55 protein-coding genes and 1 riboswitch (2 of these 56 cut by a window edge) are annotated in these 57,453 nt (G+C 71.1%); of the genes, 26 read left to right on the top strand and 29 right to left on the bottom strand.

The window, feature by feature from the left end; all coding sequences use genetic code 11:
• Positions 1-879, top strand: the 3' portion of a protein-coding gene (locus tag PV396_RS01565; protein WP_319199737.1) for an NCS2 family permease. Its footprint begins 573 nt before the window's first position; only the last 879 of its 1,452 coding nucleotides appear in the window; the start codon falls outside the window, past its left edge; the stop codon is at positions 877-879.
• Positions 880-989: 110 nt separating this feature from the next.
• Here PV396_RS01565 and PV396_RS01570 read toward each other — a convergent pair whose 3' ends face one another.
• From PV396_RS01570 to PV396_RS01580, 3 genes are all read right to left on the bottom strand, one after another.
• Complete coding sequence (locus PV396_RS01570; RefSeq protein ID WP_319199738.1) at positions 990-2,444, bottom strand: peptidoglycan D,D-transpeptidase FtsI family protein; 1,455 nt, start codon at positions 2,442-2,444, stop codon at positions 990-992.
• A 112-nt stretch (positions 2,445-2,556) separates the two neighbouring features.
• On the bottom strand, positions 2,557-3,030 hold the full coding sequence (locus tag PV396_RS01575) for a GNAT family N-acetyltransferase (protein ID WP_319199739.1): 474 nt from the start codon (positions 3,028-3,030) through the stop codon (positions 2,557-2,559).
• A 21-nt stretch (positions 3,031-3,051) separates the two neighbouring features.
• The gene (locus PV396_RS01580; RefSeq protein WP_319199740.1) at positions 3,052-3,825 is read right to left on the bottom strand and encodes an IclR family transcriptional regulator; all 774 of its coding nucleotides are present in this window, start codon (positions 3,823-3,825) and stop codon (positions 3,052-3,054) included.
• Positions 3,826-3,969: 144 nt separating this feature from the next.
• Between PV396_RS01580 and PV396_RS01585 the strand changes: the two genes are divergently transcribed.
• From PV396_RS01585 to PV396_RS01610, 6 genes are all read left to right on the top strand, one after another.
• Positions 3,970-5,499, top strand: a complete 1,530-nt coding sequence (locus PV396_RS01585) for an aldehyde dehydrogenase (NADP(+)) (RefSeq protein ID WP_319199741.1) — start codon at positions 3,970-3,972, stop codon at positions 5,497-5,499.
• Positions 5,500-5,609: 110 nt separating this feature from the next.
• A complete protein-coding gene (locus tag PV396_RS01590) occupies positions 5,610-6,218 on the top strand; it encodes a DUF1349 domain-containing protein (RefSeq protein WP_319199742.1) in 609 nt (202 codons plus the stop codon).
• 98 nt (positions 6,219-6,316) lie between these two features.
• A complete protein-coding gene (locus PV396_RS01595; RefSeq protein ID WP_319199743.1) occupies positions 6,317-7,039 on the top strand; it encodes a DsbA family oxidoreductase in 723 nt (240 codons plus the stop codon).
• A gap of 71 nt (positions 7,040-7,110) precedes the next feature.
• Positions 7,111-8,223, top strand: coding sequence for an aminotransferase class V-fold PLP-dependent enzyme (locus tag PV396_RS01600; protein ID WP_319199744.1), 1,113 nt, complete (start codon positions 7,111-7,113; stop codon positions 8,221-8,223).
• Positions 8,224-8,315: 92 nt separating this feature from the next.
• The gene (locus PV396_RS01605; RefSeq protein WP_319199745.1) at positions 8,316-8,897 is read left to right on the top strand and encodes an RNA polymerase sigma factor; all 582 of its coding nucleotides are present in this window, start codon (positions 8,316-8,318) and stop codon (positions 8,895-8,897) included.
• A 28-nt stretch (positions 8,898-8,925) separates the two neighbouring features.
• Positions 8,926-10,014: a maleylpyruvate isomerase family mycothiol-dependent enzyme gene (locus tag PV396_RS01610; RefSeq protein ID WP_319199746.1), complete on the top strand. Its 1,089-nt coding sequence runs from the start codon at positions 8,926-8,928 to the stop codon at positions 10,012-10,014.
• A 33-nt stretch (positions 10,015-10,047) separates the two neighbouring features.
• Here PV396_RS01610 and thpD read toward each other — a convergent pair whose 3' ends face one another.
• The 5 genes from thpD to PV396_RS01635 all read right to left on the bottom strand — a co-directional run bounded on the left by thpD (position 10,048) and on the right by PV396_RS01635 (position 14,769).
• Positions 10,048-10,974, bottom strand: coding sequence for an ectoine hydroxylase (gene thpD / locus PV396_RS01615; protein WP_319199747.1), 927 nt, complete (start codon positions 10,972-10,974; stop codon positions 10,048-10,050).
• 5 nt (positions 10,975-10,979) lie between these two features.
• On the bottom strand, positions 10,980-11,402 hold the full coding sequence (locus tag PV396_RS01620) for an ectoine synthase (RefSeq protein WP_319199748.1): 423 nt from the start codon (positions 11,400-11,402) through the stop codon (positions 10,980-10,982).
• Between the two features lie 35 nt (positions 11,403-11,437).
• Positions 11,438-12,718: a diaminobutyrate--2-oxoglutarate transaminase gene (ectB, locus tag PV396_RS01625; RefSeq protein WP_319199749.1), complete on the bottom strand. Its 1,281-nt coding sequence runs from the start codon at positions 12,716-12,718 to the stop codon at positions 11,438-11,440.
• Positions 12,719-12,863: 145 nt separating this feature from the next.
• Positions 12,864-13,406: a diaminobutyrate acetyltransferase gene (ectA, locus tag PV396_RS01630; protein WP_319199750.1), complete on the bottom strand. Its 543-nt coding sequence runs from the start codon at positions 13,404-13,406 to the stop codon at positions 12,864-12,866.
• A gap of 262 nt (positions 13,407-13,668) precedes the next feature.
• Entirely contained in the window at positions 13,669-14,769 is a 1,101-nt protein-coding gene (locus PV396_RS01635; RefSeq protein WP_319199751.1) for a pyridoxal-phosphate-dependent aminotransferase family protein, read from the bottom strand.
• A gap of 201 nt (positions 14,770-14,970) precedes the next feature.
• Here PV396_RS01635 and PV396_RS01640 point away from each other — a divergent pair, with 201 nt between their 5' ends.
• From PV396_RS01640 to PV396_RS01660, 5 genes are all read left to right on the top strand, one after another.
• Positions 14,971-15,816 (top strand): transporter substrate-binding domain-containing protein, encoded by an 846-nt coding sequence (locus PV396_RS01640; protein ID WP_319199752.1) that lies wholly within the window; start codon positions 14,971-14,973, stop codon positions 15,814-15,816.
• Positions 15,813-16,649 carry an amino acid ABC transporter permease gene (locus PV396_RS01645; protein WP_319199753.1) on the top strand — a complete coding sequence of 279 codons (837 nt, stop codon included), beginning with the start codon at positions 15,813-15,815 and terminating at the stop codon, positions 16,647-16,649. Before PV396_RS01640 ends, PV396_RS01645 begins: the two co-directional genes overlap by 4 nt.
• The gene (locus tag PV396_RS01650) at positions 16,646-17,485 is read left to right on the top strand and encodes an amino acid ABC transporter ATP-binding protein (RefSeq protein ID WP_416071313.1); all 840 of its coding nucleotides are present in this window, start codon (positions 16,646-16,648) and stop codon (positions 17,483-17,485) included. Before PV396_RS01645 ends, PV396_RS01650 begins: the two co-directional genes overlap by 4 nt.
• 10 nt (positions 17,486-17,495) lie before the next feature.
• Entirely contained in the window at positions 17,496-18,587 is a 1,092-nt protein-coding gene (locus PV396_RS01655; protein WP_319199754.1) for an amidohydrolase family protein, read from the top strand.
• 123 nt (positions 18,588-18,710) lie between these two features.
• A complete protein-coding gene (locus tag PV396_RS01660) occupies positions 18,711-19,604 on the top strand; it encodes an SCO1860 family LAETG-anchored protein (protein ID WP_319199755.1) in 894 nt (297 codons plus the stop codon).
• A 146-nt stretch (positions 19,605-19,750) separates the two neighbouring features.
• On the opposite strand, the gene cobC is transcribed toward PV396_RS01660, so the two are convergent.
• The 5 genes from cobC to cobM all read right to left on the bottom strand — a co-directional run bounded on the left by cobC (position 19,751) and on the right by cobM (position 25,660).
• Positions 19,751-20,824: an Rv2231c family pyridoxal phosphate-dependent protein CobC gene (gene cobC / locus PV396_RS01665; RefSeq protein WP_319199756.1), complete on the bottom strand. Its 1,074-nt coding sequence runs from the start codon at positions 20,822-20,824 to the stop codon at positions 19,751-19,753.
• Positions 20,814-21,752, bottom strand: a complete 939-nt coding sequence (locus PV396_RS01670; RefSeq protein ID WP_319199757.1) for a sirohydrochlorin chelatase — start codon at positions 21,750-21,752, stop codon at positions 20,814-20,816. The genes cobC and PV396_RS01670 overlap by 11 nt, the downstream gene beginning before the upstream one ends.
• A 91-nt stretch (positions 21,753-21,843) precedes the next feature.
• Positions 21,844-23,553 (bottom strand): precorrin-3B C(17)-methyltransferase, encoded by a 1,710-nt coding sequence (gene cobJ / locus PV396_RS01675; RefSeq protein WP_319199758.1) that lies wholly within the window; start codon positions 23,551-23,553, stop codon positions 21,844-21,846.
• Entirely contained in the window at positions 23,550-24,824 is a 1,275-nt protein-coding gene (cbiE, locus tag PV396_RS01680) for a precorrin-6y C5,15-methyltransferase (decarboxylating) subunit CbiE (protein WP_319199759.1), read from the bottom strand. Before cbiE ends, cobJ begins: the two co-directional genes overlap by 4 nt.
• Positions 24,821-25,660 (bottom strand): precorrin-4 C(11)-methyltransferase, encoded by an 840-nt coding sequence (cobM, locus tag PV396_RS01685; protein WP_319199760.1) that lies wholly within the window; start codon positions 25,658-25,660, stop codon positions 24,821-24,823. Before cobM ends, cbiE begins: the two co-directional genes overlap by 4 nt.
• Positions 25,661-25,758: 98 nt before the next feature.
• Here cobM and PV396_RS01690 point away from each other — a divergent pair, with 98 nt between their 5' ends.
• Entirely contained in the window at positions 25,759-26,508 is a 750-nt protein-coding gene (locus PV396_RS01690) for a ZIP family metal transporter (protein ID WP_319199761.1), read from the top strand.
• Positions 26,509-26,537: 29 nt separating this feature from the next.
• On the opposite strand, the gene cobI is transcribed toward PV396_RS01690, so the two are convergent.
• The 9 genes from cobI to PV396_RS01735 form a co-directional block, all read right to left on the bottom strand.
• Positions 26,538-27,290, bottom strand: coding sequence for a precorrin-2 C(20)-methyltransferase (cobI, locus tag PV396_RS01695; protein WP_319199762.1), 753 nt, complete (start codon positions 27,288-27,290; stop codon positions 26,538-26,540).
• Positions 27,275-28,741: a cobyrinate a,c-diamide synthase gene (locus tag PV396_RS01700; protein WP_319199763.1), complete on the bottom strand. Its 1,467-nt coding sequence runs from the start codon at positions 28,739-28,741 to the stop codon at positions 27,275-27,277. The genes cobI and PV396_RS01700 overlap by 16 nt, the downstream gene beginning before the upstream one ends.
• Entirely contained in the window at positions 28,735-29,334 is a 600-nt protein-coding gene (gene cobO / locus PV396_RS01705) for a cob(I)yrinic acid a,c-diamide adenosyltransferase (RefSeq protein ID WP_319199764.1), read from the bottom strand. Before cobO ends, PV396_RS01700 begins: the two co-directional genes overlap by 7 nt.
• Positions 29,334-31,391, bottom strand: coding sequence for a putative cobaltochelatase (locus PV396_RS01710; protein WP_319199765.1), 2,058 nt, complete (start codon positions 31,389-31,391; stop codon positions 29,334-29,336). Before PV396_RS01710 ends, cobO begins: the two co-directional genes overlap by 1 nt.
• 169 nt (positions 31,392-31,560) lie before the next feature.
• Positions 31,561-35,214, bottom strand: coding sequence for a cobaltochelatase subunit CobN (gene cobN / locus PV396_RS01715; protein ID WP_319199766.1), 3,654 nt, complete (start codon positions 35,212-35,214; stop codon positions 31,561-31,563).
• Entirely contained in the window at positions 35,211-36,758 is a 1,548-nt protein-coding gene (locus PV396_RS01720; protein WP_319199767.1) for a cobyric acid synthase, read from the bottom strand. The genes cobN and PV396_RS01720 overlap by 4 nt, the downstream gene beginning before the upstream one ends.
• Positions 36,755-37,726, bottom strand: coding sequence for a cobalamin biosynthesis protein (locus PV396_RS01725; protein WP_319199768.1), 972 nt, complete (start codon positions 37,724-37,726; stop codon positions 36,755-36,757). Before PV396_RS01725 ends, PV396_RS01720 begins: the two co-directional genes overlap by 4 nt.
• Before the next feature lie 96 nt (positions 37,727-37,822).
• A riboswitch (cobalamin riboswitch) is annotated at positions 37,823-37,966 on the bottom strand.
• Positions 37,967-38,120: 154 nt separating this feature from the next.
• Positions 38,121-38,342, bottom strand: a complete 222-nt coding sequence (locus PV396_RS01730) for a hypothetical protein (protein WP_319199769.1) — start codon at positions 38,340-38,342, stop codon at positions 38,121-38,123.
• Positions 38,343-38,382: 40 nt separating this feature from the next.
• A complete protein-coding gene (locus PV396_RS01735; protein WP_319199770.1) occupies positions 38,383-39,633 on the bottom strand; it encodes an inorganic phosphate transporter in 1,251 nt (416 codons plus the stop codon).
• A gap of 195 nt (positions 39,634-39,828) precedes the next feature.
• Here PV396_RS01735 and PV396_RS01740 point away from each other — a divergent pair, with 195 nt between their 5' ends.
• The 3 genes from PV396_RS01740 (at position 39,829) to PV396_RS01750 (ending at position 43,771) form a co-directional block, all read left to right on the top strand.
• A complete protein-coding gene (locus PV396_RS01740) occupies positions 39,829-40,551 on the top strand; it encodes a class II aldolase/adducin family protein (protein WP_319199771.1) in 723 nt (240 codons plus the stop codon).
• Positions 40,552-40,674: 123 nt separating this feature from the next.
• On the top strand, positions 40,675-41,808 hold the full coding sequence (locus tag PV396_RS01745) for an alpha/beta hydrolase family protein (protein WP_319199772.1): 1,134 nt from the start codon (positions 40,675-40,677) through the stop codon (positions 41,806-41,808).
• A gap of 550 nt (positions 41,809-42,358) precedes the next feature.
• Positions 42,359-43,771, top strand: a complete 1,413-nt coding sequence (locus tag PV396_RS01750) for a hypothetical protein (RefSeq protein WP_319199773.1) — start codon at positions 42,359-42,361, stop codon at positions 43,769-43,771.
• 27 nt (positions 43,772-43,798) lie between these two features.
• On the opposite strand, the gene PV396_RS01755 is transcribed toward PV396_RS01750, so the two are convergent.
• Positions 43,799-44,212 carry a VOC family protein gene (locus tag PV396_RS01755; protein WP_319199774.1) on the bottom strand — a complete coding sequence of 138 codons (414 nt, stop codon included), beginning with the start codon at positions 44,210-44,212 and terminating at the stop codon, positions 43,799-43,801.
• A 221-nt stretch (positions 44,213-44,433) separates the two neighbouring features.
• Here PV396_RS01755 and PV396_RS01760 point away from each other — a divergent pair, with 221 nt between their 5' ends.
• From PV396_RS01760 to amaP, 9 genes are all read left to right on the top strand, one after another.
• On the top strand, positions 44,434-46,032 hold the full coding sequence (locus tag PV396_RS01760) for an ABC-F family ATP-binding cassette domain-containing protein (RefSeq protein ID WP_319199775.1): 1,599 nt from the start codon (positions 44,434-44,436) through the stop codon (positions 46,030-46,032).
• 352 nt (positions 46,033-46,384) lie between these two features.
• A complete protein-coding gene (locus tag PV396_RS01765; protein ID WP_006123601.1) occupies positions 46,385-46,606 on the top strand; it encodes a helix-turn-helix domain-containing protein in 222 nt (73 codons plus the stop codon).
• Between the two features lie 139 nt (positions 46,607-46,745).
• Complete coding sequence (locus PV396_RS01770) at positions 46,746-47,567, top strand: enoyl-CoA hydratase/isomerase family protein (RefSeq protein ID WP_319199776.1); 822 nt, start codon at positions 46,746-46,748, stop codon at positions 47,565-47,567.
• A 115-nt stretch (positions 47,568-47,682) separates the two neighbouring features.
• A complete protein-coding gene (locus PV396_RS44970; protein WP_416071314.1) occupies positions 47,683-47,949 on the top strand; it encodes a pyridoxal-phosphate dependent enzyme in 267 nt (88 codons plus the stop codon).
• A gap of 112 nt (positions 47,950-48,061) precedes the next feature.
• Positions 48,062-48,562 carry an Asp23/Gls24 family envelope stress response protein gene (locus PV396_RS01780; protein ID WP_319199778.1) on the top strand — a complete coding sequence of 167 codons (501 nt, stop codon included), beginning with the start codon at positions 48,062-48,064 and terminating at the stop codon, positions 48,560-48,562.
• Between the two features lie 42 nt (positions 48,563-48,604).
• Positions 48,605-48,790 carry a hypothetical protein gene (locus PV396_RS01785; RefSeq protein WP_319199779.1) on the top strand — a complete coding sequence of 62 codons (186 nt, stop codon included), beginning with the start codon at positions 48,605-48,607 and terminating at the stop codon, positions 48,788-48,790.
• A gap of 6 nt (positions 48,791-48,796) precedes the next feature.
• Positions 48,797-49,213, top strand: a complete 417-nt coding sequence (locus tag PV396_RS01790) for a hypothetical protein (RefSeq protein WP_416071315.1) — start codon at positions 48,797-48,799, stop codon at positions 49,211-49,213.
• Positions 49,210-49,932: a DUF6286 domain-containing protein gene (locus PV396_RS01795; RefSeq protein WP_319199780.1), complete on the top strand. Its 723-nt coding sequence runs from the start codon at positions 49,210-49,212 to the stop codon at positions 49,930-49,932. The genes PV396_RS01790 and PV396_RS01795 overlap by 4 nt, the downstream gene beginning before the upstream one ends.
• A 6-nt stretch (positions 49,933-49,938) precedes the next feature.
• A complete protein-coding gene (amaP, locus tag PV396_RS01800; RefSeq protein WP_319199781.1) occupies positions 49,939-50,517 on the top strand; it encodes an alkaline shock response membrane anchor protein AmaP in 579 nt (192 codons plus the stop codon).
• A gap of 112 nt (positions 50,518-50,629) precedes the next feature.
• Here the strand turns inward: amaP and PV396_RS01805 are convergent, their stop codons facing one another.
• The 5 genes from PV396_RS01805 to PV396_RS01825 form a co-directional block, all read right to left on the bottom strand.
• Positions 50,630-51,385 carry an SDR family oxidoreductase gene (locus PV396_RS01805; RefSeq protein WP_319199782.1) on the bottom strand — a complete coding sequence of 252 codons (756 nt, stop codon included), beginning with the start codon at positions 51,383-51,385 and terminating at the stop codon, positions 50,630-50,632.
• A 5-nt stretch (positions 51,386-51,390) separates the two neighbouring features.
• On the bottom strand, positions 51,391-53,232 hold the full coding sequence (locus PV396_RS01810; RefSeq protein ID WP_319199783.1) for a glycoside hydrolase family 15 protein: 1,842 nt from the start codon (positions 53,230-53,232) through the stop codon (positions 51,391-51,393).
• 76 nt (positions 53,233-53,308) lie between these two features.
• A complete protein-coding gene (locus PV396_RS01815; protein ID WP_319199784.1) occupies positions 53,309-54,115 on the bottom strand; it encodes an SURF1 family protein in 807 nt (268 codons plus the stop codon).
• Between the two features lie 92 nt (positions 54,116-54,207).
• The gene (locus tag PV396_RS01820; RefSeq protein ID WP_319199785.1) at positions 54,208-54,441 is read right to left on the bottom strand and encodes a hypothetical protein; all 234 of its coding nucleotides are present in this window, start codon (positions 54,439-54,441) and stop codon (positions 54,208-54,210) included.
• A gap of 79 nt (positions 54,442-54,520) precedes the next feature.
• A complete protein-coding gene (locus tag PV396_RS01825; RefSeq protein ID WP_319199786.1) occupies positions 54,521-55,531 on the bottom strand; it encodes a DEDDh family exonuclease in 1,011 nt (336 codons plus the stop codon).
• Between the two features lie 358 nt (positions 55,532-55,889).
• On the opposite strand from PV396_RS01825, the gene PV396_RS01830 reads away from it, so the two are divergent.
• Positions 55,890-56,579: a lysoplasmalogenase gene (locus PV396_RS01830; protein ID WP_319200616.1), complete on the top strand. Its 690-nt coding sequence runs from the start codon at positions 55,890-55,892 to the stop codon at positions 56,577-56,579.
• Here PV396_RS01830 and PV396_RS01835 read toward each other — a convergent pair.
• Positions 56,545-57,453, bottom strand: partial view of a CopD family protein gene (locus PV396_RS01835; protein WP_319199787.1) — the 3' portion only. It continues 120 nt past the right edge of the window; the window shows 909 of its 1,029 coding nt (coding positions 121-1,029); its start codon lies off the right edge, out of view — the gene reads right to left on this strand; the stop codon is at positions 56,545-56,547. The genes PV396_RS01830 and PV396_RS01835 overlap by 35 nt on opposite strands.

The following is a 57,453-nucleotide window of genomic DNA, read 5'->3' on the forward strand; positions in this document are numbered from 1 at the left end:
CTCGGCGGCACGGGCAGCCTCAGCGGCTGGCCCGTCCTGGTCTTCTGTCTCGGCGTCCTGCTGACCATCGGTCTGATCGCGCGCAAGGTGAGGGGCGCGATCCTGATCAGCATCGTCACGATGACGCTCCTCGCGCTGATCATCAACTCGGTCGCCGACGTCAAGAGCTGGGGCCTGACCACGCCGGCCTGGCCCGACAAGATCGCGGACACCCCCGACTTCGGGCTGATCGGCCACTTCAGTCTGTTCGGCGCGTTCGGCGAGACCACGGTGATCACCGTGGTCCTGCTGATCTTCACCCTGATCCTGTCGGACTTCTTCGACACGATGGGCACCGTCGTCGGCATCACCGCCGAGGCCGGCCTGCTCGACGAGGAGGGCAAGGTCCCGAACCTCGGCCGCGTCCTGCTCATCGACGGCGCGGCAGCGGTGGCGGGCGGCGCGAGCTCCTCGTCCTCGGCGACCGCCTACATCGAGTCGGCGGCGGGCGTCGGCGAGGGCGCGCGCACCGGCTTCGCCAACCTGATCACGGGTGGCCTGTTCGCCTGCGCGCTGTTCCTGACGCCGATCCTGACGATCGTCCCGATGCAGGCCGCCGCCCCCGCCCTGGTCGCGGTCGGCTTCCTGATGATGACCCAGGTCAAGCACATCGACTGGGACAAGTACGAGATCGCCATACCCGCGTTCCTGACGATCGCCGTGATGCCGTTCACGTACTCCATCACCAACGGCATCGGCGCCGGCTTCCTGGCCTACGTCCTCATCAAGGCCGTCCTCGGCAAGGCCAAGGAGGTCCACTGGCTCCTGTGGGGCACGAGCGCCCTGTTCCTGATCTACTTCGCGATCGACCCGATCGAACAGCTCTTCGGCACGAAGTAAACGGGGTCCGGGTTCCCCGCGCCGTCTTTCAGGGGCGCGGGGAACTGCGCGACCAGCCCCAACGGCGCAGCACCCGAAGCACTCACCCGAGAGAGCTCACCCAAGACAACTCACCCAGCCAACGCGGCCTGCATCATCGCCTTGGCCACAGGCGCGGCCAACCCATTCCCACTCACCTCGGACCGAGCCGCCCCCGACTGCTCGACCAGCACCGTCACGGCGACCTCCTTCCCATTGGACTGGGACTTCGCATAGGACGTGAACCAGGCATAAGGCGTCTTGCTGTTGTTCTCCCCGTGCTGAGCCGTACCCGTCTTGCCTCCCACCGTCGCCCCCGCCACCCGCGCGTTGGTCCCCGTCCCGTCGGAGACAACCGTCTGCATGGCCGACTGCAACTGCTCGGCCGTCCCCGCGCTGATGATCTCCTTCGTCGACGCCTCGCTGTCGTAGTCCTCCAGCACATCCCCGTCCGCCTTCGTGACCTGCGACACCATGTGCGGCGAGACCAGCTTGCCGCCGTTGGCTATCGCCGCGGACACCATGGCCATCTGCAACGGCGTCGCCGTGACATCGAACTGCCCGATGCCCGTCAGGGCGGTCTGCGACTTCTCCATGTCCGAGGGGTACACGCTCGGATACGCCCGCACCGGCACGTCCTGCTTGTCGTCGTTGAAGCCGAACTTCTCCGCCATCGCCCTGACCTTGTCCTGCCCGAGGTCGACGGCCATCTTCGCGAAGACGTTGTTGCAGGAGTACTGCAGCGCGACCCGGATCGTCGCGTTCTCACAGGGCGCGTTCGGGTTCTCGTTGGACAGCTCCCGGGTCGTGCCCGGCAGCGTGTACGGGTCCGGGCTGACCGTACGGTCGTCCACCGACCCGTACAGCCCGTCCTCCAGGGCCGCCGCCGCGACCACCAGTTTGAACGTCGAACCCGGCGGCAACGGCTGCCGTATCGCCCGGTTGACCAGCGGCTTGTCGGGGTCCTCGTTGAGCTTGGTCCAGGTGGTGCCGTCGCCCGCCCCGGTGATCGTCGAGGGGTCGTAGGACGGAGTGGAGACCATGGCGAGGATCCTGCCGGTCCTCGGGTCGATGGCGACCGCGGCGCCCTTCTTGTCGCCGAGCGCCGAGTACGCCGCCTTCTGGACGTCAGGGTCGATCGTCGTGATCACGTTCCCCGGAGCGGCGTGCTCCTTGGTGACCGTGTCCATGAACGTCGTGAGTCTGTTGTCCGAGCCGTCGAGGACGTTCTTGTAGATGCCCTCCAGCTGCGTCGGCGTGAACAGCGGTGTGCTGTACCCGGTCACGGCCGCGTAGAGCTCGCCGTCCGTGTACGTCCGCTGGTACTTCAGGTCGCCACTGTTCGTCTCCTTCGAGCCGGTGACCGACTCGCCGGCCACGATGATGTTCCCGAGCGGGTTCGCGTACAGCGCGATCGCGTTCCGCCGGTTGTCGCTGTCGTCCGCGAGCGCCTTGGCGTCGTAGAACTGCACCCATGTCGCTCTCACCAGCAGAGCGAGCACAAGCAGCAGTGTGAAGACGGAGGCGCGCCTGATCGTTTTGTTCATCCCGCTCGAAAGACGAGCGGCGCGGCACGTGGCGTTCCCCTTCTCCCGATTTCTCATGGCCAATTCAGGAAACCCGGGAGGTTGTAAGGGCCACCGGTGTCGCTGACGACGCTCACGCCTCCAGCGTCAGCACGACCTCGTCGATCTCCGTGCCGCGCGCCTGCGCGAACCCCCGGTCGTGCCCGGAAACGCGGAAACCGCATTTCTCCAGCACCCGCAGCGAGCCCGCGTTGTCGGCGGCGGCACGCGCGTGCAGCGGACGCTCCGGGACCTCGGCGACGAGCGCGCGCAGGGCGGCCGTCGCGATCCCCCGCCCCCAGTAGGCGCGGTCGATCCAGTACGTCACCTCGCGCGAGCCCGGCTCCCCGTACACCGCCGCACTGCCCACCACGTCACCGTCGACCAGGACCGTCCGCGGCAGCACGTCAGGGGCGGCGCGGATCCGCTCCCAGTGGGCCTCGAAGGCCTCCCGGTCGGTGGGGTCCTTCGCCGTGAACGCGGCCATCCACAGCGATTCCGGGTCGTTCGTCTGCCGGAAGAAGACCGGCAGGTCACTGGTGTGGACCTCGCGGAGCACGACGTCCATGGAAGCCGAGTACCGCATCGTTCAGAGCCTCCGGGTGGCCAGGGTCAGCCGGTCTCTCGCGTCGAACAGGGCGTCCTTGACCATCTGCTCGTGGGCCGGGGTGAGCCGGGCGACCGGCACGGAGCAACTGATCGCGTCCCGCGCGGGCGTGCGGTAGGGGACCGCCACGCCGAAACAGCGCAGCCCCAGCGTGTTCTCCTCGCGGTCCACCGCGAAGCCCTGCTCGCGCACCAGACGCAGCTCCTCGATGAGCTTCTCCCGGTCGGTGATGGTGTGCTCGGTCAGCGCGGGCAGCGTCTCCGGGAGCAGCTTGCGCACCTGCTCGTCGGTGTGGGTGGCCAGCAGCGCCTTGCCGAGGGAGGTCGAGTGGGCGGGCAGCCGACGGCCGACGCGGGTGAAGGGGCGCAGATAGTGCTGCGACTGGCGGGTGGCGAGGTAGACCACGTTCGTGCCGTCGAGCCGCGCCAGGTGGATGGTCTCGGTGGTGTCGTCGGAGAGCCGGTCGAGGGTCGGGCGGGCCACCGCGACCACCTCGTCACCGTCGATGTACGAGGTGCCGACCAGCAGTGCCCGTACGCCGATGCCGTAGCGCGTACCCGTAGCATCGGTCTCGACCCAACCGAGGTCGACGAGCGTACGCAGCAACATGTAAAGGCTGGATTTGGGGTAACCGACAGCCTCCTGGACCGACGCCAGGGAGTGCATGCCGGGACGTCCGGCGAAGTATTCCAGCAGTTCAACGGTCCGTACCGCGGACTTGACCTGCGCCCCGCCGCCTGTCTCGGCTGTCGACATCGCCCTTGACCCCTTCGTTCGACGGGAAATAGTCTCCAACAGCATATTCATCATCAGAGACGCTGTTCAGCATATCGAACGCACCTGGTGAATGACGTAAAAAATACGCATCACAAATGGCAACACAATCTGGAGGGACCCCCGGTGGCAGCAACACCAGTCTGGAGTGTCGACCCCCGTACCGGGAAGCAGCGGGAGCAGGTCGCGGTCGAGGCCACAGCGCAGGAGGTGGACGCCGCCGTCCGCGCGGCCCACGCAGCCCGCCCGGCCCTCGTGGACCGCACGGTCCGTGCCGCCTTCCTGCGCAGCGCCGCCGACGAGCTCGAGGCGGCCAAGGAGCAGCTCGTCGAGACCGCTGACGCGGAGACCGCGCTCGGCCTGGTCCGGCTGACCGGCGAACTCGCCCGCACCTGCTACCAGCTGCGGGCCTTCGCGGACATCGTCGACGAGGGCGCCTACCTCGACGTCGTCATCAACCACCCCGACGACACCGCGACCCCGCCGATCCCGGACCTGCGCCGCTACAAGGTCCCGCTGGGCGTCGTGGCCGTGTACTCGGCCTCCAACTTCCCCTTCGCCTTCTCCGTGGCCGGCGGTGACACCGCGAGCGCGCTCGGGGCGGGCTGCCCGGTCGTCGTCAAGGCGCACCCGGACCACCCGGGCCTGTCCGAGCAGGTCGCGGCGGTCCTGCGCCGGGCCGCGGCCTCGCACGGCATCCCCGAGGGCGTCGTCGGCCTGGTCCACGGCTTCGAGGCGGGCGTCGAGCTGGTCAAGCACCCGCTGGTCGCGGCGGCCGGCTTCACCGGTTCCATCCGCGGCGGCCGTGCCCTCTTCGACGCGGCGGCGGCCCGTCCGGTCCCGATCCCGTTCCACGGCGAGCTGGGCTCCCTGAACCCCGTCGTGATCACGGAGGCGGCGGCCGCCGAGCGCCCCGAGGCGATCGGTACGGGGCTCGCGGGCTCCATGACCCTCGGCGTCGGCCAGTTCTGCGTGAAGCCCGGCCTGGTGCTCGCGCCGGCCGGCGCGGCGGGCGACCAGCTGCTGAAGTCCCTCACGGACGCGGTCGGCGACACCGCCGCCGGTGTCCTTCTCGACCACCGGATGCGTGACAACTTCGTCGCCGGGGTCGCCGAGCGCGCCGAGCTGCCCGAGGTCGAGACCCCGGTCACCCCGGGCGCGGGCGACGAGCACACCGTCAGCGCCGGGTTCCTCACGGTGGCCGCGGACAAGCTGACGACGGAGGGGGCGTACGACCTGCTCCTGGAGGAGTGCTTCGGGCCGGTCACCGTCGTGGCCCGCTACACGGACGAGGCCGAGGCGAACGCCGTTCTGTCGCGTCTGCCGGGGAACCTCACCGCGACGGTTCACCTCTCGGCCGAAGAGGCCGCGGGGGAGGGGCGCGGAGCGGAGATCCTGGCCGAGCTGACGCCGCTCGCGGGTCGCGTGCTGGTGAACGCGTGGCCGACCGGGGTCGCCGTGGCCGCGGCCCAGCATCACGGGGGGCCGTACCCGGCCACCACGTCGACGTCGACTTCGGTCGGCGGGACGGCTGTTGAGCGGTGGCTGCGGCCGGTGGCGTACCAGAACGCGCCTGCCGCGCTGCTGCCGGTCGAGTTGCGGGACGAGAACGAGCTGGGGCTGCCGCGGCGGTTCAACGGTCGTCTGGAGCGCTGACACGCCGTTGGGGTGCGGTGGAATATGCGGCCGACGGGTCCGTTGTGGCTTGTCGCGCAGTTCCCCGCGCCCCTTTCGGGGCGCCCATCTTGCCCTGCGATAATCGGGAAATGGACTTGGAGCTTTCCCCGCTGCCGTTTCCCCTCCGTACTTACGGGCCCGATGGGCACTGGTCCTTCGAGGACGGGGTGCTCACCGGGTGGGCCGGGCCCCGGCAGGACCGGTTCGTGCCGCCGACCGGGGAGGCGCTGGATCCCGCCGCCGACGCGCCGCGTCTGCTCGGGGCACCGCACGGCGACTTCCAGCTGATCGCCCGCGTCACCGTCGGCTTCTCGGCCTCGTTCGACGCGGGTGTGCTCTACGTCCATGTCGGCGAGCGGGCCTGGGCCAAGCTCTGCCTGGAGTACTCCCCGGACGTGCCCACCGTCTGCACAGTGGTCACCCGGGGACATTCCGACGACGCCAACTCCTTCACCGTGGACGGCAGTTCGGTCTGGCTCCGGATCAGCCGCACCGGCCGCGCCTTCGCCTTCCACGCCTCGCGCGACGGCGAGAAGTGGACCTTCATCCGTCTGTTCACCCTGGGCGACGAGAAGGAGACGGACGCGGCCCTGATCGGCTTCATGACCCAGTCCCCGATGGGGGAGGGGTGCGTGGTGACGTACGACCACATCGAGTTCCGCCCGGACTGGCCGAAGGACCTGCGGGACGGCAGCTGAGCGGACGGCAGCTGAGGGACGGCGGGGCCGAGGAATGAAACCGGCCGCTTGAACGTTCACACAATCCTGTAGCCGTTCGACCTGGAGAGAGCCGAAACATGCGCGTCGAGATCTGGAGCGACATCGCCTGCCCCTGGTGCTACGTGGGCAAGGCCCGCTTCGAGAAGGCGCTGGACGCCTTCCCGCACCGCGAGGGCGTCGAGGTCGTGCACCGGTCGTTCGAGCTGGACCCGGGGCGCGCCAAGGGCGACATCGAACCCGTTCTCAAGATGCTCACCAAGAAGTACGGCATGAGCGAGGCGCAGGCCCAGGCCGGCGAGGAGAACCTGGGATCGCTGGCCGCCGCCGAGGGGCTCGCGTACCGCACCCGGGACCGTGACCACGGCAACACCTTCGACATGCACCGCCTGCTCCACCTCGCGAAGGACAAGGGGCGGCAGGACGAGCTGATCCAGCTCTTCTACCAGGCGAACTTCGCCGAGGAGGAGTCCGTCTTCGGCGACGACGAGCGGCTCGTGTCGGTGGCCGTCGCCGCCGGTATCGACGCCGACGACGCCCGGCGGGTACTCGCCGACCCGGACGCGTACGCCGACGCCGTGCGCGCCGACGAGCGCGAGGCCGCCGAACTGGGCGCGAACGGCGTCCCCTTCTTCGTCCTCGACCGCAAGTACGGCGTCTCCGGCGCCCAGCCCGCCGAGGTCTTCGCCCAGGCCCTCACCCAGGCGTGGGGCGAGCGGCCCGCTCCCCTCAAGATCGTCCAGCCGGAGGGCGACGGCGCCGAGGTCTGCGGCCCCGACGGATGCGCCGTGCCCCAGAAGTGACACTGGCTGGAAAACCGCAGGTCAGGGGCAACGTATAAGCGGCCCTTAGCGGTGCCGCGCAGAATTCGGCAATGGACGAGGAGATCTCCGGGCCGCACAGTGGTCCCATGGCAACCTCCGCGAAAGCCTCGACGTCCGAGAACCTACGCAACCTCGTCCGTGCCGAGTTCGCCCCCAAGAACACCTATCTGAACACCGCGAGCACCGGCCTGCTCCCCGCCCGCGCCGTGGCCGCCATGCGCGACGCCGTGCAGTCCGTGGCCGACGGACTGCCGCAGGACATGTTCGCCGACGTGGAGGCCTCGCGCGCCGCCTTCGCCCGGCTCGTCGGGGTGTCCGACCGCAGGGTCGCGGCGGGCGCGTCCGTCGCCGTCTACAGCGGGCTGATCGCCGCCTCGCTGCCCGCCGGCGCCGAAGTCCTCACCGCCGAGGACGACTTCACCTCCGTCCTCAACCCGTTCCACGTACGCGGGGACCTCAAGGTGCGGACCGTGCCGCTCGAGCGGATCCCCGAGTCCGTCCGCCCCGGCACCGCCCTCGTCGCCGTCAGCGCCGCCCAGTCCGCCGACGGACGCATCGTCGACCTGCCCGCGCTGCGCGAGGCCGCCCGCGAACACGGCGCCCGTACGTATGTCGACGCCTCCCAGGCCGCCGGCTGGCTGCCCGTCGACGCGGACGCCTACGACTATGTCGCCTCCGTCGCCTTCAAGTGGCTCGTCTGCCCGCGAGGCGTGGCCTTCCTCGTCGTACCCGAGGACCTGGGCGGACTGACACCCGTGTTCGCGGGCTGGGTCGCGGGGGAGGAACCCTGGGACAGCTGCTACGGCCCGGTGCGCGAACTCGCCCACTCGGCAAGGCGGTTCGACGAGAGCCCGAGCCTGTTCTCGTACGCCGGCGCCCGCCACTCCCTCGCCCTCATCGAGGAGTTGGGCGTGGAGACCGTACGCGAGCACGACCTCGCACTCGCCGACCGCTTCCGCGCGGGCCTGGACCGCCTGGGGCACCAGCCCGTCCCCGCCCCCTCTTCCGCCATCGTGTCCGTCCCACAACTCGGTTACCGCCAGGCCGAGTTGAGCCGGGCCGGGATCGAGATCTCCGACCGGGCCGGAAATCTGCGCGCCGCCTTCCATCTCTACAACACGACTTCGGACGTGGACCGACTCCTGGACGCCCTGTCCGGCTGAACCGGTGGCGCGAGATCCCCAAGGGCGCTAGGAATTGGCACCAAGGGGTGGTGGTGCGGGTGGAGTCGAGGCCAGACAGGACCGTCAGGTCCGTGAAACCGCCCGCCGACGCGGAACTGCATCGGCGGCTGGTGTACGGGGACGAGTCCGCGCTGGCCGAGGCGTACTCGGCGTACGGCGCTCTGGTGCGCGCCGTCGCCGTGCGCGTCACACAGAGCCAGGTCGCCGCCGAGGACGTGGCCCAGGAGGTCTTCGCCCAGCTCTGGACCAGGCCGTACGCCTTCGACGCGCGCCGCGGGTCGCTGCGCACCTGGCTGTCGATGCTCGCCCACCGGCGGGCCGTCGACTGGGTGCGCAGCGAGGCCCGGCACCGAAAAGACACCCGCGCCGACGACCTCGCGCTGCACGCGATCCCCGACGCCTCACCAGGCCCCGACGAGACCCTCGTACACCGCGAACGCTCCCTGCAACTGCACACCGCGCTCGCCGAACTTCCCCTCTCCCAGCGGGAGGTGGTCCACCTCGCCTACTTCGCCGGCCGCACCTACCGGCAGGCCGCGGTCGAACTCGGCATCCCCGAGGGCACGGCGAAGACCCGCCTGCGCACGGCACTTCGGACCTTGGCACAGACTTTGGCCGAGCCGCCCGACCCCGCACTGGAAAGAGGCGCATGATGGCAGCGGTGGGAGAAGGAGGTGCGGGGTGACGGGCGATCACGACCACGAGACGGTACGGGAGCTGCTCCCCGCGTGGGCCTTCGGCGCCCTGCAACCGGCCGACGAACACACGATCCGGCCACACCTGGCAGAGTGCGACACCTGCAGGGCGGAGGCAGAACGCCTGCGCGAAACGGTACGAATGCTGGACGGTCCCCCCGCCGACCTGCTGGCGGACGGGGGTGCGGGTGGGCCCGTCGGTGGGAGCAGGCCCGTGGGGGTGGGGGAGGAGGGCGGTGTGCTCGCGCTCGCCCTGCGCTCCCGTCGGCCCGTCTCCGGCTTTGGTGTCGCTCCGTACGCCGCGCCCTATGCCGGCGCGGTTTCCGCGCTTCAGGCTCTCCTGCGTGAGGTGGGCGCGGAGGGGCGTGGGGGCTGGCGTACGCCCGTCGTGCACGACTGGGATGTGCACGACACCGTCGCCCATCTCATCGCGGCCGACGAACCGCTGGCCCTGGGGCTCGGGCTGGATCCCCGTGTTCCCGTCCTGCGGACGCCCTCGCCTGCCGAGGACGACGGCGGCTGGGAGACCGCCTGGGCCGAGCGGACCGCCGAGGTGATTGCCCACGAGCGGCGGCGCCACGACCCCGGGGAGACCGTCGCCACCTGGGCCGCCCAGGCCGCCGCCCTGCTCGGCACACCCGAGGCCCGCGACCCCGAACCCGCCGCCGTCGCCATGACCTTGACGGGCGCGCGGCTGCCCGTCGCCGACCACTTCATGATCCGGGCCTTCGAGGCGTGGATCCACACCGACGACATCGGCCGCGCCCTCGGCCTCGCCGTACCACCCCTGCCCGACCCGCACCTGTGGCGACTGGTCCACCTCGCCGTCCGTGTCCTCGGCGCGGCGCTCGGGCCCGAAGCGCCCCCGGTCCTCTTCGCCGTCACCGGCGGCGAGGAATGGGTGCTGGGCTCGGAGGACGAGCCCGTACAAGCCGAACTCGTCCTGGATCCGGTCGACTTCTGCCTGCTCGTGGGCGGCCGTCACACACCGGACGAGGTGCCGCGCGGCGAGAGTGGGGACGGCACGGCCGTACGCAACGTACTGGAGCGCGCGGCCGCACTCGCGTGGCTCTGAGGTCCACGGCCTGAGGTCCACGGCCCCGAGAAGTCACCTCACCGGCGTGAAGTCCCGAGCCCCGATGAACTCCGGCCTGCGTACCGGTGCCGCGAACGGTTCCACCGCCCGGTTCTCCACGCTGTTGAACACGATGAAGACGTTGCTGCGCGGGTACGGCGTGATGTTGTCCCCGGAGCCGTGCATGCAGTTGCAGTCGAACCAGGTCGCCGAACCCGCCCTGCCCGTGAACAACTTGATCCCGTGCTCGTCGGCCAGCGAGGTCAGCGCCTCGTCGGACGGGGTGCCCGCGTCCTGCATCTGGAGCGACTTCTTGTAGTTGTCCTCGGGCGTCGCCCCGGCGCAGCCGAGGAACGTCCGGTGCGAACCCGGCATGATCATGAGGCCGCCGTTGGTGTCCAGGTTCTCCGTCAGCGCGATCGACACGGACACCGTCCGCATGTTCGGCAGGCCGTCCTCCGCATGCCAGGTCTCGAAGTCGGAGTGCCAGTAGAAGCCGCCCGCCCCGAACCCCGGCTTGACGTTGATCCGCGACTGGTGGACGTACACGTCGGAGCCGAGGAGCTGCCGGGCCCGCCCGACGACCCGCTCGTCCCGCACGAGCCGCGCGAACACCTCGCTGATCCGGTGCACCTCGAAGACCGAGCGGATCTCCTTCGACTTCGGCTCGATGATCGACCGCTCGTCGGCCCGGACGGCCGGATCAGCGATCAGCCGCTCCAACTCGGCTCGGTAGAGCGCCACTTCGTCATCGTCGAGGAGCTGGTTGATCGCCCGGAAGCCATCACGCTCGTACGCCATGAGCTCGGCTGCGGCGAACGGTCCGGGCGTGTCCGGCGCCCCCCAGACGACCGGGTCCTGACGCGGGACGGTCACCTCGACTGCGCCCCGGGTGGGGTACAGGTCGGTGAGAGCGGACGTCGACGTGGAAGCGGACGTGGACGTGGACGTGAGTGACATGGGTGTCAGACCTCCTCGGAGTCGGGGGTGAAGTCGGGTTCCGTCAGCAGGGGATAGACGCCGTTCTCGTCGTGGTCCTCGCGGCCGGTCACGGGCGGGTTGAAGACGCACAGGCAGCGGAAGTCCTCCTTGATCCGCATCGTGTGCCGCTCGTGCCCGTCGAGGAGGTACATGGTGCCGGGGGTGATCGTGTACGTCCGCCCGGTCTCGTCGTCGGTCAGCAGGGCCTTGCCCTCGACGCACACGACGGCCTCGACATGGTTCGCGTACCACATCGACGTCTTCGTGCCCGCGTACAGGACGGTCTCGTGCAGCGAGAAACCGACCCGCTCCTTGGCGAGGACGATGCGTTTGCTCTCCCAGGTGCCGGACGCCGCCCTCACATGCCGGTCGGTGCCCTCGATGTCCTTGAACGAACGGACGATCACGTGCTCAACAACCCCTCTCTCAGAGTGACTTGATCTCAGACAGACTTGACGGTCTCGCGGACGGCACGGGCAACGACCCGCAGCCCCTCGTCCAGTTCCTCCGGCGTGATGGTGAGCGCCGGCAGCAGCTTCACGACCTCGCTCTCCGGGCCGGACGTCTCGACGAGCAGCCCGAGTTCGAAGGCCCGCCGGGCGACCCGCCCCGCGCGCTCCTTCTCGTGGAACTCCATGCCCCACACCAGCCCCCGGCCCCGGTACTCCTTGACGTCGGCGAGGTTCTCCTCGGTGATCGAGATCAGCGCCTCCTCGACCTGCTCACCCCGCGCGCGCGTCTGCTTCTCCATGGCCGAACCGTCGGACCAGTACGTCTCCAGCGCGGCGGCGGCCGTCACGAACGCCGGGTTGTTGCCGCGGAACGTGCCGTTGTGCTCGCCCGGCTCCCACACGTCCAGCTCCGGCCTGAACAGGCACAGCGACATGGGCAGCCCGTACCCGCTGATGGACTTCGACACGGTGACGATGTCGGGCACGATGCCCGCCTCCTCGAAGGAGAAGAAGGCACCGGTCCGCCCGCAGCCCATCTGGATGTCGTCGACGATCAGCAGCATGTCCTGCCGCTCGCACAGCTCGGCCAGGGCCCGCAGCCACTCCGGGCGCGCCACGTTGATGCCGCCCTCGCCCTGCACGGTCTCCACGATCACCGCGGCCGGCTTGTTGAGACCGGAGCCCTGGTCCTCCAACAGCCGCTCGAACCACAGGAAGTCGGGGACGGTCCCGTCGAAGTAGTTGTCGAACGGCATCGGCGTCCCGTGCACCAGCGGAATGCCCGCGCCGGCCCGCTTGAAGGCGTTGCCGGTCACCGCGAGCGACCCGAGGGACATTCCGTGGAAGGCGTTGGTGAAGGACACGATGGCCTCCCGCCCCTTCACCTTCCGCGCCAACTTCAGCGCCGACTCGACGGCGTTGGTGCCGGTCGGACCCGGGAACATGACCTTGTACGGCAGGTCGCGGGGCCGCAGCACGAGTTCCTGGAAGGACTCCAGGAACGCGCGCTTGGCGACGGTCGACATGTCGAGGCCGTGCGTGACACCGTCCCGTTCCAGATAGTCGATCAACGCCCGTTTCAGCACCGGGTTGTTGTGCCCGTAGTTGAGTGATCCGGCGCCCGCGAAGAAGTCGAGGTAGGCATGGCCGTCCTCGTCGTACATCCGGCTGCCCTGCGCCCGGTCGAACACGGCGGGCCAGCTGCGGCAGTAGCTGCGCACCTCGGACTCGACTGTTTCGAAGACGCTCAGGTCGGGCTGGGTGATGGTCACGGCGATGAACTCCTTGCGGTGCTGGAGGTGCTGGAGGTGCTGGAGGTGCTGGAGGTGCTGGAGGTGCTGGAGGTGCGGGAGTGCTGAGGTGCTTGAGTGCTGGAGGTGCTGGCCTGCCCGGGTCGCTCCTAGGTGGCCGGCCGGGTCAGCCGGAGAGACCGGTGAGAGGACCGATGCGGTACAGGACCTCGGGGTCGTGCGGGTCGGCCGGCCCGGCCGGACCCGCCGGGTCGCTCGGGAACAGGTCCGCCTCGAACAGCACCTCCCGCTCGACGGAGGCGCCGTGCCGTCGCGCGAACGACGTGAACAGGCGCTGCGAGGCGGTGTTGTCCGGCGTGATGGTGGTCTCGAGGGTGGTCAGCCCCTGCTCGGCGGCGACCCGCCGGGCCAGCGCGTCGAGCAGCGCGCCGGCGAGTCCGCGCCCCTGGTGGCCGGCGTCGACGGCCACCTGCCAGACGACCAGGGTGCGCGGCCGGTCCGGCCGGGCGTACCCGGTGACGAAGCCGACCGGATCGCCGTCGGCGTCCCGGGCGACGACCGAGGTGGCGGCGAAGTCCCGGCACCAGAGCAGATAGCTGTACGACGAGTTGAGGTCGAGAACCTTCGAGTCCCTGGCGATCCGCCACAGCGCGGCCCCGTCGGAAACCATCGGTCGGTCAATTTGCAGGTCTGTCCGTACGGCGCTCATGCAAATCGAACTTACCCAGGGAAAATCAAAAATGCATCGCCGATCGGGGTTACGTAACGGTCGTGAATATGTTATCGACCGGGCACTGAAATGCCCGCTTTGTGTGGCGAATAGCCAGACAAAGCGGGCAGGTTGTTGCATGCGTCACACTCATGTAATTCACTTGATTCGTTCGCGAAACCTTTGCGTTTAGAGCGAAGAAAAGCGGGCAGAAGAATGCGGGAAGCTGCCAGGAATTCAAGTACCCAATTTCATCGCGCATTCACGAGAAATTCGCGATCGCCCGCCGGGCCCCATCGACGTCCACCGTGAGCCCTCGGTCCGCCAGGGCCGCCCCCAGCGCGGTCAGGCTCCCGAGGACCGCCTCCCGTGTCGCGTCGGCCCCGTAGTGGTTGACCCGGATCATCTCCTTGGCCAGGGCGCCGCCACCCGCCGCCAGGGGCAGTGCCGGCTCGACGGCCAGCGCGCTCGCCACCAGTTCCGACGCGACGACCCCGGCGGGCACCCGCAGGGTCGTCGCGACCGGCGCCGCGTCCTTCGCCTCGTACACATACGGCTCGAGGCCGCCGCCCAGCGCGAGCGCCCCCGCCCGGGTGGCCGCCGCCGCGGCGGTGTGCCGGGCGATCACCGTGTCCAGCCCCGCCGCCTCGATCCGCTCGACGCACGCCTCCAGCGCGAGCATCTCCAACTGGGCGGGCGCGTGCAGAAGGGTTCGACGGCCGCCGTCGATCCACCGCTCCTTCCAGTCCAGCAGTGAGAGGTACGACCGGCGCGGCGCCCCCGGATTCGCCGCCATCCGGGCCCACGCGCGCTCGCTCACCGACACCGCCGACACCCCGGCCGGCCCGCCCATCGCCTTCTGCGCCCCGATCACACACAGGTCGACACCCCACGCGTCCGGCAGCACCGGCTCGGCGCCGACCGACGCGACGGCGTCGAGGTAGAAGAGGGCACCCTGTTCCCGTACCGCCTCGCCGATCTCCGCGACCGGGTTGGTGTTGCCGGTCGCCGCCTCCGCGTGCACCAGCGAGACGAAGTCGATCTCCGGGTGCTCGGCGAACGCCTCCCGGATCTGGGCGGCCGTGACCGCGGTGTGGAAGGGCACCGTTAGGTCGACGACCGTTGCCCCGCAGTCCCGCAGCCAGTCACCGAAGGTCTGCCCGTAGGGGCCGGTGACGATGTTGAGGGCCGTCGTGCCCGGTCCCGCCGTCCCCCTGATGGCACCCTCCAGGGGCAGCAGCGCCTCGCCCTGCGTGATCACGACGTCCTGCTCGGTGGAGAGCAGCCGCGCCACGCGGTCCTCGATCGACGCGAAGCGGGCGGCGGTCAGCGGCGCCAGGTCCAGGAAGGGGTGCGTGGTCACGGTGTTGCTCTCTTCGGATCGCGGGAACAGGTACGTCGAGTCGAGACTAACGGGAGATCCTTCCCGCCCCCGGCCGATGCCATTCGAGCCCGCGCCGCCTCAAAACCACAGGTCGCAGGGCGTCGCAACCATCAGAATGATTTGAGATAGTCAAACGTTTCCTTATAATCAGAACTCACATTCCCCCCACAGGAGGTCCCCGTGAACACGGTCCTCGGACGACGGTCCCGCATCCTGGCCGCCACCACCGCGACGGCCGGGCTCCTGCTCGTGGCCGGCTGCTCCTCGGACGACGACAGCGGCGGCGCCTCGAAGACCGCCGCCGGCGGGGTCGAACTCGTCAAGGGCGGGCAGCTCACCGTCTGCACCCATCTCCCCTATCCGCCCTTCCAGTCGGAGATCGACGGCAAGGAGCAGGGCTTCGACGTGTCGCTCATCGATCTCGTCGCCAAGAACCTCGGCGTGAAGCAGAAGATCCTCGACACGCCGTTCGAGAACTTCAAGACGGGCGCCTTCCTCAACTCCGACCAGTGCGACCTCGGCGCGGCCGGCATGACCATCACCGAGGAACGCAAGAAGAACGTCGACTTCTCCGACCCCTACTTCAACGCGACGCAGGCCGTCCTCGTCGACAAGAAGAGCGGCATCGCCTCCGCCGCCGACCTCAAGGGCAAGAAGATCGGCGCCCAGGCGCAGACCACCGGCGAGGACTACGCCAAGAGCAAGGACTACGACCCGGTCTCCTTCGAGTCCTCCGACGCGGTCCTCAACGGCCTGCGCACCGGCCAGGTCGACGCCGTCATCATCGACTACCCGGTCGTCCAGGGCTGGCTGAAGACCCCGGCCAACGCGGACGCCTTCAAGGTGGTGGCCAACCTCAACACCGGTGAGCAGTACGGCTTCACGGTGAAGAAGGGCAACACCAAGCTGCTCGCCGCCATCGACAAGGCGATCGCCGACGCGAAGGCCGACGGCACGTACAAGAAGCTGTACGAGCAGTGGATCGGCCCGTACGACGAGTCCGCGGCAGCTCCTTCCGCGTCATGACCGAGACCTCCACGAAGCAAGTACAGCCCCGCAAGCAGGGGTTGAGCCGTACGCAGAAGCGGGCGCTGTCCCGTGGCGCCCAGTACGCGCTGTTCGTCGCGGCGATCGTCGCCCTCGCGGTGTCGGCCGACTGGGCCCGGCTGAAGAACCAGTTCGCGCAGGCGGACCTGGCGAAGGAGATGTTCCCGGACATCATCACGCTCGCCCTCAAGAACACCGTCCTCTACACCCTGTCGGGCTTTGTCTTCGGCCTGGTGCTGGGGATGGTGATCGCCCTGATGCGGCTGTCCCCGGTGGGCCCCTACCGCTGGGTCGCGGGCATCTACATCGAGATCTTCCGGGGTCTGCCCGCCCTGCTGATCTTCATCTTCGTGGGCGTGGCGGTACCCCTCGCCTTCCCCGGCACGGAGATCCCCGGCGGGACGTACGGCAAGGTGGCGCTGGCACTCGGACTGGTGTCGGCCGCGTACATGGCGGAGACGATCCGCGCGGGCATCCAGGCGGTGCCCAAGGGCCAGATGGAGGCGGCGCGTTCACTGGGCTTCTCGCACGCCCGGGCGATGGTCTCGATCATCATCCCGCAGGCGTTCCGGATCGTGATCCCGCCGCTCACCAACGAGTTGGTGCTCCTCTTCAAGGACTCCTCGCTGGTGCTGTTCCTGGGCGTCACCCTGGAGGAACGCGAACTGGCCAAGTACGGCCGTGACTTGGCCAGCCAGACCGCCAACTCCACGCCGATCCTGGTGGCGGGCCTGTGCTATCTGCTGGTGACGGTGCCGCTGGGCTTCGTCGTCCGGCGGCTGGAGACGAAGGCGGGGGAGGCGACGCGATGAGCGACGGGATGAGCGACCGCAGCAAGGACGCGACGGTGCCGGAGATCCAGGTCCGGGACCTGTACAAGTCGTTCGGCGACAACGAGGTGCTGCGCGGTATCGACCTGGAGATCGGCCAGGGTGAGGTCGTGTGCGTGATCGGCCCGTCCGGCTCCGGCAAGTCGACCCTCCTGCGCTGTGTGAACCTGCTGGAGGAGCCGTCCAAGGGCCAGGTGTTCGTGGGCGGTACGGAGGTCACGCACCCCGACGTCGACATCGACGAGGTCCGCCGCCGTATCGGCATGGTTTTCCAGCAGTTCAACCTCTTCCCGCATCTGACGGTGACGGAGAACCTGACGCTGCCGCAACGCCGGGTGCTGAAGCGGGACAAGGCCGAGGCGGCGCGGGTGGCCGCGGAGAACCTGGAGCGCGTGGGCCTCTCCGAGAAGGCCGACGCGTATCCCTCCTCCCTCTCCGGCGGTCAGCAGCAACGGGTCGCCATCGCGCGGGCGTTGGCGATGGGCCCCGAGGTCATGCTGTTCGACGAGCCGACCTCGGCACTCGACCCCGAGCTGGTGGGGGACGTACTGGCGGTCATGCGCAGACTGGCGAACGAGGGCATGACCATGATGGTCGTCACGCACGAGATGACGTTCGCCCGCGAGGTCGCCGACCGGGTCGTCTTCATGGACGGCGGAGTGATCGTCGAGGACGGCACCCCCGCGCAGGTCATCACCAACCCCTCCCACGAACGCACCCGCCACTTCCTCTCCCGCCTGCTGGATCCGGCGATGGCGGACGTGGAGGAGACGGACGGGGAGGAGCCGGACGAGGAACCGCGGGACCGGCCGAACTAAGGTGCCGTCCATGAGCGATCAGGCGGTGCTGCATGTGAAGGGGCGGGTGCTGGTCGGCCCGGAGGAGATCCGGGACGAGCTGTGGGTGGTCGACGGCAGGATCGCGTACGACCGCCCGCCCGGCGCCCGTGACGTCCGTACGGTGGAGGGCTGGGCCCTGCCCGGTCTGGTCGACGCGCACTGCCATGTGGGCCTGGGACCGCACGGCCCGGTGCCCGAGGACGCGGCCGAGAAGCAGGCGCTGACCGACCGGGACGCCGGCACCCTGCTCATCCGGGACGCGGGCTCACCCTCGGACACGCGCTGGACGGACGCCCGTGAGGACCTCCCGAAGATCATCAGGGCGGGGCGGCACATCGCCCGCACCCGCCGCTACATCCGCGGCTTCGCCCACGAGATCGAACCGGAGGACCTGGTGGCGTACGTCGCCCAGGAGGCCCGGCGCGGCGACGGCTGGGTGAAGCTGGTGGGCGACTGGCTGGACCGGGGCACCGGCGACCTCTCCGCCTGCTGGCCGCGCGAGGCGGTGGAAGCGGCGATCACGGAGGCCCACCGCCTGGGCGCGCGGGTCACGGCGCACTGCTTCGCGGAGGACTCCCTGCGGGACCTGGTCGAGGCGGGCATCGACTGCGTCGAGCACGCGACGGGCCTGACCGAGGACACGATCCCCCTGTTCGCCTCACGTGGCGTGGCGATCGTCCCGACTCTGGTGAACATCGCGACGTTCCCGAACCTGGCGGCATCCGGCGACGCCAAGTTCCCGACCTGGTCGGCCCATATGCGCCGCCTGCACGAACGCCGCTACGACACCGTGCGTGCCGCGTACGACGCCGGGATCGCGGTGTACGTCGGCACGGACGCGGGGGGCAGCTTGCCGCACGGGCTGGTCGCGGCGGAGGTGGCCGAGCTGACCAAGGCCGGCATCCCGGCGGTGGAGGCGCTGTCGGCGACGACCTGGGGCGCGCGGGAGTGGCTGGGCCGGCCCGGGCTGGCGGAGGGGGAGGCGGCGGACCTGGTGGTGTACGAGAGCGATCCGCGGGCGGACGTACGGGTGCTGGGGGCGCCGCGCCGGGTGGTGCTGAACGGACGGATTGTGGCCTGAGATTCGAAAATCTGCACGGAAACCTCACGTAGGAGTGAAGTCGCGTCAGATTGCTGACCGCTAGCTCGCGGTACGTAATTCTTACCGGGTCCCAAGCGTGTCTCTCCGAGGGGTCCCCAAACCGTGAACGCGAACAACTTCCGCCTGCCCGCACGCCGTCTGGCCACCGTCGCGGCCGCCACGGCTCTGGCGGCCGTCGGCCCCGCCACCCTGGCCCACGCCACGGAGGATCAGGGCAGCGCGAGCGCGGTCGTCCTCCGCACGGGGCTGAACGTGTCCCTCCTCAACAAGAGCGTGAGCGCCCCGCTCGCTGTCGCGCTGAACGAGGTGCAGGCACCGCAGAGCGCCGAACAGACGGCGCTGACCGCCTCGTTGGACGGCGTGGACGGCGGAAAGCCGTTCAACGTGCTCGGTGCGGAGGTCGCGGAGGCGAAGGCGACGGTCGCGGACGGCAGGGCGGAGGCGTCCACCCGGCTCACCCACGCGAAGCTCCACCTGCCCGGTCTGCCCCTCCTGTCCCTCCTCGAGGTGGAGCAGGTCACGTCGAAGGCGACCTGTGTGGCCGGGGAGAAGCCGGTCGCCGCCGCGAACCTCCTGGGTTCGGTGACGGCACTCGGCAAGAAGGTGACGCTGACGCCGAGCGGGCCGGTCGAGGTGAAGGTGCCGGGAGTCGGTGAGGTACGCCTCGACCTGTCGCAGACGGAGACGACGACTCGTACGGCGGCGGCGACCGCGCTCGAACTCAAGGTGTCCGTCAACCCGTTGAACCTGGGGGTGGCGGAGGTCGAGGGCACGGTGACCTTGGCGAAGGCGACCTGCGAGGCACCGGCGGCTCCGCCGAAGGAGCCGGCGGCGGAGGTGAAGCCGCAGGGGGCCCCGGCCCCGTCCCCGGCCGAGGCGGGCCTCGCGGAAACGGGTGGCAGCTCGATGACGCCGTACCTCGCGGCGGGATCGGCAGCCCTGCTCACAGCGGGCGCGGGCGCGGTAGCCCTGGCCCGCAGGCGCAGCAAGAACTGACCCCGGCCGGGTTTCGCGCTGAACGCGCTCGTCCTCAAACGCCGGACGGGCTGATCATTAGCCCCTCCGGCGTTTGAGGAGCGGGGGTTCGGGGGCAGCGCCCCCGAGAAGGATGGGACGGGTAGGGGCGGCGGGGGCGAAGAAAACTACCGCCCAGCCAACATCACCGCCCGATCGAACGCCTGCAAAAACCCATTCACCGTCACCCGATCCCGCACCGCCACCCGCAACCACCCCTCCCCCAGCCCAGGAAACGTATCCCCCCGCCGCACCGCATACCCCAACCCCCGCAAATGCCCCCGAACAACCCCACCCCGCTCCACCCGCACCAACACGAACGGCCCCTCCGCCGCCCCCACCACCCGCACCCCGTCCGCCCCGAACTCCGCAAGCCCGGCAACAAGATGAGCCCGGTCCGCGGCGATCCGCCGCGCCGCCTCCGCCGCCTCCGCCAACGCCCGCCCGGACACGCACACCTCCGCCGCCGCCAGCGCCGGCGTGGACACCGGCCACAACGGCTGCGCCCGCTCCAGCTCCCCGATCGTCTCCGGCGACGCCAGCACGTAGCCGATGCGCAGCCCCGCCAGCCCCCACGTCTTCGTCAGACTCCGCAGCACCACAAGACCGGGCACGTCGGTACGCCCGGCCAGTGCCTCCCGCTCGCCCGGCACCGCGTCCATGAACGCCTCGTCGACCACCAACGTCCGCCAGGGACGGGCGAGGCGGGCGACAAGGGCCGCCGGATGCAGGATCGACGTCGGGTTCGTCGGGTTGCCGATCACGACCAGGTCGGCCTCCTCGGGCACCAGCGCAGGGTCCAGCCGGAACCCGTCCTCGGCCCGCAGCAGCACCCGGTCCACACTGTGCCCGGCATCCCGCAGGGCCGCCTCCGGCTCGGTGAACTGGGGGTGCACGACCACGGGCCGACGCACCTTCAGGGCGCGCGCCAGCAGCACGAAGGCCTCCGCGGCCCCGGCGGTGAGCAGCACCCGCTCCACGGGCACCCCGTGCCGGGCCGCCACCGCCGCCCGCGCGGCCCGCCCGTCGGGATACGCGGCCAGTTCGCCGAGCGAACCGGCGATGTGCTCGCGGAGCCAGGCCGGGGGAGTACCGGCCCGGACGTTCACCGCGAGGTCGACCAACTTGGCGCCGTCGTCACGTACTTCGGCGTCCCCGTGGTGCCGTAGATCGTGTCCGCCGGTGTCTTCGTCAGTGTGCATGGGAGTGCGAGTGCCCGTGTGAGTGATGTCCATGATGGTGACCATCGTGGTGGCCGTCGTCGTCCGGATGGAAGTGCGGCTGCTGAGGCAGTCCGACCTTGTCCTCGAAACCGGGCAGCGCGATCCGGTACACGCACGAGTCGCAGTTCATCCGCAGGTCCCCCTGCACGGCCTCCCGGTAGCGCTCCATCACCAGATCGAGCAACTCCGGCTCCGGACCGATGACTTCGGCGGACCGCACCTCGATCTCCGGGTGCGCGGCCGCCCAGCCGTCCGTCTGCTGTCGTACACGGTCCGGCAGGATCCCGGTGAACAGGAAGTAGGGCAGGACCACGATCCGCCGCGCCCCCAGCTTCACGCACCGGTCGAGCCCCGTCGGCACGTCCGGCGCCGCGAGCGACACGAACGCCGTCTCCACACCGGCATACGCGCGTCCCTCCCACAGCAGACGAGCCGCCTTGAGCACCTCGGCGTTGGCGTCCGGGTCGGTGGAGCCGCGCCCCACCAGCAGGACGGTCACGTCGGCCCGGTCCTCGGGCGTACGCTCCCCACCGCCCAGGGCCTCCTCCAGACGTCGCTCCAGCACGGCCAGCAGCGCCGGGTGCGGGCCCAGCGGACGCCCGTACGTGTAGGAGATGCCCGGGTGCCGTTCCTTCTCGCGGGCCAGCGCTGCCGGGATGTCCCCCTTGGCGTGTCCGGCGGAGACCAGCATCAGCGGAACGGCGGCGAACCGCCGTACGCCCCGCTCCACCAGCTCGGTCACGGCGTCGCCCAGGGGCGGCGGCGACAGCTCGATGAAGCCGCCCGCGACGGGCAGTTCGGGGTGGCGGCGCCCCAACTCCTCGACGAAGTCACGGAACGCCTCGGCCCCGGCCTCGTCCCGGGTGCCGTGGCCGGCGATGAGCAGGGCGGGCGGCGGGGTCGTCACGATGTCTCCTCGGACTGTGAAGTGAAGGGAAAGGGAAGGGAGTTGTCGGCAGCTGCAGATTCCGGCAGCGTCGCCGGACGGTGCGGTGGGTTCATCGCTTCGCCTCCTGCCAGCGGTACCCGCGAGGCGTGACCATACGGCCCGCGATATTGCGGGTGGCGGTGTTGCCGACGGTCACCACCGTCATCATGTCGACCGTCGCCGGGTCGAGGTCGGCCAGCGTCGTGACGCGGCTGGACTCGTCTGGCCGGGACGCGTTGCGTACGACACCCACGGGCGTCGTCGGCTCCCGGTGCTCGCCCAGGACGGCCAGCGCCTTGGGCAGTTGCCAGTCACGGCCCCGGCTGCGCGGGTTGTAGAACGTCACGACGATGTCCGCCTCGGCCGCGGCCCGCACCCGCCGTTCGATGACGGGCCAGGGAGTGTGCAGGTCGGAGAGGCTGATGGAGACGTGGTCGTGGCCGAGCGGGGCGCCGAGGATCGCGCCTGCGGCGAGGGCCGCGGTGACACCCGGCACCCCGATCACGTCGATGTCGTCGGACGCCTCGGCGAGCGCGGGCGACGCCATCGCGTACACGCCCGCGTCCCCGCTGCCGATCAGCGCGACCGCCTGCCCCTTCCGGGCCTCCGCCACCGCCGTCCGCGCCCGCTCCTCCTCGGCGCCGAGCCCCGACTCCAGGATCCGGGTACCGGGCCGCAGCAGATCACGGATCTGGTCGACGTACTGATCGAGCCCGACGACCACGGAAGCCCGCCGCAACTCCGCCTCCGCGCGCGGCGTCAGCAGATCCCGTGCCCCGGGCCCGAGCCCCACAACCGCGAGCCGCCCGCGCCCCGGCCGCCGTACGACGGCACAGGTCGCCATGGCCGGCGCCCCGTCCGCACGTTCCGACTTCCGCTTGGGTACGAGGAGTTCACCCCCGCCGACCAGCGCGGCCGCCTCCGCCACGGACGGCGTACCGACGGCGGCGAGCGGCGCGTCGGAGGGATTGGGCACCTCGACGCCGGCCAACTCGTCGGCGGAGTACGTCACCACGGGCACCCCGAGCCGCCCGGCGGCCCCGACGATCCCGGGCTCGGTCGCCTTCGCGTCGACGGTGGCCAGCGCGGCGACCGAGGCCGGCGAGAGCCCCGCGTCCGCCAACGCCTCCTGGACCAGGCCGAGTACCTCGTCGAGCGGAGCCCCCTTGGAGGCGCCCACACCGACGACGAGCGACGGCGGCCGCAACACGACCTCGCCCGCACCAGGTCCGTCCGTCAACCGGTCGGTCACCCGGATCGTCGGCCCACTGCCCGGCACCCCACGCCCGACGTTGGCCGGCAGCGCGGGCAGCGGCCAGCCCGACTCCAGCTCCAGCGCGACGGGTTCACCGTCGAGCAGCGCCCGCGACACCCCCGCGACATCCCCCTCCACGGGCAACCCGAGCGTGTCGAGACCCGGCACGCCCACGGCGTCCGTCGCGGTGGTCACCACCGGCTCCGCACCCAGCAACCCCCCGACCGCACGGGCGAGTTCATTGGCCCCGCCACCATGGCCGCCCACCAGCGACACGGCGAACCGCCCGCCCTCGTCGACGCACACCACACCGGGGTCGGACGCCTTGTCGGACAGCAACGGCGCGACCAGCCGTACGACCGCCCCCGTCGCCAGGAAGCACACGAGCTGCTCGCACTCGCCGAACGCGCGCCGGACGGCGTCGACGACCGGCCCCTCGTACACACGCGTACGGTCGGGCCAGGCGGCGGCAAGCCGATCACGCGCCGCCGCGCCCGCCGCCGTCGCGGAAATCAGGCCGATCACAGAGCAACTCCTTTGCTGACTGGGTGTGTTGTGGGGCGCGTGCCCCACAGCAGGAAAACGGGGTTGGTCGCCGCGAGCCGGGTCACCTCACCCGGGAGCGGTGCGAGCCGGGACGACTGGAGGAGGACACCGTCGCAGTCGAGTCCGGCCCCGGTGAGCGCCTCGCGTACCGCCGGCACCCGGTCGAGGGCGGCCATCGCGACCACCACCGTCCGCCGGGCCCGCGGCGCACACGCGGCGACGATGGCGGGCAGCTCGCGCCCGCCTCCGCCGATGAACACGGCGTCGGGGTCGTCCAGTTCGGATGCCGCAGGGAGGTCACCAGGAGCGACCCCCTCCACCACCCGGACATCGATGCCGTGCGCGGCGGCGTTCGCCCGCACCCGCTCCGCCCCGTCCGCCGTCTTCTCGACGGCGACCACGGCGGCCCCGAGCCGCGCGCACTCCACGGCCACGGACCCGGAGCCCGCGCCGACGTCCCAGACCAGGTCGCCGAGGCGCGGCCCGAGCCGGGCCAGCGCGAGGGCACGTACCTCGAGCTTGGTGATCATGGAGTCGCGGTGCGCGAACTCCCCTTCCACCAGGGCCCATTGGGCAGGCCCTGTGAACCCTCCGCCGACCGTGACCGGGGCCGGCGCGAGCGCCCGCGCCTCGTCCAGACAGAGAACCACGCTGACCGCGTCACCCCAGTCCCGCGCCGCCGCCTCGGCAGGCGTGACCCGCTCCACCCGTTCGAGGTCCGGGTCACCCAGCGCCGAGGCGACGACAAGGACACGCGCCCTGGGCTCATCGGCCAGGGCCGCACCCAACTCGGCGGGCCCGGCCCCCGGCCCGGTCAGCACCGCCACCTTGGGCCGCGCCCGGCACACATTCACCGCCGTGCGCAGCGCCCGCCCGTGCGCGCTGACGATCACCGCGTCGTCCCAGGTCAGCCCCAGCCGGGCGAACGCCGTCGCGACGGAGGACACCCCCGGCCGGACATCGAGTCGCCCGGCCCCGAACCGCTCGGCCAGCGCCCGCACGATCCCGAAGAACCCCGGATCACCAGACGCGAGTACGACAACGGGCAGTTCCTTGACGACGTACTCCTCGACGGTGTCGAGCGCCGGAGCCAACGCCCCGAGGACGACCCGCTCGGCGCCCTCCGCCATCGCCCCCGACACCGCGGCCAGATGCCGCCGACCGCCCACGACCAGCGCGGCCCCGGCGACGACGGCCGCGGCGTCCGGAGCGAGCGGCGCCCCCGTCCCCGTACCGATCACGGTGATCACGTACTGGCCCCTCGCTCGCGCAGCGCCCGCCGGGCCGCCGGGTCGGCCTTGCGGAAGCCGTGGAAGTGGCCGGGGTGGTAGAGGTGGGAGCGGGTGCCGCTGGCGTCGAGGGCCGGGCCGACCAGGAACAAGGTGTGCTTCCACAGCTTGTGCTCCTTGACCGTCTCCTCGAGCGTCTCGATCGTGCACCGCACGACCAGTTCCTCGGGCCAGGTCGCCTGGTAGGCGATGACGACCGGGGTCGTGGTCGGATAGCCGCCCTCCAGCAGCTCCCGCACCAACTGCCCACTACGGGCGGCCGACAGGAAGATCGCCATGGTCGTCCCGTGCCGTGCGAACTCCCGTACCTCCTCGCCGGGCGGCATCGGGGTCTTGCCGCCGCCCAGCCGGGTGAGGATCACGGACTGTGCGACCTCGGGGATGGTCAGCTCGCGCTGGGCGAGGGCGGCGACCGCGGAGAAGGAGGAGACACCGGGGACGATCTCGGTCTCGATCCCGATCTCGGCACACCGGTCGACCTGCTCCTGGGTCCCGCCCCAGAGCGCGGGATCGCCGGAGTGGATACGCGCAACGCGCAGCCCTTCCCGCACGGCACGCTCGTACACGGCGATGACGTCCTCGAGCGACATCGTCGCCGAGTCAAGGATCTCCGCCCCATCGCGCGCGTGTTCGAGAACCGCCTCCTGTACGAGGCTGGCCGCCCAGATCACGATGTCCGCCTCGGTGATGGCGCGGGCCGCGCGGAACGTCAGCAGATCGGCGGCGCCGGGGCCGGCACCGACGAACGTCACCTTGCCGGTGGTAGCGCCGGTCGAAATGTCGGCCGTGGGAGCCATGGGGCGAGATCCTCTCGTACGGAATGTCGAAAACGTCAGTGATTGTGTGGGTCGGTGTGGAGGTGCGCGAAGGCCGGTCGATCGGATAGCAAGAGCACATGGCGGTCTTCGTCGCGCTCGGCGCGTTCCTGATGACGCTGGCCGGCGGCTGGACGGCACTGCGTGTGACCGACCGCCGCCATCTCGTCCTGGGCCTGGCCGGCGGCCTGATGCTGGGCGTGGTCGGCCTCGACCTGCTGCCCGAGGCGCTGAACGCGGCGGGCGAGGAGGTGTTCGGTGTACCGGCGGCCCTGCTGCTGTTCGTCGCCGGATTTCTGCTGGCCCATCTGGTGGAACGTCTCCTCGCGGTACGGCAGGCCGCGCACGGCGCCACCACGGAGAGCGGCGAGCACCGGCCGAACGGCGGCCGGACGCCCCAGGTGGGCCTGACGGCCGCCGCCGCCATGGTCGGCCACAGCGCGATGGACGGCGTCGCGATCGGCGCCGCCTTCCAGGTGGGCGGCGGCATGGGCCTCGCGGTCGCGCTCGCCGTGATCGCCCACGACTTCGCCGACGGCTTCAACACGTACACGATCACAAGCCTGTACGGAAACGCCCGCCGCAAGGCCGTGGCCATGCTGTTCGCCGACGCGGCGGCACCGGTCGTCGGCGCGGCCTCGACCCTCCTCCTCACCATCCCCGAACAGGCGCTCGGCGGCTACCTCGGCCTGTTCGGCGGCGGACTGCTCTACCTCGCCGCCGCCGAGATCCTCCCCGAGGCCCACCACGAACACCCCGCCCACTCGACAGTGCTGTGCACGATCGCGGGCGTGGCGTTCATATGGCTGGTGGTCGGCCTGTCGGGCTGAGCCCGAACGTGCGCCGTCGAGGCGGTGGTTCACAACTTGCCGCCCCGCCCGCCGTCGCGCGGCGCGGGCGCGATGAGCGTCGACAGATAGGGGAGCGGCTCACCGTCGAGTTCACCGGCGGGCCGGATGGACTCCTCCGCCAGCCCCAGAGCCGACCCCCACACCGCGTCGCCGATCCGCCCGCTCTCCCGCAACGCCTCGGCGACCTCCTGGGCCTGCCGCCCGAACTTGTACGCCACGACAGTGCCCGGCCCCTGAAGCGCCTCCTTCAGCACGGCGGCCCCCGCGGTCACCGGCACGAGCGTCAACGGCTCGGTCCCCTCGGTGAGCACGGCCCCCGACCGCGCCGCCAGATCCTGCATCGCGGTGATACCGGGCACGGTCTCGACGACGACCGACGGCACCAGCTCCCCGATCGTGTGGGCGAGATAGGTGAACGTCGAGTACACGTTGGGATCACCGATGGTCGCGAAGGCGACGACGGAATGCGCCCCGAGCAACTCGGCGACCCGAGCACCGGCGGCATCCCAGGCCGCCTCACGCCGCCCACGATCGGACCGCTCGTTGAGCGCGAAGACGACCCGGACGATCTTCTCGACGGGCACATAGTGCAGCACGGTGGCCTCGGCCCGCCCCCGCTCACCCGTGTCCATCACCGGTACGACGACCACATCGGCGGCACGCAACGCGTTGACGCCCTTGACGGTCACCAGCTCCGGATCACCGGGCCCGACCCCCACCCCTACCAGCCTGCTGACGCTGCTGCTCATGACGCGCGGCACCTCTCCACGAACCGACGGGCGACACCGGGCGCCGACGCCCAGTGCGTATGCAGATAACTCGCGTGCACACCACGCTGTACGAACCCCTCGACCCGCCGCCCCGGCGCACGCACCCCCCAGGCGGGAGCCGCCCCCGCCCCCGGCTCGACGACGGTCCGATGAAACTCGTGCCCCCGCATCCGGGCCCCGGCCACCGCGAGCGAACTGTCACTCACGGCCACGGCGTCCCGATAACCGAGGGTGAGCCGATCGGTCATCCGGGCGTCGGCATCGAGCACCCCGCACATGGGCAGCCCGTCCAACTCCCGGCACAGATACAGCAACCCGGCACACTCGGCGGCAACGGGCGCACCACTCAAGGCAAGATCGGCAACGGACTTCCGCAACGGCTCATTGGCGGACAACTCACCGGCGAACACCTCAGGAAACCCACCCCCGACAACCAACCCCCGAGTCCCGTCAGGCAGTTGCTCATCCCGAAGCGGATCAAACACAACGACCTCGGCCCCGGCGGCCCGCAACAACTCCACCTGCTCGGCATAGGAAAAGGTGAACGCGGCTCCGCCGGCGAGAGCGACGACCACTTTCGAGTCGCCGCCCGGCACCTCCAGCCCGTCCGGCGCTTGAGGACGAGGACCGTTCAGGGCCGTAGGGGGGTCTGGGGGCACAGCCCCCAGGGATGGGACGGGTAGGCGCGGCGGGGGCGAGGAAACCAAAGCCGCACCCGCATCCCACCCCACACACGACAACGCCCCCGCCCCCCGAGCCACCCCCAAAACCGCCTCGAGATCACACCCGGCCGCAACCTGCGCAGCCATAGCCGCAACCGCAGACACCGCCTCCCCCCGCCGCTCACCAACAGGTACCAACCCCAGATGCCGAGAAGGCACATCCACCTGCGAAACCCGCCGAAGCACCCCCAACACAGGCACCCCCACAGACTCCAACGCCTCCCGCAACATCTCCTCATGCCGATCCGACGCGACCTTGTTGAGGATCACGCCCCCGACCCGCACATCCGGATCCCACGACACGAACCCGTGCACGAGAGCCGCCACGGACCGAGACTGCGAAGAGGCGTCCACCACCAGCACCACAGGCGCCCGCAGCAACTTGGCCACCTGAGCCGTCGACGCGAGCTCACCCTCGCCCGCGGCCCCGTCGTACAGCCCCATCACGCCCTCGACCACGGCGAGGTCACACCTCTGCGCCCCGTGCAGGAACAACGGCCCGACCAACTCGGGCCCGCACATGTACGCGTCGAGATTCCGCCCCACCCGCCCGGTGGCGAGCGCGTGATACCCGGGGTCGATGTAGTCCGGCCCGACCTTGTGCGCGGACACGGCAAGCCCCCGCGCGGCGAACGCGGCCATCAACCCCGTGGCGACGGTGGTCTTGCCGCTGCCCGAGGACGGCGCGGCAATGACCAGCCGGGGCACCGATGTCACCACTCGATCCCCCGCTGCCCCTTCTGCCCGGCGTCCATCGGATGCTTGACCTTGGACATGTCGGTCACCAGATCCGCGAACTCGACCAGCTTCTCCGGCGCGTTACGCCCGGTGATCACCACATGCTGGGTCCCCGGCCGGTCACGCAGCACCGACACGACCTCGTCGACATCGACCCACCCCCAGTGCATGGGATAGGCGAACTCGTCCAGCACGTACAGCTTGTACGTCTCGGCGGCGAGATCCCGCTTGACCTGCTCCCAGCCCTCCCGGGCCTTCTCCTCGTTGTCGAGCTGCGCGTCGCGCTGGACCCACGACCAGCCCTCGCCCATCTTGTGCCAGTCGACGGACCCGCCCTCGCCACTGGCCCCCAGCACCCGCAGCGCGTTCTCTTCCCCGACCTTCCACTTCGCCGACTTGACGAACTGGAACACCCCGATGGGCCACCCCTGGTTCCAGGCGCGCAGCGCCAGCCCGAAGGCGGCGGTGGACTTGCCCTTCCCGACCCCCGTATGGACGACGACAAGCGGCCGATTACGCCGCTGCCTGGTCGTCAGCCCGTCCTCCGGCACGACACTCGGCTGTCCCTGAGGCATTACGCGGCCCTCCTGTTGCTGTGCCTGTTGCTCTGCCTGTCACCCTGTACGTCCCTGACCAGCCCGGCGATCGAATCGGCCCGCAGCTCGTCCAGCGTCACCGCGGTACCGCCCAGGTCGCCGGCGAGCTGAGCGGCCAACCCGAGCCGCACCGCCCCCGACTCACAGTCGACGACGACCGAGGCGACCTGCTCCGCCGCGAACAACCGGGCCGCCCGCGCCCCGAGCGCGACCGGTTCCGGCCCGCCGGTGGCCCGTCCATCGGTCACGACCACGACGAGCGCCCGCCGCGCCGGATCCCGGAGCCGCTCGACCCGCAGTACGTCATGCGCCTTGAGCAGCCCGGCCGCGAGCGGCGTACGGCCACCCGTCGGCAACGACTCCAGCCGGGCCGCGGCCGCGTCGACCGAGGAGGTCGGCGGCAACGCGACCTCGGCACCCGTGCCCCGAAACGTCACGAGCCCCACCTTGTCCCGCCGCTGATACGCGTCGAGCAGCAACGACAGCACTGCCCCCTTGACGGCACTCATCCGCTGCCGGGCAGCCATCGACCCCGAGGCGTCGACGACGAACAGGACCAGATTCCCCTCGCGCCCCTCCCGGGTGACCTGCCGAAGATCGTCCCGCCGCACGACCAGGCCACGCCCGGCCCGCCCCCGCGCCCGCTGGTGCGGCGCCGCGGCCTGCACGGTGGCCGCCAAGTGCAGCTTGGTGAGTGCCCCTTGAGGCCTCCGCGACCCCGTGGTCCGCCCCCGCTCGGTACGCGCCCGCGACCGCCGCCCGGCAGCGCCCTCGCCGACACCCGGCACACTCAGCACCTTGGTACGAAAGGGCTCACCGGCCCGCACGGGTTGCTGCTCAGCGGAAGGGGCCCCCGAAGACTGCGGCTCCCCGCCCTCCCCGGCCTCGGGCCGCGCACCCGCGTCGCCCCCTTGCGGCCCGTCGGACTCCGGCGCCTGCCCACCGCCACCACCGGGCCCGTCGGTCCCAGGATCAGGGTCACGGTCGGGATCAGGGTCGGGGTCCTCGTCCTCACCCGACCCCTGTCCGCCGAACTCCTCCAACGTCTCGTCGAGCTTGTTCTCGTCAAGTCCGGGCGCGTCAAAGGGATTCCGCCGCCGCCGGTGGGGCAGCGCGAGCAACGCGGCCTGTCGGACATCCTCCGCGAGCACGTCCGTACGACCCGCCCAGGCGGCCAGCGCGACGGCGGTCCGCGCCATCACGATGTCGGCGCGCATCCCGTCCACCTCGAAGGCGGCACAGGTGGCGGCGATCTGCCGGAGCGCCCCGTCGCCCAGCCGCACCGACGGCAACAGCTTCCGCGCGGCCATGATCCGGGCCCGTACGGCGGCCTCCTCATCGGCCCAGCGAGCGGCGAACCCGGCGGGATCGTCGTCGTACGCGAGCCGCCGCCGGACGACCTCCACCCGCTGATCGGGCTCCCGCGAGGCCGCGACCTCGACGGTCAGCCCGAACCGGTCGAGGAGCTGGGGCCTCAACTCGCCTTCTTCGGGATTCATGGTCCCGACGAGCAGGAAGCGTGCGGCATGTCGTACGGAGACGCCTTCACGTTCGACGTACGAGGCGCCCATCGCGGCGGCGTCGAGGAGCAGGTCGACGAGATGGTCATGAAGGAGATTGACCTCGTCGACGTAGAGAATCCCGCGATGCGCGTCTGCCAACAACCCCGGCTCGAACGCCTTCACGCCCTCCGCGAGCGCCCGCTCGATGTCGAGCGCTCCGACGAGCCGGTCCTCGGAAGCACCGACGGGCAGCTCGACCATCCGGGCGGCCCGGGATTCGTGGGCCCCGGCCTCGTGCGGCCCGTCGGGACAGGCCGGATCGGGCGCCCCGGGATCACACGAGAACCGGCACCCGGAGACGACATCGACCTCGGGCAGCAGCACCGAAAGGGCACGCACGGCAGTGGACTTGGCGGTCCCCTTCTCGCCGCGAACCAATACACCACCCACCGCCGGCGAGACGGCGTTCAGCAGCAGCGCGAGCCGCAGTTCGTCCTGCCCGACGATCGAGGAAAACGGGTAGGGCGTGCTCATGCGCGGATCACTCCTTCGAGTGGATCGGGTCGGAACTGGCCGAGCGCTGCGTGTGGGTTGGGCAAGATAGGGATTTGCTCCCCGCCGATGCGGGGGTGGTCCGAACGTCGACACGCGGGAACACGAGCTGGTCGACTTGTCCCCGCCGACGCGGGGATTCTGCGGGAGATCACGCGTCTCCCTCCAGATCGCCCTCAAGTTCGAGGTAGGTCTGTCGGAGCCGGTCCAGAGTCTCTTGGTCCGGCTCCGCCCACAGCCCGCGATCGGCGGCCTCCAAAAGGCGTTCGGTGATCCCCCTCAACGCCCAGGGGTTGGACTTCCGCATGAAGTCCTGGTTCTCCGGCGAGAAGACGTACTCCGCCGACAACTTCTCGTACATCCAGTCGTCCACGACCCCGGCCGTGGCGTCGTACCCGAACAGGTAGTCCACGGTCGCGGCCATCTCGAACGCGCCCTTGTACCCGTGCCGCCGCATCGCCGCCATCCAGCGCGGGTTGACCACCCGCGCCCGGAACACCCGGTGGGTCTCCTCGCCCAGCGTGCGGGTCTTCACCTGGTCGGGAGTCGCGGAGTCCCCGACGTACGCCTCGGGGCTCGCCCCTGTCAGATGCCGCACCATGGCGACCATGCCGCCGTGATACTGGAAATAGTCGTCTGCGTCGTGAATGTCATGTTCTCTGGTGTCCACGTTCTTCGCCGCCACCGCGATCCGCCGGAACGCCGTCTCCATGTCCCCCCGGGCAGCCCGCCCGTCCAGCCCGCGCCCGTATGCGTAACCGCCCCACACCGCGTACACCTCGGCGAGGTCGGCGTCCGACCGCCAGTTGCGCGCGTCGATCAACGGCAGCAGACCGGCCCCGTACGCCCCCGGCTTCGACCCGAAGATCCGCGCCGTCGCCCGACGCCGGTCCCCGTGCTCCGCCGCGTCGGCGTCCACGTGGGCCCGTACGAAGTTCGACTCGGCCGGCTCGTCCAGCTCCGCGACCGCCCGCACCGCGTCGTCGATCAGCCCGACCACGTGCGGGAACGCGTCCCGGAAGAACCCGGAGATACGGACCGTGACGTCGATACGAGGCCGCCCCAGCTCGGCCACCGGCACCACCTCGAACCCGGTCACCCGCCTCGACGCGTCGTCCCACACGGGACGGCAGCCGAGCAGCGCCAGGATCTCGGCGATGTCGTCGCCCTGGGTCCGCATGGCCGACGTACCCCAGACCGTCAGGCCGACAGATGTCGGGTATTCGCCGTTGTCGGTCAGATACCGCTGCACGAGCGAGTCGGCGAGCGCCTGCCCGACCTCCCAACTCAGCCTGGACGGGATGGCCTTGGGGTCGACGGAGTAGAAGTTGCGGCCCGTCGGCAGGACGTTCACAAGGCCGCGCGTGGGCGAACCCGAGGGCCCCGCCGGGACGTAACCGCCGTCAAGTGCCTTGAGGATGTGGTCGATCTCGTCCGTCGTACGGGCCAGCCGGGGCACCACCTCACGGCAGGCGAACTCCAACACCGCGACGGCGTCCGGGAGTTCGAGCCCCAGTACGTCCCGCACCAGAGCAGGGACAGTCGCGACCTCCCAGGCCCGCTCCTCCATGCCCTCGGCGAGCCGCCGGCACAGCTGCTCCAGCAGGTCGATCGCGTCGGCGGCCGAGCGCGACGGCCCCTCGACGAGATCCGTCAGTTCGATGGGCAGCTTCACCGGGGCTCCCGGCTCGGCCAGCAACTCCTTCTCCACCAGCCCGTAATGAGCGGCGAGCGAAGCCCGCAGGCCCGGCAGGGCGTTCGCCTGTCCGCCCCACACCTGCGAGGCGCGCAGCACGGCCAGGACGAGGTTCACGCGCGGCTCGGCCTCCGGGCCGCCACCCAGGATGTGCAGGCCGTCCCGGATCTGCACGTCCTTGATCTCGCACAGATAGCCGTCGATGTGCATGACGAACTCGTCGAACGCGTCGTCGTCCGGCTGGTCGTCCACATGCAGGTCATGGTGCAGCTCGGCCGCCTTGACCAGCGTCCAGATCTGCGCGCGCACCGCAGGCGCCTTCGTCGGGTCCAGGTCGGAGACGAGCGCGTACTCGTCGAGGAGCTGCTCCAGCTTCGCCAGGTCGCCGTAGGTGTCCGCGCGGGCCATCGGCGGTACGAGGTGGTCGACGACGGTGGCGTGGCCGCGCCGCTTGGCCTGGGTGCCCTCGCCGGGGTCGTTGACGATGAAGGGGTAGACGAGGGGCAGTTCACCGAGCACGGCGTCCGGCCCGCACCCGCGACTCAGCCCAAGTCCCTTGCCGGGCAGCCATTCCATGGTGCCGTGCTTGCCCATGTGGACCACGGCATCGGCGCCGAAAGAATTCTCCAGCCAGCGGTAGGCCGCCATGTAGTGGTGCGAGGGCGGCATGTCCGGGTCGTGGTAGATCGCGATCGGGTTCTCGCCGAAGCCGCGCGGCGGCTGGATCATCACGACGACGTTCCCGAACTGGAGGGAGGCCAGCACGATGTCGTCCCCGTCGACGTACAGGGAGCCTGGAGGCTCGCCCCACGCCTCCAGCATCCCGTCGCGCAGTTCGCCGTCCAGCTTGTCGAACCACGCCTGGTAGTCGGCGAGCGGCACGCGTGCCGGGGCAGCGGCCAGCTGATCCTCCGTCAGCCACTCCACGTCATGACCGCCGGCCTCGATGAGCCGGTGGATCAACTCGTCGCCGTTGTCGGGGTATTGGGTGAGGGAGTACCCGGCGTCGCGCAGCGCGTCCAGGACCCGTACCGCCGAGGCGGGCGTGTCCAGGCCTACCGCGTTGCCGACGCGCGAGTGCTTGGTCGGGTAGGCGGTGAAGACGAGCGCGAGCTTTTTGTCGGCGTTCGGCTTGTGCCTCAACCGGGCGTGCCGTACGGCGATTCCGGCGACGCGGGCGGCCCGCTCGGGGTCGGCGACGTACACCGGTACGCCACCCGGGCCGTCCTCCTTGAAGGAGAACGGCACGGTGATCAGCCGGCCGTCGAACTCGGGGATCGCGACCTGCATCGCCGCGTCCATGGGGGAGAGGGCGGCGTCGGACCCGTCCCAGGTGGCCCTGGACGACGTAAGACAGAGCCCTTGCAGCACAGGCACGTCGAGGTCGGCGAGCGCCCCGATGTCCCAGGCCTCCTCGTCACCGCCGGCCGAGGCCTCGGAGGCGTGCGTACCGCCTGCGGCGAGCACGGTGGCGACCAGGGCATCGGCGCCGGCGAGCAGCTCGTACAGGCCCGCGTCGGCCCCGCGCAGTGAACCGCAGTACACGGGAAGGGCGTTGGCGCCCCGCGCCTCGATCGCGTCGCACAGCGTGTCGACGAAGCCGGTGTTGCCGCTGAGCTCGTGGGCCCGGTAGAAGAGCACCCCGACCGTCGGACGGCCGCTCTCCCGCGCGTACGAGCCGTGGACCCCGTACTCCGGCATCTTCTGCGGCTCGACGAACCCCTCACCGGTCAGCAACACGGTGTCGGACAGGAACCGTGCCATCTCCAGGAGGTTGGCGGGCCCGCCCTCGACGAGATACCGCAGCGCCTCCGCGACGACCCCGGCGGGCACGGACGACTCGGCCATCAACTCGGCGTCGGGCACGGTCTCCCCGCCGAGCAGCACGGTGGGCACACCGGACGTCTTCAGATAGGCGAGCCCGTCCTCCCAGGCCCGCTTCCCGCCCAGCAGCCGTACGACGGCGATGTCCGCGCCCTCGACGAGCGCGGGCAGCTCCTCCGTGACGTCCACCCGGGTCGGATTGCCGATCCGGTACGAGGCACCGGAAGCGGCCCGGGCCGCCAGCAGGTCCGTGTCGGCGGTCGACAACAACAACACTGTGCTCATGCGGGCGCTCCCGGTGGAATGAATGGCAGTCCTTGCGGCGCGCCCGACTCGATGAGCCGCCAGAGCGCGTCGGTGTCCGCGTGCTGTTCGATGAGATCGCCGAGCAGGTCGAGCTGCTCCTCGCGCAGCGCGGCGAAGGAGGTGTCGGCGGCCGGTATGAAGCGGCGGCCCGCGGCGGCGGCCACCTCGCGCAGGAACGCCCGCCGGAACCCGTCGGACTCGAGCGAGCCGTGCCAGTGCGTGCCCCAGACGCTCCCGACCCGGCACCCGTCCAGGCTGTGTCCACTGTCATCAGAGATGAACCGGTCTCCTCCCGTGACTTCGGCGACCCCGTGGTGGATCTCGTACCCCTCGACCGTTTCGCCGAGGGCGGTGCCGACGGGCCGGGTGAGGGTCTTCTCCCGGGCGAACCGCACCCGGACGGGCAGGACCCCGAGCGCGTCGACCTGGCCCTGCCGGCTCTCGACCTCGTCGTCGATGTGCTCGCCGAGGATCTGGAAGCCACCGCAGATGCCCAGTACAGGTCGTCCCTCGGCGGCCCGGCGTGTGATGGCGTCCGCGAGCCCGCGTTCCCGCAGCCAGGCCAGCGCCTTCACGGTCCCCCGTGTCCCCGGGATGACGACGAGGTCGGCGTCGGCGAGTTCCTCGGGCCGGTCCACGAACCGCACGACGACGCCGGGTTCGGCGGCGAGCGCGTCCACGTCGGTGAAGTTGGACATCAGCGGGACCGCGCACACGGCGACCCGCAGGACGTCCTCACCGACGGGTGGCGAGACGTTCGACTCCCGCACGGTCCCCCGCAGCGAGACCCGCAGCCCGTCCTCCTCGTCGATACCGAGCCCGTGCCGGAAGGGCAGCACACCGTAGGTCGGCCGTCCGGTGAGCCCGCGGAGCATGTCGAGGCCGGGTTCCAGCAGGGACACGTCGCCCCGGAACTTGTTCACGAGGAACCCGGCGACAAGCGCCTGGTCCTCGGGGGACAGCAGGGCTACCGTGCCGAAGAAGGAGGCGAAGACGCCGCCGCGGTCGATGTCGCCGACGACGAGCACCGGGAGCCGGGCGCCCCGCGCGATTCCCATGTTGACGATGTCGGTCCGCCTGAGGTTGATCTCAGCCGGGCTGCCGGCCCCCTCACAGATCACCGCGTCATACGTGCCCCGCAGTTCGGCGAGGCACTCCAGCACGGTCCCGAGAAGTCGCTGCTGCCGCCCTCCGTGGTACCCGCGCGCGCTCATCTCCCCCACGGGCTTCCCCATGAGCACGACCTGACTGCTCTGGTCGCCGCCCGGCTTCAGCAGTACGGGGTTCATGAGCGCGCTGGGTTCCACGCGGCACGCCTGCGCCTGCATGGCCTGCGCCCGCCCGATCTCGGCACCCTCCCGTGTGACGAAGGAGTTGAGGGACATGTTCTGCGCCTTGAACGGCGCGACCTTGACTCCCTGTCGCACGAGCCACCGGCAGATCCCGGCGGTGACGACGCTCTTGCCGGCGTCGGAGGTGGTCCCGGCGACGAGCAGTCCGCCACCGACCGTGCCGCCGCTCATGAGGCACGCCCCTTCGCGTTCACGAGAACCCGCCCGGCGACCCTGACTCCGACCCGCCCGGCGACACCGACGCCGAGCGCGAGCAGACCGACGCGACGGGACAGCCGTACGGCCCGCTCGATGTCGTGGACCTCCACGGAACGCCCCTTCTGGTTCAGCACCGGCCGATGCTCGACACGTCCGCCGTAGGACAGGGTGCCGCCGAGCCGCACACCCAGGGCGCCCGCGAAAGAGGCCTCCACGGGCCCGGCGTTGGGGCTCGGATGCTTCCCGGCGTCGTCCCGCCAGGCCCGCACGGCCCCGCGAGGATCACCGCCGGTGAGCGCGGCCAGTACGGCGGTGAGCCGCGCCCCCGGCCAGCCCGCCACGTCGTCCAGCCGGGCGGAGGCCCACCCGTACCGCCGGTAACGGGCGGACTTGTGCCCGACCATGGCGTCAAGGGTGTTGACGGCCCGGAACCCGACCAGCCCGGGCACCCCGCCCACGGCACCCCAGACCAGCGCGCCCACGACGGCGTCGGAGGTGTTCTCGGCGACGGACTCGACGACGGCCCGGGCGATCCCGTCGGCGTCGAGGGCCTGTGGATCCCGTCCGCAGAGATGGGGCAGCCGCTCCCGCGCCCCCTCGATGTCCCCGGTCTCCAGCGAACGTCCGATGGTCCGGGCCTCGCGCGCGAGCGAAGTCCCGCCGACGACGGCCCAGGTGGCGGCGGCGGTGAGCGCGACGGAAGCGGCACCGGACGGACGTACGAGGCGCGTGGCCGCCGCGGAAAGGGCGACAGCGCCTCCCGCGCACACGGCGGTGTGCAGCGCGCCCCAGCCCCGGTGGTCCCGCCAAAGCATCCGCTCCACGGCGCCGGCGGCCCGCCCGAACACGGCGACCGGATGCCCGCGGCGAGGGTCGCCCAGGATCAGGTCACCGAGGAGTCCGGTGGTGGCGCCGTACGCGAAGACGCGATCGGCACGCACGGCTCAGCCGGCCGTGGAAGCGGGCAGCGATCCGGTGCTGTACCTCGAACGGCAGCCGAGCATGGCGATATGTCCTCACTCAGGGTGTCCACGCCCTGGTTCGACGAGACCGGCGGCGAGAGTTCCTGGCTCCCGGGGTTACCTACCCCGGTGACAGTGGCGGGACCGCGCCGGATTCACACCGGCTTCCTCTTCTGCTGCCGTACATGGCTCCGGCAGTCCACCACGGGCCCGGAACACCCGTCAACTTGCCGTTGACCTGGAAGGGAGGACTGTGCTGTGCCCCACATCGCGACCGGATCGGGGCGACGAAAAACGCCCGCCCCGTCCACGACCACCGACGAGACGGCCACGGACGGAGCGGGCGACGAGGAGGAGACGATTGATACTGCTGTCAGGCCACGATCAGATAGATCCCGTACGCCACCACGGCCGCACAGGCGGCGAAGCACGCGTACGCACCCGTGACCGCCAGTCCCGCCGACTCTCCCTGTGCGGCCGCCCGTTCGCGGCGCGAGAGTCCGGCGATGCCCAGCGTGAACACGCCCACCATGGCCACGGTGATGACGAGACTGACACCGAAGACGGAGCCGAGGGCTGCCCAGTCGATCTTCATGTTGCTTCCTTCTGCTTCTCGCTCGGACCGGGAGCCGGACTCAGAGGGCCGTGGCCGACGGCTTCGCCGTGACCTCGGCCGGGGCGGGGATGGTGGCCGTCAGACCCTCGGTGACGGTGCCCGTCGGAGGCGGGGTGACGGCGGCGATGGCCGTCGTGATGACGCCCGCGGGCTCGGCGTCGGCCTCCTGGACGTCGTTGACGTTGGTGTGGTCGATCACCTCGCGGCGCGAGACGACCCAGATCGCCGCGCTCGAGGCGATGAGGAAGACGGCCACCAGAGCCGTACCCCAGTCCCCGAACCCGGTGACGTACTCCGCGAGCGCGCCGACGAGGGCCGCCGCGGGCAGCGTGAGCCCCCACGCGACGAACATGCGGGTCGCCGTCGACCAGCGGACCACGCCACCCTTGCGGCCGAGGCCGGCACCCATCACCGAACCCGACACCGAGTGCGTGGTGGAGAGGGAGAAACCGAGGTGGGAGGAGGCCAGGATGACCGTCGCCGCGCTGGTCTGTGCGGCGAAGCCCTGCTGGGGCTGAAGGTCGGTCAGACCCTTGCCCATCGTACGGATGATGCGCCAGCCGCCCAGGTAGGTGCCGAGCGCGATGGCCAGGCCCGCGGAGAGGATGACCCACACCGGGGGATCGGAGTCGGGGGAGACGGCGCCGCCGGCGACCAGGGCGAGGGTGATGATGCCCATGGTCTTCTGCGCGTCGTTGGTGCCGTGGGCCAGCGAGACCAGGCCGGCGGAGGCGATCTGACCGGCCCGGAAGCCCTTCTCCGCCGCCTTGCCCTCGGCCCGCTTGGCGCCGATGGTGTACGAAAGCCGGGTTGCGAGCATGGCCGCGATGCCCGCGACGAGTGGTGCGGCGATCGCCGGGATCAGCACCTTCGTCACCAGCACGTCGCCGTGGACCGCGCCTGTGCCCGCCGAGGCGATGGTCGCGCCGATCAGGCCGCCCATCAGGGCGTGCGAGGAGCTGGAGGGGAGCCCGACCAGCCAGGTCAGCAGGTTCCAGAGGATCGCGCCTACCAGCGCGGCGAAGATCACCTCGGGACGGATACCACTTTCGTCCACGAGGCCCTTGGAGATCGTGTTCGCGACCTCGACGGAAAGGAAGGCGCCCACGAGGTTGAGCACGGCCGACATGGCGACCGCGACCTTGGGCTTGAGCGCACCGGTCGAGATGGTGGTGGCCATCGCGTTGGCGGTGTCGTGGAAACCGTTCGTGAAATCGAACGCAAGCGCGGTGACGACCACGATCGCGAGGATCAGCGAGAAGCTTTCCATTTACCCAGATTTCTTCCGTACGGTATTGGCAGTTGGACCGTAGGCAATCCGGATGAACGGAAGATGAACTGGCGGGGGATCCTGGGTGGCCGAAAACGGAGCGCCGTTTCCCGCCCGGTCGCGGTGCGGGCGGCACCCGTGCTCGTCGCCCCTGCGCGGGGCATCGATCACCAGGTGGCCTGGCAGGATCAGGGCATGGCTGAGCGGCGACGGGACGGGCGTGACATGCGGGACGGTGTGCGGGAAGCGGAGGCGGCACAAGGGGGTTCCGTTTCCGACGAGACGGCGCGTGCCTGGGCCGCGCTCGTCGCGACGGCCCGCCGTACGGTGGCCGACGGGCTGGTGGTCGGCACCTCCGGCAACGTCTCCGTCCGCGTCGGGGACACCGTCCTGGTCACCCCGTCCGGCGTGCCGTACGACCGGCTCACCCCGGAGGACGTCGTAGGTGTCGACCTGACCGGCCGCCAACTCCTCGGCACTCTCACCCCGACGAGTGAACTGCCCATGCACCTCGCCGTGTACCGCGCCACCGACGCCCGCGCGATCGTCCACACCCACGCCGTCCACGCGACCGCGGTCTCGACCCTCGTACGGGAGCTGCCGCTGATCCACTACATGGCGGGCGACCTCGGCGGCCCGGTCCGGGTCGCCCCGTACGCGACGTACGGCACGGAGGAGCTGGCCGGGAACACGCTCCGCGCACTGACCGACCGCACGGCCTGCATCCTCCAGAACCACGGCACGCTCGCCCACGGCGCCACCCTCGGCCAGGCGTACGACCGAACCGCCCAGCTGGAGTGGATGTGCCGGGTCTGGCTGACCGCGTCCTCCGTGCCAGGGCTGTCTCCCACGCTGCTGTCGGAGGCACAGGTGAGCGAGGCGGGGGAGCGGCTCGAAGGGTACGGGCAGCGGGGATAAGGGGCGGGTCGACCAGGCCGACCAGCAGCCGACCAGCAGGCGGGGCGCCACCCGAAAGAGACTTGTTCGCCCCGTTCTCCTCTCCCGCTGGCCCTCGGAGGGCTGCGCAAGGACACTGGGTGGGTGCGTCCAGTCACCGCGACGGCCGCTGCCGTCACCGCAGCCCTGGCAGCCGGCGCCGCCAGTGTCGCCGCCGGCCGTTACGCCAGCGACGCCGCGCTCAAGGCGCCCCCCGGTAGGCCCCTGCCCACCGAACCCCGGCTCACGGTGCACTCCACCGCCGCCGGCCGGGTCGCCCTCACGCGCGCCCTGGCCTCCCAGCGCCCCGGCACCTACGGCCTCGCGGGCGAGGGGACCCACGCGGTCGTCGGTCCCGTCCTGAACCACGCCACCCACTCCGCCGACACCGTCGTACGCCGCCTCGAACGGGTCACCCACGGCACCCTGGAACCCCGCGACAAGGTCTGGCTCACCCCGAACGTGCACTTCGGCGACCCCGGAACCGCTCTCGGACTCGAACACCTCGACATCGAGATCCCCGGTGAACTCGGCGCCCTGCCCGCGTGGTTCGTGCCCGGCGCCCGCAGCACCTGGGTGATCACCGCGCACGGCCTCGGCACCACCCGCGAGCACCCCCTGAACGTGCTGCCGTTCCTGCACCGCCAGCAGTTCCCGGTCCTCGACCTCGCCTACCGGGGCGACCCCGGCGCGCCCCGGCCCCAGGACGGGCTCGGCCACCTCGGCGAAACGGAGTGGCGCGACCTCGACGCGGCGATCCGGTACGCCCTGCGCGAGGGCGCCGAGAACGTCGTCCTGTACGGCTGGTCCACCGGCGCGACCATGGCCCTGCGGGCCGCCACCCGCTCCGCGCTGCGCGACCGGGTCTCCGGGCTGGTCATGGACTCGCCGGTGCTGGACTGGCAGACCACCCTGCGCGCCCTTGCCACGGCCCGCCGCACCCCGGGCGCGCTGCTGCCGCTGGCGGTACGCGCCGCCCAGGGCCGCACCGGCCTGCACGGCATCCCCACCCACGAGGCCGAGGCCGCCGGCCTCACCCGGCTCACCGTCCCGGCCCTGATCCTCCACGGCCCGGCGGACACGATCGCCCCGTGGACCCCCTCCCGCCGCCTGGCGGCCCACCGCCCAGACCTGGTAACCCTCCACCAGGTCCCGGAAGCCCCACACGGCGCGATGTGGAACGCAGACCCAACAACCTACGAAGAAACCCTGCGCCGCTTCCTGACCCCACTCATGTAGCGGCCCCTGCTGCCTTGGCGCCCACCGCTCCGGCGCCCCGGCGCCCTGCTGCGTTGGCGTCCGCCGCTCCGGCGCCTCAGCGGCCTGCCGCCCTGCTGCGTTGGCGTCCGCCGCTCCGGCGCCCCGGCGGCCTGCCGCCCTGCTGCGTTGGCGTCCGCCGCTCCGGCGCCACCTCGCCGCCCGCCCGTCGCCCGCCGCCCGTCCATTCAGCGACTCGGCGGCACGGCGCCCGGCGACTTGGCGTCCACCACCCGCCCGTCCTCGGCGGCCCGCCGCCAGTCCACCTCGCCGCCCGTCCGTCCACCCGCCGCCCGTCGCCCCAGCGACCCGGCGGCACGGCGCCCCGCGCACTGCGGCCCCGGGTGAAACCCCTGGTCCGCGTGCCTTCGCCGGTGCGTAACCCCGTCGCCCACCGCGTTCCGTTTAAGGCTGGACCACTGGCTTGAACGTCCCCCTCGGCCCCCGCCCCGGACCCCTCCCTCGGTCCGGTCCATGGCCCGTCAGGCCATTCCGTTTGGGTTTTCGGACCGTCAACCGGAAGACTGCACCCGTGACGTCCCGTATCCCGCGCGACTCCAGGCTTCGACTCGTCCGCCCGCGACCCCTGGCCGCCGCCCCACGAGCGATGAACCAGCGGCGCTCGCGCCGCCCCGCCCCGCGTCCGCCCGAGGGCACACCTGCCCCGGCGGAACTGGCCAGAATGGCCCGCTCCGGACTGGCCGGCGCGGTCCGCGTCGCCCGCTGGGCCGACCCCTCGCTCAAACCCGGCCATGACGGCGGGTCCTCCGACGGCAGGGGCACCCTGTCCGACGCCACCGCCGAACGGGCCGCCGCCGAACTGGGGCTGACCCCGGATCAGGTCCGCCACGACTGGGACACCGCCCGGCTCGCCGGCCTGGTCGAGGTGCACGGCGACATCGCCCGCCCCGGCTGGCGCCTGCGCGCCTGGAACCGTGATGACAGCGCCGTACTGCGCGGCTGGGTCGCCCTGTTCGACGCCTGGTCCATCGCCCACCCCGAGGCCGCGGACCACGAGCCCGCCGCCGTCGCGGAAGTCGTCTCCGCGATGCCCCAGGTGCTCTCCTTCCTCCAGCTGTCCGCGGGGCCCGTCCCCATGGAGCAGCTCCTGGACCTGCTGGAGCAGCGGGTCGTCGAACTGCGCACCGAACGCTGCGAGATCCCGTACGGCCCCCAGCCCGAGCCGCTGCCGCAGCAGCCCGAGGCCAACGCCGCCGTCGACACCCCGCTCGCCCCCCTCCTCGACTGGGCCCTGCACGCCCTGGCCTCCGTCGGCGCCCTCACCTACGGCGACGGCCACGCCACGCTCACCCCGCTCGGCAGCTGGGCGGTGTGGGTCAAGCTGGAGCAGATCTGCGTCGCCGCGCAGAGCCCGGCCGGCAACATCGAGCAGAGCGCCGAGGACATGCTGCGCGGCTGCTCCCAGCTGCGTCCCAACGCGGCCCGCGCCGAGTACCGGGCCTGGCTCGCCGCCCGCCCCGTCGGCAGTGCCGTCGCCGAACTCCTCGACGCCGCCCGGGGCGAGGACGCCCTGCTGCGCGGTCTCGCCTTCGAGGCTCTCCGCGTGGTCGGCGGCCCGGCGGAGCCCGATGTGCGCGCGGTCGCGGAGAAGAACCCGCTGCGGCCGTACGCCCTGCTGTGGCTGGCCGAGCACGACGGGATCGACCCGGAGGACGCACACGAGGTGCTCACCCGCGAGGAGGCCACCTGGATGTGGGTGGACACCGCCGCGGCCGTCGCCGACCACGGCGAGGCACCGCTGCTCGTACGTCATCTGGAGGCCGCGGTGCAGCCCACGATCCCCGCGCTCCTCGACGAGGTGCGCGCGGTGGGCCACCCCCGCACCGTCCAGGTCTTGGTCGCCCTCGCCGCCGCCCACCCCGACCCCGCCCTCGCGAAGGCCGTACGCCGGGCCGCCTTCCAGGTGCACACCGGAGGCAACTAGGCCGGGCGCACGGCCCGACGGGGAAGCTCAGGCCTGTATCTCGGGCGTGTACGTGCCGAAGCTCCAGATGTTGCCCTCGGCGTCGCGCGCCATGTAGTCGCGTGAACCGTAGTCCTGGTCCGTCGGGGGCATCAGGATGTCGGCGCCGTGTGCGACGGCCTGCTGGTGGTGTGCGTCGACGTCGTCCACGACGACGTACACCCCGCACGGGCCCGCGTCCTTCATCGCCGTGTCGAAGACGCCGCCCCGCCCCTTCGAACCGAGCATCACCGCGCCGTTCCCCTGCACCAGTTCGGCGTGCAGCACCAAACCGTCCTCCCCCTCGTACACCGTCACCTCGGTGAAGCCGAACGCCTCTGTGAGCTGCCGGATCGCCGCTTTCGCGTCCGCGTACAACACCGTCGGATAGATGCTGGGACGCCCGCTGCCCGTGCCTGCCATAACCATCACTCCCACCGGAAAAGTCGTCTGCGCCCAGTCTGGCACCGGCCACTGACAACGCCCCGTCGAGACGCCTCCCACAGCCTCGAACACCCGCGCGCAGGAAATGTGCTTGCGCGACCCCGTTAGACTTGTCCCATGGCCTGTCTCCTCGCGCATTAGACGGCGGGAAAGTCCTCAGCCGCCCACCCCGCCAATCCTCCCCGCCCTGGAGTCTGTCCGTGATCTCCGCCTCCGGTATCGAGCTGCGCGCCGGTGCCCGTGTCCTCATCGAGTCCGCCACCTTCCGTATCGCCAAGGGCGACCGCATCGGCCTGGTCGGCCGCAACGGCGCCGGCAAAACGACCCTCACCAAGGTCCTCGCGGGCGAGGGCATCCCCGCGGCCGGCCAGGTAGCCCGCTCCGGCGAGGTCGGCTACCTCCCACAGGACCCCCGCACCGGCGACCTCGACGTGCTGGCGAGCGACCGCATCCTCTCCGCGCGCGGCCTGGACGTCCTGATCCGCAAGATGCGCGAGAACGAGCAGCGCATCGCCAACGGATCGGGCGCCACCCGCGAGAAGGCCCTGCGCCAGTACGAGCGCCAGGAGACGGAGTTCCTCACCAAGGGCGGCTACTCCGCCGAGGCCGAGGCCGCGACCATCGCCGCCGCGCTCAACCTGCCCGACCGGGTGCTCGGTCAGCCCCTGCACACCCTCTCCGGCGGTCAGCGCCGCCGTATCGAGCTGGCCCGCATCCTGTTCTCGGACGCGGACACCCTGCTGCTCGACGAGCCGACCAACCACCTCGACGCGGACTCCATCGTCTGGCTGCGCGACTACCTGAAGACCTACCGCGGCGGCTTCATCGTGATCTCCCACGACGTCGACCTGGTCGAGACGGTCGTCAACAAGGTGTTCTACCTGGACGCCAACCGCGCCCAGATCGACGTCTACAACATGGGCTGGAAGCTCTACCAGCAGCAGCGCGAGGCCGACGAGAAGCGCCGCAAGCGCGAGCGCCAGAACGCCGAGAAGAAGGCCGCCGCGCTGAACGCGCAGGCCGACAAGATGCGCGCCAAGGCCACCAAGACGGTCGCCGCGCAGAACATGGCCAAGCGCGCCGACCGGCTGCTCGCCGGGCTCGACGCGGTCCGCGTCTCCGACAAGGTCGCCAAGTTGCGCTTCCCGGAGCCCGCGCCCTGCGGCAAGACCCCGCTGATGGCCGAGGGCCTGTCGAAGTCGTACGGATCGCTGGAGATCTTCACCGATGTCGACCTGGCCATCGACAAGGGGTCGAGGGTTGTCATCCTCGGCCTCAACGGCGCCGGGAAGACCACCCTCCTGCGGCTCCTCGGCGGCGCCGAGACGCCCGACACCGGCGAGGTCATCGAGGGCCACGGACTCAAGCTCGGCTACTACGCGCAGGAGCACGAGACCCTCGACCCCGAGCGCACGGTCCTGGAGAACATGCGCTCCGCCAACCCCGACCTCGACCTGGTCGAGGTCCGCAAGACGCTCGGCTCGTTCCTGTTCTCCGGCGACGATGTCGACAAGCCCGCCGGCGTCCTCTCCGGCGGCGAGAAGACCCGCCTGGCCCTCGCGACCCTCGTGGTCTCCTCCGCGAACGTGCTGCTCCTCGACGAGCCGACGAACAACCTCGACCCGGCCAGCCGCGAGGAGATCCTCGGCGCGCTGCGCACCTACAAGGGCGCTGTCGTCCTCGTCACCCACGACGAGGGCGCCGTCGAGGCGCTCCAGCCGGAGCGGATCATCCTGCTGCCGGACGGCGTCGAGGACCTGTGGGGAGCCGACTACGCGGACCTGGTGGCCCTCGCCTGACGGTCACGGTCACTTGATCGAATCGCTGATCCACTCCCTATGGATCATTCGGCCGATCCGTGATCCATCATCTGTGTGAGATCTCCTCATACCGAGGTGTGTCCTACATCCATTTCACGGCCGGGTCCTTCATCGACAAGGGCCCGGCCGTTGCGCGTCCCTGACCAGGCATTTCGCGAAACAACTCGTTCGGCCGTACGGACGCCCGGCTATGGAATTGCAAATTCCGCTTGTGGGGATGCGCTCCTGTCGTCAAAACCTTGTCTCACGGACCTTGCCGAATGGGTGGCCATGACGCGCTTGAGGGGTGATCATGAGAGGACCAGAGCGCACTTCCCACGAGGAGGCACGGGTGGCCGAGACTCTGAAGAAGGGCAGCCGGGTAACCGGCGCCGCGCGCGACAAGCTCGCGGCAGACCTGAAGAAGAAGTACGACTCCGGTGCGAGCATTCGAGCGCTGGCCGAAGAAACCGGTCGCTCGTATGGCTTCGTACACCGGATGCTCAGCGAGTCGGGCGTCACGCTCCGTGGACGGGGTGGGGCGACCAGGGGCAAGAAGGCCGCTTCGGCCTGACCCCCCGCCGACTCGTCGGCTTCGATGGTGACCACCCGGTCGGTCGACCGACCGGCTGGGTGGTTACTGTGCAGTCACTTAGGTGCTCCCCCCGTACAGGGCGGACACCTGATCCGACCGCACTCATCGGAGGCGCCCCATGACTTCGTTCGACCAGGACGTTACTGACCGAGGTCCCGAAGTTTCCGTACTCGACAAGGACGGCGTACGGCTCACCGTCGACGACACGGTCGCCACGGTGACGCTGACCAACCCGGCCAAGCGCAACGCGCAGAGCCCCGCTCTGTGGCGGGCGCTGGCCGAGGCGGGTCGGCTGCTGCCGGGCACCGTGCGGGTCGTCGTGCTGCGCGCCGAGGGCAAGTCGTTCTCGGCCGGACTCGACCGACAGGCGTTCACGCCCGAGGGGTTCGACGGCGAGCCGTCGTTCATCGACCTCGCACGCAGTGACGACGCCACGCTGGACGGCACGATCGCCTCGTACCAGGAGGGCTTCACCTGGTGGCGGCGCAGCGAGATCGTGTCCATCGCCGTCGTCCAGGGCCACGCCGTCGGCGCGGGCTTCCAGCTCGCGCTCGCCTGTGACCTGCGCATCGTCGCGGACGATGTGCAGTTCGCCATGCGCGAGACCAGCCTGGGCCTCGTCCCCGACCTGACGGGCACCCATCCGCTCGTGGGCCTCGTCGGCTACGCCCGCGCGCTGGAGATCTGCGCGACCGGCCGCTTCGTCCAGGCCGAGGAGGCCGTGCACACGGGCCTCGCCAACATCGCCGTACCGGCCGAGGGCCTCGACGACGCCGTACGCGAACTGTCGGCCGCGCTGCTCGCCGCGCCCCGCGACGCCCTCATCGAGACGAAGGCGCTGCTGCGTGGCGTCCAGGGCCGGACGTACGACGAACAGCGCACCGCCGAGCGCGCCGCCCAGGGACGCCGGTTGCGCGACCTGGCGGGCGTCGGCGACTGACCCGCCGGGGGCGCACGCGTGTGAGGGGCCCTGCCGATGGGCAGCGGTCCCGCACACCGGTTTCCGTGTCGGCCGTCATCGAGGGCGCCGACCCGCACGGCGACCTCCCCCGGGGGTGACCGCCGTGATGCCCTCCCTCGGCGGTAACGCGGTGACGCTCCAGGCGGTGGAGGTCGTACGCCGGTCCGGTGGCCGGGCGCAGGTGGTGGACGACGACACGGTGACCGCCGAGGCGCGCCGGCTGTGGCGCACCGGTCTGCCGCTCGAACCGAGCAGCGCGGCGGCGCTGGTCGCGGTGGCCGATGCCCGTGTCTCCGGGGCGATCCAGTCGGCCTCACTGGTGGTGGCGGTGGCAACCGCCCACGGCCCGAAAGGAATGTGACCCAACACCGTCCGCCCCGCCCGCTTCGCCTGCCTGCCGCATCCCCGGCCGCGCGTCCGGCCGACCCCGCCTACTGTGGATCGTGGAGGACGACCGAAAGGGATGTACGGCGATGACCGACATGACCCAGCGGAGCCAGCCGGAGCAGCCCGGGAGCGCGGGCGACGACCCGCGTCCCACGCAGCTCCGGAAATCGAACGTCACCAAGCGAGGCGGTGGTGCCCCGGCGGACCGGGGGCGCACCACGATCGCCGACGGAGTCGTCGAGAAGATCGCCGGGCTCGCTGCCCGTGACGTCCTCGGCGTGCACGCCATGGGCAGCGGCTTCTCGCGGACCTTCGGCGCGGTCCGCGACCGGGTGCCGGGAGGCGCCTCGAAATCCGTCACCCGTGGGGTGAAGGCCGAGGTCGGCGAGGTGCAGACGGCCCTCGACCTGGAGATCGTCGTCGAGTACGGCGTCTCGATCGGCGAGGTCGCCCGTGCCGTGCGTGAGAACGTCATCGCGGCCGTGGAGCGCATGACCGGCCTGGAGGTGGTCGAGGTCAACATCGCGGTGACGGACGTCAAGCTGCCCGACGAAGAGGAAGAGGAGCCCGAGCCCCGTCTGCAGTGACGGGGTCGGGGCATCGGCAAGGTACCGGGAAGGCAGGGCAGCATGAGCATCGCCGTCATCGGCATGATCGCCGGAATGGCGCTGGGATTCGCCGGGTACTTCGGCGGTTTCGGCGCGTTTCTGCTGGTGGCCGCCCTGGGCGCCCTCGGCTTCGTGATCGGCCGGTTCATCGAGGGCGACCTCGATCTGGGTGACTTCTTCCGCACCCGCGACGACAGACGACGGTGACGTCCCGTGGCCGAGGAGCAGCCCGGTGAGGGGCGGCCGGGGAACGTTCGTACGCCCGGCAGGATCACGACGACGACCGTGCCGCCGGGCGAACGCGGCGCCACCCGGATCGCGGACCGGGTCGTCGCGAAGATCGCCGCGCAGGCGGCCCGCGAGGCGCTGACCGAACTGCCCCCGGACGCGGTGCCTCCGCACGCCACCGTCGTCGTCCACCACGACAGGGCCCGCGTCCGTGTGAGCCTCGAACTCCCGTATCCCTCCGATATCGGTGGCCAGTGCGCGACGGTGCGTGATCGGGTCGCTTCGCGGGTACACGCTCTGGCGGGAATGGACGTGCCGGAGGTCGCCGTCGAGGTCGAGCGGCTGCACCTGGCACCGCCGCACGGTGCGGCACCAGGGAAGGCACAGGGGAGGACGCGATGAGCGAGCCCCACGGCGGCTCGGACGGCTCGGACGGCTTCGACGCATTCCAGAAGACCACCCGACGGCTGCCAGTACTCGAGAAACCGGAAGACCCGCCGCCCGACCCCATCGGATCGGGGCAGGCATCCTCCACCGCCGCCTACGACCCCCTGCCCACCCTCGGCGACGGGAAGGACGGAAACGGCCGCTTCTGGTCGGCGCGCCGGGTCCCCGCCGGCATCCTCGCGCTGCTGCTCCTGCTTGTCGCGGGCGCGTTCCTCTACGACATCACCGCCGTACGCGCCCACCGCCCCGCCATGAGCTGGCGCAGGTCACTGGCCGGGCAGCTCGCGCGGCGCCCCCTCGACGACACCTGGGTCCTGGTCGGCGCCGGTGTCGCCGCAGCCCTCGGCGCCTGGCTGCTCGTCCTGGCTGTGACGCCCGGTCTGCGCGGTGTCCTGCCGATGCGGCGCCCCCACACGGACGTCCGGGCGGGCCTGCACCGGGCCGCCGCCGCGATGGTGCTGCGCGACTGGGCCGTCGAGGTGTCCGGCGTCCAGTCGGTCCGGGTCCGGATGACCCGGACCAGGGCCGATGTCCTCGCCATCTCCCACTTCCGGGAACTCGACGACGTACGGGCCGACCTGGACGAGGTGCTCGCCGGCGCGGTCAGGAGCCTCGGTCTGTCCCGGCCGCCCGCTCTGTCGGTACGTGTCGTCCGGCCCGGCCGGAAGAGGTGAGGACGGATGCAGCGCGTCGTCAACCGCGTCCTGCTGGGTCTCGCCGGCCTGGCCCTGATCGTCGTCGGCGGCTCGGTACTGGCCGTGGGCCTGGGCAGCCGGTGGCCGACGTGGTGGATCCACGACGACCGCCACGACGTACTGCTCAGCGCCGCCGAACGCACCCACTACCGGGACGCCGGCTGGTGGTGGCCGACGGTACTCGCCGTCCTGGCCGCCCTGGTCCTGCTGTCCCTGTGGTGGCTGGCCGCCGTACTCCGCCGACGCCGCCTCACCGAGGTCCTGGTGGACACGGGCGACGGCGAGGGAGCGCTCCTGCGGGGCCGGGCCATGGAAACCGCGGTCGCGGGAGAGGTGGCCCGCCAGGAGGGCGTGGCACGAGCCCGGGTGACCCTGACGGGCCGCCGCGCATCCCCCGAGGCCCGAGTCCAACTCCTCCTGCAGCCCCACGCCTCCCCCGGGGAGACGCTGACCCGCCTGACCACGGAGGCCCTCACGAACGCCCGCGACTCGGCAGGCCTCAAGTCCCTACCGACAGAGGTGGACCTGAGGGCGGTCAAACACAGAGCGGAACGGGTCAACTGACAAGCAGGCGGCACGGGAAAACCCCCAGGGGCGCGGGGCTGCGACATTTTGCGGCTCCGCCGCGTGGGCGCGACAAGCCACAACGCACCCGCAGACGCGCAACCACAGGCCCTCAGAACCCGTGCCGCATCCCCCCGTCAACAGGCACCATGACCCCCGTCAGATAGCTCGCCGCGGGCGACAGCAGAAACGCCGCCGCCCGCCCGAACTCCTCCGGCCTCCCGTACCGCCGCAACGGAATCCGCGACTCGTTGGCGACCCGCGTCGCCGCCGGATCCGCCGACAACCCGTCCAGCTCGCGCACGCGATCCGTGTCGATGCGCGCCGGCAGCAACCCCACCACCCGCACCCCCCGCGGCCCCACCTCGTCGGCGAGCGACTTGGCGAACCCGGCGAGCCCCGGCCGCAGGCCGTTGGAGATGGTCAGCCCCGGAATCGGCTCGTGCACCGAGCCGGAGAGCACGAACCCGACGACCCCGCCCGCCTCCAGCTCCGCCACAGCCGTACGGGCCAGCCGTACCGCCCCCAGGAACACCGAGTCGAACGCGGCCTGCCACTGCTCGTCGGTGTTGTCGGCGACGAACCCGGGCGCCGGACCGCCCACGCTGATGAGGATGCCGTTGAAGCGCCCGAAGTGCTCGCGGGCCGCCGCGACGAGCCGCTGCGCGACCTCGGGGTCGGAGTTGTCCGCGGCCACACCGACGGCCCCCGGGCCGAGGGCCGCCGCGGCCTCCGTGACCGTCTTCTCGTCCCGCCCCGTGATGACCACCTTCGCGCCGTCGGCGACGAGCTCGCGCGCGGTGGCGTTGCCCAGTCCCCGGGTGGCTCCGGTGACGACATACACCCGGTCCTTCAGTCCAAGATCCATGGTCCCTATCCTGCCTGGTCCTCGCCGTACAGGGCGAGGGCGGTGTTGACGAGGCCGATGTGGCTGAACGCCTGGGGGAAGTTGCCGAGCAGGCGGCCGGCGACCGGGTCGTACTCCTCCGCCAGCAGGCCCACGTCGTTGGTGAGGCCGAGCAGTCGTTCGAACAGCTCGCGTGCCTCCTTCGTCCGGCCGGTCATGTGCAGGGCGTCCGCCAGCCAGAACGAGCAGGCCAGGAACACGCCCTCGTCGCCGGGCAGTCCGTCGACCACGGGACCGTCCGTGCTGTAGCGGCGGACGAATCCGCCGTGTCCCAGCTCGTCCCGGACGGCGTCGATGGTGCCGATGATCCGCGGGTCGTCCGGCGGCAGGAAGCCGACGCGGGGCAGGAGCAGTACGGCGGCGTCGAGTTCGCGGGAGCCGTAGAACTGGGTGAACGTGTTCCGCTCCGGGTCGTAGCCACGCTCGCACACCTCCCGGTGCACCTCGTCGCGCATGGCCCGCCAGCCCTCCAGGTCGCCGCCGTTGAGCTTCGGGTTGAGCTCGAGCTGACGCACCGCGCGGTCGGCGGCGACCCAGGCCATCACCTTCGAGTGCACGAAGTGCCGGCGCGGACCGCGCACCTCCCACAGCCCCTCGTCGGGCAGGCGCCACGCCGACTTCAGGAACTCCATGAGCGCGCACTGCACCCGCCACATGTGCGGCTTCGACGGCAGCCCCGAACGCCGGGCCAGCGCGAGCGAGTCGATCACCTCGCCGTACACGTCGAGCTGGAGCTGCCGTACGGCCGCGTTGCCGATCCGCACGGGGGCCGAGCCGCCGAATCCGGGCAGCCAGTCCAGCTCGAACTCGGGCAGCCGGCGCTCACCGGCGAGCCCGTACATGATCTGAAGGTCCGCCGGATCGCCGGCCACCGCCCGCAGCAGCCAGTCGCGCCAGCACTCGGCCTCCTCGTGATATCCCACCGACAGCAGCGCGTTGAGGGTGAGCGTGGAGTCGCGCAGCCAGCAGTAGCGGTAGTCCCAGTTGCGTACGCCGCCCAGTTCCTCGGGGAGGGAGGTGGTGGCGGCGGCCACGATGCCGCCGGTCGGCGCGTACGTCAGCGCCTTCAGGGTGATCAGCGAGCGCACGACGGCGTCCCGGTGCGGACCGTCGTACGTACAGCGCGCCGACCAGTCCTTCCAGTCCGAGACGGCCGTCTCCAGCGCCTCGTACGGGTCGACGAACGGCGGATGCGGTTCGTGCGAGGGATGCCAGGTCAGCACGAACGCGACCCGCTCGCCCTCGGCGACGGTGAACTCCGAGTACGTGGTGAAGTCCCGGCCCCAGGTGCGGACTCCGTCGTCGGTGCGCAGCCACACGGCGTCCGGCCCGGCGACGGCCACCCGGTGCCCGTTCGCCCTGCGCATCCAGGGCACGATCGCCCCGTAGTCGAAGCGCAGCCGCAGCGTGCTGCGGACGGTCACCTCGCCGCGTACGCCCTCGACGATCCGTACGAGATCGGGGGCGCGGTCGCGCTGGGGCATCAGGTCGGTGACGCGCACCGCGCCGTCCTCGGTCTCCCACACGGTGTCGAGGACGAGGGTGCCGGGCCGGTAGGCGCGCCGTACGCAGCGGTCGGCGCCCTCGGGGGCCATCCGCCAGTGTCCGTTGCGCTCGTCGCCGAGCAGCGCGGCGAAACAGGCGGCCGAGTCGAAGCGGGGCAGACAGAGCCAGTCGATACTGCCGTCCATGCCGACGAGCGCGGCGGTCTGGTGGTCGCCGACGAGGGCGTAGTCCTCGATACGGGGGATGCGGTGGTTCTGGTGGGGATGCACCAGGAGCGGGTTCCCGGTGTAGGGCCTCGGCATTCGGGCGAAGACGTCCTGTCACACGCCGAGATCCGCCGGTTACGTCACACGGGCTCTCACGCCGGACAGGGGTCTGTCACACGGCGGCGGGCTCGGTGTCCGGCGATTCCCGCGCCGCACGCGCCGCTGCCTCGGCCTCCGCCCGGTCCCGGCGTTCCCGGCGCACGAGAATCACCCAGCCCAGGGGGACACCGGCGGCGAACAGCCACCACTGGATGGCGTAGGCGTAGTTCAGCGCGGCGTTCTCGTCGCCCGGCTTGCCCAGCAGCTCCGGGGTGTCGCCCTTCGGCTCGGGGGTCGTCAGCACGATGTAGCCGCCGAGCACCTCCGCCCCGAGCCGCCGGGCCTCCTGCGCGCTGTTGATCAGCATGACCTGCCGGTCCGGGAGGCCCTTGAGGTCCTTGATGCCGCTCGCCGCGGTCGTCTCGGCGGGCATCAGCCGCCCGGTGACGGTGATCTCGCCCTTCGGGGGCGCCGGGATGGCGGGGAACGCGGTCTGGCTCGGACCGTCCGCGGGGATCCAGCCCCGGTTGACCAGCAGGACCTTGCCGTCGGCGAGGACGAAGGGGGTCAGGACGTGGTAGCCGACCTCGTCGTCGGAGTTGGTGCGGCGCCGGACGACCACCTCGTCGGCGGTGTCGAAGCGGCCCTTCGCGCTGACGGTGTGGTACCGCTCGTCGGTGGTGACGGTGTGTCCGGGCGAGGTCAGCTTCTCCACGGGTACCGGCTCGGCGGACAGCGCGTCGGCGACGAGCTGGTTGCGGGCGGTGCGCTCTTCGTAGCGGTGCATCTGCCAGATGCCCAGCCTGATCATCGTGGGGATGAGGAGGAGGGCGACCAGCGTGAGGATCACCCACTGCCGGGACAAGAGGAAGCGGTACACCCCACTGACGGTACAACTCGTCCGTGGGGTGCTTTCAGGGGGGTGCCGGCAGGTGGATGGGGGCTCTCGTTCCCAGTGGCTCCGGGTCCCTCTCAGACCCGGTCGATGATCCCCACCCTTCCCTCCGCGCGTGCGCAGTGCGCCCCGCAGTACCAGTGGCCCTCGGCCTCGACACCCTGTCCGATGATCTGGACCCGGCAGTGCTCGCAGATGGGTGCCATGCGGTGGATCGCGCAGGAGAAGCAGTCGAAGACGTGCACCGCGCCCTGCGCGTGCACCTCGAAGGTCATGCCGTAACTGTTGCCGCAGACTTCACAGGTCGCCATGGGCCACAGGGTGGGCCGTCGGTGCCGTCCGAGCGAGACCGCACCGGGCGAGTCGGGCGCCAATCACCCGTCCGTACGGTCATCCCTCCGCCGCGGGTTCCACGTCCCGCAGCAGCTGCCCGAAGGCCGCCTCGTCGACGACCGGTGTGCCGTACTGCCGGGCCTTGACCACCTTCGAGGTCATGGAGTCGGGGTCGTTGGTGACGAGCAGGCTGGTCAGCCGGGACAGGCTCGTCGCGACATGCAGCCCCGCCTCGACGGCCCGGTCCTCCAGGAGGTCGCGCTCGACCGACGTGTCCCCGGAGAAGGCCACCCGCATGCCCTGCCTGAGCGGCTCGCCGTCCTGGTACCGCCCCGGGTTGGGGTACGGGCACGCGGGCCGCTTGCGGGACGGCCGCCAACTCGTCGGCTGATAGCCCCCGTAGCCCCCGGAGGCCTGCCGTCCGATCTGCGGGCGCGGAGAGCCGCCTGTCGCCGCCGACCCCGACCACTCCGTCAGCGGACGGCACTCCAGCAGCGGCAGCCGTACGCCGCCCCGGGCCGCAGCGTGCAGGCTGGGCCGGAACGCCTCGGCGAGCACGCGCGCGTCGTCCAGCGCGTGGTGGGCCCGCTGCTGGACGACCCCGTAGTGCGCGGCGAGCGTCTCCAGCTTGTGGTTGGGCAGCGGCAGCCCCAACTCCTTGGACAGCGCGATGGTGCACAGCCGCTGCCGCACCGGCGCCTCGCGCTCCGCGCGCGCGTACTCCCGGGCGATCATCGACCAGTCGAAGACGGCGTTGTGCGCGACGAGCACGCGGTCGGCGAGCCGGGACGCGAACTCCTCGGCGATGTCGGCGAAGAGGGGGGAACCCTCCAGGGCGTCGCTCGTCAGCCCATGGATCCACACCGGACCGGGATCACGCTCCGGATTGACCGTTGTGTACCAGTGGTCCTCGACCTCGCCGCGCGCGTCGAGCCGGTAGACGGCGGCGGAGATTATCCGGTCGTCCCGGGACAGACCGGTCGTCTCGACGTCAACGACCGCGTATCCCTGGGGGTATGCGGTCGGCCACGGGGCGGAGGACGGCGTGGGCGTCAGGTCTTCGAGCATGGTCACAGAGAATACGGGCCGCGACTGACACTCCGTCGCGCGCCCATTGGTGGAGACCGCCAACAAGCAAGCGCGTACTGCCCTGAATACTTGTCAGTAACAACGTCTGTGCGCCGTCCGCGAGCCGTCCTAACGTGCAGTCATGCCCAACCTCTCCGACGTCGTGGTCCGGTCGATACCCGCCTTCGTGCTGCTCGCCGTCATCGAGATGATCAGCGTCCGGATCCAGTACGTCGCGATCGTCAAGGACATCAAGGCGGCGGGCAGTTGGCGTGAGCGCGCGGGGCGGGGCGTTCCGGGGGCCGGGCCGGCAGCCCGCGCCCGTGCCGCGGGAACCGGCCGAGGAGGCCGTCGGCGTGTGAGACGGGCCCGCGTTTTCCTCATCGCCTTCGCCCTCACCGCGGCCGTCGACCTGATCTCCCTCGCGGCCGGCTCCGACACCGGACACACCCTCGCCAAACCCCTGCTGATGCCCCTCCTGGCCGCCCACGCCCACCTGCGCGGCGCCCCCCGCCTCCTTCCTCCGGCCCTCCTTTTCGGCTGGGCCGGCGACGTCCTGCTCCTCTCCGGCACCGACCCGGCGTTCCTGGCGGGCATGGGCTCCTTCGAGGCCGGCCACGTGTGTTACCTCGCCCTGTTCAGGACGTACGGCTCACGTACGTACGTCTCACGCGCGCGTGCCCGGCGAAACCGGCTCGGTGGCGGCTATCTCCTGGCCCTGGCCGGCACCCTCGCCGCCCTCTGGCCGGGCCTTCCCGCCGAACTCCGGGTCCCCGTGGCCGGATACAGCCTCCTGCTGGCCGGGATGGCCTACCGGGCCACCGCACTCGGCCTGCTCGCCGGCACGGGCGGCGCGCTCTTCCTGCTCTCCGACACGCTCATCGCGACCGGCGTGGCGGACCTGCCCCAGCTGCCGGTCCCCGACTTCTGGATCATGCTCACGTACCTCGCCGCGCAGTGGGCGCTGACCGAAGGCGTGCTCAGAGCCGCACGGACGGGCCGTCACCTGCCCGTCACGTCCAGCGGATCGGCACCGGCAACGCCGTGAGCAGCCCCGACACCGCGACCACCACTCCCAGCGCGACCACCTCCGCGCGTGCGGGGGAGCAGGCCGTCAGCGGATCGGCCGCCCGGCGCAGCCGCAGCCGCGCCCACAGGGCGAGCACGGCGACGGCGGCCACGACGAGCACCTTGGCGAGCAGCGTGCGGCCGTACGCCGTCGACGTCAGCTGGTCCAGGACCGTGTCCGGCGGCATCCGGCGCAGGGTGCTCCAGACGCCCGTCGCGGTGATCAGCGCGAGCAGAACGGCAGCCACGCGCGCGTAGAGACCCAACAACGCCACGCCCGCCGCACGGGCCTCCCCCCAGAGGGACAACGTCCGCAGTACGTAAAGCAGTCCGCCCACCCACAGCGCCGCGCAGACGACATGGACGAACGTCAGCGCCGAACCGGTCAGCGGATCGAGCTCCGGCGCCGGATGGGCCCGCAGCGCCTCCGCCACGGCCACCACGGCCAACGGCCAGATCTGGGTGGCCGGGCGGGCCGACAGGGCGCACAGGCCCGCCGCCGCGAACCCGTTGACCTCCACCAGAGCGAGCTTCCCGTCCCGGGACTCGTACAGACCGCCGACGTCGATCGCGCCCAGGCTGTGCGGTACGAGGTTCCCGGTCGACACCACCGAGGCGAGCCCCAACGCGGCGACGAAACCGGCACCGGCCGCGTACGGCGCCCAGGGGCGCGCCCGGTCCGGGGGCGCCCCCGGCAGCCTGCCGGCCAGCCGGTGGACGAACAACTCGCCCAAAGGGACACACAGCGCGGCGAACAGCACCGTCCGCAGCAGCCCGATCCCGCCGACGCCGGGCGCGGCGGCCTCCCCGGTGCCGTCCAGTGCGACGGACGGTCCGAGCAGCGGTATCAGCGC

Source organism: Streptomyces sp. ME02-8801-2C (genome assembly GCF_033793965.1).
Classification (GTDB): domain Bacteria; phylum Actinomycetota; class Actinomycetes; order Streptomycetales; family Streptomycetaceae; genus Streptomyces.

Coding starts and splice junctions, on each gene's coding strand:
- PV396_RS01740 (WP_319199771.1), top strand. CDS start 39,829: ATGGCTGAGCGGCGACGGGACGGGCGTGACATGCGGGACGGTGTGCGG.
- PV396_RS01690 (WP_319199761.1), top strand. CDS start 25,759: ATGGCGGTCTTCGTCGCGCTCGGCGCGTTCCTGATGACGCTGGCCGGC.
- PV396_RS01600 (WP_319199744.1), top strand. CDS start 7,111: ATGGACGAGGAGATCTCCGGGCCGCACAGTGGTCCCATGGCAACCTCC.
- PV396_RS01570 (WP_319199738.1), bottom strand. CDS start 2,444: ATGAACAAAACGATCAGGCGCGCCTCCGTCTTCACACTGCTGCTTGTG.
- PV396_RS01735 (WP_319199770.1), bottom strand. CDS start 39,633: ATGGAAAGCTTCTCGCTGATCCTCGCGATCGTGGTCGTCACCGCGCTT.
- cobC (WP_319199756.1), bottom strand. CDS start 20,824: ATGCACACTGACGAAGACACCGGCGGACACGATCTACGGCACCACGGG.
- PV396_RS01780 (WP_319199778.1), top strand. CDS start 48,062: ATGACCGACATGACCCAGCGGAGCCAGCCGGAGCAGCCCGGGAGCGCG.
- PV396_RS01590 (WP_319199742.1), top strand. CDS start 5,610: ATGGACTTGGAGCTTTCCCCGCTGCCGTTTCCCCTCCGTACTTACGGG.
- PV396_RS01825 (WP_319199786.1), bottom strand. CDS start 55,531: ATGCTCGAAGACCTGACGCCCACGCCGTCCTCCGCCCCGTGGCCGACC.
- PV396_RS01820 (WP_319199785.1), bottom strand. CDS start 54,441: ATGGCGACCTGTGAAGTCTGCGGCAACAGTTACGGCATGACCTTCGAG.
- cobM (WP_319199760.1), bottom strand. CDS start 25,660: ATGGCTCCCACGGCCGACATTTCGACCGGCGCTACCACCGGCAAGGTG.
- PV396_RS01710 (WP_319199765.1), bottom strand. CDS start 31,391: ATGAGCACGCCCTACCCGTTTTCCTCGATCGTCGGGCAGGACGAACTG.
- PV396_RS01785 (WP_319199779.1), top strand. CDS start 48,605: ATGAGCATCGCCGTCATCGGCATGATCGCCGGAATGGCGCTGGGATTC.
- PV396_RS01755 (WP_319199774.1), bottom strand. CDS start 44,212: ATGGCAGGCACGGGCAGCGGGCGTCCCAGCATCTATCCGACGGTGTTG.
- PV396_RS01595 (WP_319199743.1), top strand. CDS start 6,317: ATGCGCGTCGAGATCTGGAGCGACATCGCCTGCCCCTGGTGCTACGTG.
- PV396_RS01810 (WP_319199783.1), bottom strand. CDS start 53,232: ATGCCGAGGCCCTACACCGGGAACCCGCTCCTGGTGCATCCCCACCAG.
- PV396_RS01575 (WP_319199739.1), bottom strand. CDS start 3,030: ATGGACGTCGTGCTCCGCGAGGTCCACACCAGTGACCTGCCGGTCTTC.
- PV396_RS01580 (WP_319199740.1), bottom strand. CDS start 3,825: ATGTCGACAGCCGAGACAGGCGGCGGGGCGCAGGTCAAGTCCGCGGTA.
- PV396_RS01805 (WP_319199782.1), bottom strand. CDS start 51,385: ATGGATCTTGGACTGAAGGACCGGGTGTATGTCGTCACCGGAGCCACC.
- PV396_RS01770 (WP_319199776.1), top strand. CDS start 46,746: ATGACTTCGTTCGACCAGGACGTTACTGACCGAGGTCCCGAAGTTTCC.
- PV396_RS01730 (WP_319199769.1), bottom strand. CDS start 38,342: ATGAAGATCGACTGGGCAGCCCTCGGCTCCGTCTTCGGTGTCAGTCTC.
- amaP (WP_319199781.1), top strand. CDS start 49,939: ATGCAGCGCGTCGTCAACCGCGTCCTGCTGGGTCTCGCCGGCCTGGCC.
- thpD (WP_319199747.1), bottom strand. CDS start 10,974: ATGTCACTCACGTCCACGTCCACGTCCGCTTCCACGTCGACGTCCGCT.
- PV396_RS01650 (WP_416071313.1), top strand. CDS start 16,646: ATGAGCGACGGGATGAGCGACCGCAGCAAGGACGCGACGGTGCCGGAG.
- PV396_RS01655 (WP_319199754.1), top strand. CDS start 17,496: ATGAGCGATCAGGCGGTGCTGCATGTGAAGGGGCGGGTGCTGGTCGGC.
- cobO (WP_319199764.1), bottom strand. CDS start 29,334: ATGCCTCAGGGACAGCCGAGTGTCGTGCCGGAGGACGGGCTGACGACC.
- PV396_RS01795 (WP_319199780.1), top strand. CDS start 49,210: ATGAGCGAGCCCCACGGCGGCTCGGACGGCTCGGACGGCTTCGACGCA.
- PV396_RS01645 (WP_319199753.1), top strand. CDS start 15,813: ATGACCGAGACCTCCACGAAGCAAGTACAGCCCCGCAAGCAGGGGTTG.
- PV396_RS01720 (WP_319199767.1), bottom strand. CDS start 36,758: ATGAGCGGCGGCACGGTCGGTGGCGGACTGCTCGTCGCCGGGACCACC.
- ectA (WP_319199750.1), bottom strand. CDS start 13,406: ATGAGCGCCGTACGGACAGACCTGCAAATTGACCGACCGATGGTTTCC.
- cobN (WP_319199766.1), bottom strand. CDS start 35,214: ATGAGCACAGTGTTGTTGTTGTCGACCGCCGACACGGACCTGCTGGCG.